A 56724-nucleotide genomic window follows, 5' to 3' on the forward strand; every position below is an offset into this window, starting at 1 on the left:
GATTCAATGGACTTAGCCACTTCATCGTAGATAGCCCCTATACGGGAATCTGCTTTGTACACAGAAGGTGAGAAATCAGGCTCGGAAGGATGATTATCCGGTGTGCCTAATGGAATCTGGGCAAGCAAGCTTGTATGCAGACTTTCCGCAAGTCTTCCCCCGCCTCCACGACCAAAAACATAATCCTTCTCTCCGCAACTGCCGCACTCATAATAAGCCATATTCTCCACCACACCAAGTAACTCATGATCGGTCTGAATGGCCATCGCACCCGCACGTGCTGCGACAAAAGCTGCTGTTGCATGCGGCGTGGTAACGATGATTTCCTTGCTCTGTGGCAACATCTGATGCACATCCAAAGCAACATCTCCCGTACCTGGTGGCAAATCCAGTAATATATAATCCAATTCGCCCCACTGGACATCCGTAAAGAATTGACGCAGCATCCGACCTAGCATGGGTCCACGCCAGATTACCGGATTATTCTCCCGAATAAAGAAGCCCATCGACATGACTTTGACGCCAAAACGTTCAACCGGTTGAATAACGCCATCTTCAACGACCGGATACTCTTCAATCCCCATCATGTCGGGTACACTGAAGCCATAGATATCCGCATCAATTAAGCCCACTTTTTTGCCTTGACGTGCCAAAGCTGCAGCGAGATTAACGGTTACCGTTGATTTACCAACGCCACCTTTACCACTGGCCACAGCAATAAAACGAACACCTGATTCAGGACTTAACAATTCATGTCCATCCAGACCCGCTGCGTGACCTTTTACGAGCACTTCGTCCCGATCTGGCTCATCATCGGGTTGTCCCATATTCAGGCTCTCACGATCATGCTCAGAAGCTGCACGCACACGAATATGCACATCCTTCAGTCCGTGCTGGGACAACAGATTACGCGCTGCATCACTCAAGGCTGTTGTATCCTCAGGTCGATTTTCCAGTGTCACTATGGTCAGAGCCACATGATTTTCTTTCACCATAATATCTCGAACCCATTCCAGTTCAGTCAGACTTACTCCCAATTGTGGTTCTTGTAATGGCTGTAATAGTTCAAGTATCTGTTCTTTTGATAACATCAGACAGCACCTCAGCTTTATCTATTGGCATGTAATTAGGTATGCTGATCCAATTATATCATTACCTTTCTTGTTCTGACTAACTTTTAGGCCGTTCTCCTGAGGAATATCTGAGAATTCCATTATAGATCGAGGCAGCCACCTTACGTTGATAAGCTTCGTCGGCAAGCATACGTGCCTCTTCCGGATGAGAAAGGAAACCCACTTCTACCAGCGCCGAAGGGATCTTCAGCGCCTGTAACAGATAAACCGTATTCACCGTTTTGGCGATTCGATCTGTATTCTCCAGATTACGAACCATCTCTTGTTGAAGCAGATTAGCCAAACCTTCGTTATCCGGATGATTAGTTGTATAGAAAACCTGCGCTCCACTCCAGCGGTTGGATGGGACACTGTTCATGTGAATGCTAATAAAGAGATCTGCTTGCTTATCCTCTATCCGCCGTACTCTTTGTTTCAGATCTTCCGTCTTACGCTTGGAGTACCCCTTGGTGTCCGATTCCGCCAAATCCGTGTCTATTTCTCTTGTCATAACCACTAAGGCTCCTGCCTGTTGCAAATAATCTCTCACATACAGGGCGATAGACAGGTTGATATCTTTTTCAATAACTCCCTGTTTACTTACCGCCCCTCCATCGGGACCTCCATGTCCTGCATCAATGGCAATGACTTTACCCGCCATCGGCAAACTCCAATAACCTGAAGTCTTTGCGGAAGGCAGCTCATAGGACATTACCGCCACTAACATGGCCAGCAGACAGAGACTCAGCATGACCCTTTTGATTGTTTTTAACCTAATCCAGACTACAAAGTGTTTCCCCATATTTTTACGCATAAAAAAACCACCTCGTCCCTATAAATGACTCTAATCATCTATATGGGACAAGATGGACAAATATACCGCTAGGACCGGACTTGCTCTGCCATTCCTTCAATCAGCACCTCAGCTACCTCAGGACGTGTAAATTCAGGTGGAGGGCACTGACCGTCACGGAGCAGCCCGCGTACTTTGGTGCCGGAAAGCGCCATATGGTGTTCTTTATCATGTGGGCAAGTTTTGCTGGATGCCATGTTTCCACATTTGGTACAGAAGAAACTATGTTCGAAGAACAACGGAGTGATCCCCAGTTCCTCTGCTGTAAAGTTCGTAAAGATCTCCTGTGCTTCATATGTTCCATAATAATCACCCACACCCGCATGGTCACGACCAACAATAAAGTGGGTACACCCGTAATTTTTGCGAACCATCGCATGGAAAATAGCTTCACGTGGTCCGGCATACCGCATCGCTGCGGGGAACACACCAAGGAACGCACGATCAGCTGGATAATAGTTCTCCAGTAATACCAGATAACTCTTCATCCGAACATCTGCGGGAACGTCGTCCGACTTCGTCTCTCCAACAAGCGGATTCAGGAAGAGTGCGTCGACAATCTCCATAGCGCTCTTCTGGATGTACTCATGAGCCCGATGGACCGGATTACGTGTCTGAAAACCAACTACCGTCTTCCAACCCTTCTCCTGAAAAATCTTCCGGGTATCTGCAGGATCATAATAGAATTCTTCAAATTTCGAAGGTTTGGGACGATTCAACACTTGGATTGGACCTCCTACGTATGTTGTAGGACGCTCCAACAGTTTTTTAACACCCGGGTGCTCGGAATCATCTGTTTTGAATACACGCCGGGCTTCTTCACCCTGATCCACCTGGTATATACTTTGGACTTCAAGCAATCCATATGTGACTCCATCTTGATCACCAACAAGTTTCACACGTTCACCAATCTGGAGGGTTGCGGCTTGTTGATCGTCAACAGCAAGTGTGATTGGTATACTCCAGACTGTTCCATCGGCGAGACGCATGCGAGACACCACCGAGAGGTAATCTTCCTCATTCAAGAAACCTTCTAGTGGTGAGAACGCACCCACACCAATCAGATCCAAATCTGATATCGTCCAGGTATTAATAAGCAAAGAGGATAAGTTTTTACTGTCTTGCAACAACTGCTCCCGTTCTTCTCCTTGTACGATACGCTGAACCAGCGTACCTCCATGAGGCAGAATCGATGTCATCTTGTCAGCTCCTTGTATATCTATTATTTATGAAGGCCACATTCCGTCTTATCATTGCCAGACCAGCGTCCAGCACGAGGGTCCTCACCAGGCATAACCTGACGTGTGCAATGCTCACAACCAATACTTGGGTAGTTCTGATCATGAAGAGGGTTATATACAACGTTATTGTCACGAATATATTGCCATACATCCTCAGTCGTCCAGTGCGCAATCGGATTAAACTTCATCAGGCCAAATTTGGAATCATATTCAACCTTCTTCGAGTTTGCACGAGTTGGTGCTTGATCTCTACGAATACCTGTAATCCACGCATCATACTGAGAAAGAATACGTGTTAACGGTTCGACTTTGCGAATGTTACAGCACCCATTGGGATCAGACTTCCACATCTCTTCACCGTGTTGAGCTGCCTGCTCTTCCGGAGTAATCTTAGGTGACACGCGTACAAATTCAAGGTTGTAATTCTCCTGCATCTTATCACGTGTTTCGTATGTTTCTTTAAAGTGAAAATCTGTATCCAGATAAAAAATATCTGTGGATGGACTGATCTTTTGCAACATATCTACAAGTACAACATCTTCTGCACCAAAGCTACATGCAAAAGTGATATTTGGGAATGTTTCAATAGCATACCGAATAATATCCTCTGGACTGGCATGTTCCAGTTCCTCTGCCTTCGTCCGTGCCAAATCTTCTTTCTCCAACAAGTTCATCTGTGAATTTCCCCCATTCAACATTTCAATACTCCCTAAAGCCGACTAATCTAATATGAATTATGTTTAGTATAAATCTTTCATTGGGGATGTCAATGCCTGCCATATGGTAAAATAAATCAGTTTTTGACCATTTTTGATCGTTGCTCTTACACAATATTTTGGTTCAATTTATTCATTTCTCTGTTAACGAGATAAAAACAATGTTGTTGGCTCAGATCATTAGGCAGGTATAAAAACATCTCATGGCCTGTGAAACCTTTGCTGCTGCTGGGTTTAGACATTTCATTTCGCAAAGAGCAGCAGCAAAAAAACACTGGGCGATTGAAAATGAAGGACAAAAAGAAGAAGTTTTAAGGGGAACAGCGTTGCGACATTTAGCGGCTGATATGTAAGGGACTTTTATCGTTTCCATAAGAAATACTGATAAGGTTGCAATAAAGATTTAAACACAAAAAACAGTAAACCCAGTGCATTCAAGAAATCCGGCGTGAGCTCTAATTGATGATTTTATAGGAGCTGTTATAAAATGTGTGGTGAGTGGTGAGCGATGGGTATGAGCATGTTCAATGATCTAAACGATTAGAGAGGTTCAGTACGATGTAGATTTATTAACGTACATATTATAGGACTGTATTGAGGGACATTAAGAGAACATTGAAAAGGCATTTAAGGAAAAATGCACAAGCATGGGGAGAGACATCAGAGATATAAGAGCTATCGCACAAACTAATATAATATATGACGGAATAGTCATGAAAATATAAAAAAGCCTTTGACCGAGGCCAAAGGCTTTTAATATTAACGTTTGGAGAACTGAGGTGCGCGACGAGCCGCTTTAAGACCGTATTTTTTACGCTCTTTCATACGTGGGTCACGAGTCAGGAATCCTGCTTTTTTCAGGGATGCACGGTATTCCGGATCTGCTTTGAGCAGAGCGCGGGAGATACCATGACGGATTGCTCCGGCTTGACCGGAGATTCCGCCACCATGAGCAATAACAAGAACGTCATAGTTGTTGAGCGTTTCTGTCAAGTTCAGTGGTTGTTTTACGATCAGTTTGAGTGTTTCCAAACCGAAGTATTCATTAATATCACGTTTATTGATGACAATGCGTCCTTCACCCGGTACAAGGCGAACACGTGCTACCGAATGTTTACGACGACCTGTCCCATAGTATTGTACTTGTGCCATGAAACTGTCCTCCTTTTAATTAACCGCGAAGTTCGTAAACTTCTGGTTTTTGTGCTGCATGTGGATGCTCAGTGCCTCTGTACGCTTTAAGTCTCAACTTCATTTTCTCGCCCATGCGAGTTTTAGGAAGCATACCGCGAACAGCCAATTCCAACATACGCTCAGGTTTGTTTTTAACCATCTCTTCAGCTGTAGTTACTTTCAAACCACCTGGGTGCATTGAGTGACGGTAGTATTTTTTACCTTGCATTTTCTTACCAGTCAATACGATTTTCTCAGCATTGATGATAACAACGAAATCGCCAGTGTCCACATGTGGAGTGAATTGTGGCTTGTGTTTGCCGCGAATCAAAGCTGCTGCTTCGCTCGCCAAACGTCCGAGGGTTTTGCCTTCAGCATCAATGATGTGCCATTGGCGCTCAACTTCGTTAGGCTTCGCCATGTACGTAGTACGCATGAAAAGTTCCTCCTTAAAATGTTCAAAATCATCATTTTCATTTATCTTCGTTCGTTAAATTATAACTTTAGGTGTTGATGGATTGTAAATTTGATGTGAACCTCTTAATTGGGGCTGTGGGAAAGCCATTAAGAAAACACAATTTTTATATTACATGATAGGCGATTAAATCGCAAGTGTTAATTAAGCTTTTCACTCACAAATTTAATCTTTTTTGTATTCAAGATCCCAGAGCATTAAACCGCAGCTAACTGCAGTAGGTCCTGCAGCAGATCGATTACATGCAGCAATCATATTTGGTACATCAGAGGCTTTCCGTTTGCCCTCTCCGATCTCCAGCAGTGTCCCTACAATGATACGAACCATATGCTGCAAAAAGCCGTTACCACTCACATAAATGTGAATGACACCCTGATCGCGCGGATGGTCTCTGCACATTGATCGGTCCACTTCCATCCATGCTTCGTACACCGAACGGACATGATTCTCTTTCTGAGACTTGCGTGAAGCAAAAGAGGTGAAATCATACGTCCCTATGAAATGTCGTAAGCCCTCCTGCATTGCCATAATATCAAGCTTCGCATGATGATGATATTGCAGTCTTCTGTTGAATACATCCGGAAATTGATTCGCATTGACTGTATAACGATACGTTTTCTTTTTCGCTGCATAGCGAGAATGAAAATCAGCCGAAACTTCAATCGCATCAATAACGACAATATCGGAGGGTAATCTGGAGTTGAGTGCAATACACCAGCGTTCAATCGGGATCTGGGACTCCGTAGGAAAATTGAAGATTTGTCTGCGGGCGTGAACACCTGCATCTGTTCGGCCTGAACCTGTAATTTTAACCTTCTCACCGGTTAAAGCACGAATCGCATCTTCAAGATGATCCTGAATGGTATTCCCACCCGGCTGTACTTGGAAGCCGAAATAGGCAGTGCCATCATAAGTTAACGTCATACATAAGTTCCGCATTATTACCACACCTTTGTTCCATACTATACATATCCCTATCCCGAACAGCAAAAGAAGCCCCTTACGGAGCTTCTATTACAGCACGAATTCCGAAATGAAGAGAAAAAAAGGGTTAATCCAGAATCGTTGATTCTGTCCCCTTTCCTCATCTCATCTGTTTTACGCGCGGTCTACCAGTTCCAAGTAAACCATTGGCGCTGCGTCACCACGACGAGGTCCCAGTTTCAAGATACGAGTGTATCCTCCTGGACGCTCAGCGTAACGACCGGACAATTCGCTAAATAGTTTTTGGATTGCATCTTGCTCACCATCGATAGTTTCGCGGCGAACATAAGCTGCCACTTGGCGACGGGCATGAAGATCTCCCTTTTTCGCTTTAGTGATCAATTTTTCAGCAATAGAGCGAACCTCTTTTGCTTTCGCTTCAGTTGTCTGAATGCGTTCGTATAAGAACAGGTCGGTTACCAGGTCACGGAACAAAGCTTTACGCGCGCTGGAATTACGGCCCAACTTTTGGTATGCCATTGTTTTCCCTCCTTCACTTCAAGCACTCGGCTGTCTATTCTTCTGTACGGAGTCCCAAACCAAGTTCCTCAAGCTTCTCTTGAACTTCTTCCAAAGACTTGCGTCCGAGGTTACGGACTTTCATCATGTCTTCTTCCGTTTTCGTAGTCAGCTCTTGCACGGTATTAATACCGGCACGTTTGAGGCAGTTGTAGGAACGAACAGAGAGATCCAGCTCTTCGATCGTCATTTCGAGTACTTTTTCTTTTTTGTCTTCTTCTTTTTCGACCATGATCTCTGCATCTTTCGCTTCGTCTGTAAGACCCACGAAGAGCATCAAATGCTCAGTCAAAATTTTAGCGCCGAGGCTTACAGCCTCTTCAGGACGAATACTTCCATCAGTCCAAACTTCCAACGTGAGCTTGTCATAGTTGGTCACTTGACCGACACGCGTATTTTCCACAGCGTAGTTAACGCGACTGATCGGGGTGAAGATGGAATCGACTGGGATGACGCCGATCGGCTGGTCATCGCGTTTATTCCGATCTGCCTGGACGTAGCCGCGACCGCGATTGGCAAAAATACGCATGTGAAGTCTCGAACCTGGTCCGAGCGTAGCAATGTGCAAATCCGGGTTAAGGATTTCCACATCAGAGTCAGCACGGATATCTCCAGCCGTAATTGCTCCTTCGCCTTCAGCATCAATCTCGAGCACTTTCTCCTCGTCTGAATGAATCTTAAGCGATAAAGCTTTCAGGTTAAGAATAACCTCCGTTACATCTTCCATTACGCCAGGAACTGTAGCAAATTCATGCAGAACGCCATCGATTTGAACCGAAGACACTGCCGCACCCGGCAGTGACGAGAGCAAGATTCGGCGAAGCGAGTTTCCAAGCGTCGTACCGTATCCGCGCTCAAGCGGTTCTACTACGAATTTCCCATAGGTGCCATCATCGTTGACGTCTACCGTCTCAATTTTCGGCTTTTCGATTTCAATCACTGCAATACCCCTCCTTCAAAACGTCGGTCCTCTATGAAACATTTACCTTCTCTTGCGAAAACATGTAGTAGTATGCCTAAACAACCATTATTAGCAGATTGTGCCGGAAATATACCACACGCAGGGGCAAATCTCATTAGACACGACGACGTTTTGGAGGACGGCATCCGTTATGCGGGACTGGAGTTACGTCTTTGATCAGGTTAACTTCAAGACCAGCAGCTTGCAAAGAGCGGATCGCTGCTTCACGGCCTGCGCCTGGTCCTTTAACCATAACCTCAACGGCTTTCATCCCATGTTCCATTGCAGCTTTGGCAGCAGTCTCAGCAGCCATTTGTGCAGCAAACGGAGTCGATTTACGGGAACCTCTGAATCCGAGGCCGCCGGAGCTTGCCCACGAAATTGCGTTTCCGTGAGGATCCGTAATAGTAACGATAGTGTTATTGAAAGTGGAACGGATATGCGCCACGCCAGATTCAATATTTTTACGGTCACGACGTTTAGTACGTACGACTTTTTTCGGTTTAGCCATTTTCTCTTATCCCCCCTTATTATTTCTTCTTGTTCGCTACTGTACGACGAGGACCTTTACGAGTACGAGCATTCGTTTTCGTACGTTGTCCACGAACAGGCAGACCACGACGATGACGAACTCCACGGTAACAACCGATCTCCGTCAAACGTTTAATATTCAAAGAGATTTCTCGACGCAGGTCACCTTCTACTTTGACCTCTTTATCGATACTTTCACGCAATTTGCTGACTTCATCTTCCGTCAAATCACGAACACGAGTGTCCGGATTGATGCCTGTTGTGCTCAGAATTTTCTGGGAAGTCGTTTTACCGATTCCGAAAATATAAGTCAAGGCGATCTCAACGCGCTTATCACGTGGCAAATCCACACCAGATATACGTGCCATTTTACGCTACACCCCCTTCTTTAACCTTGTTTTTGTTTGTGTTTCGGATTTTCACAGATAACCATAACATTCCCTTTGCGGCGAATGACTTTGCACTTTTCGCAAATCGGCTTGACCGAAGGTCTTACCTTCATGTGAATTACCTCCTCAAAGTTTTGCTAAGCAAAACCCTCTTCGTAAGCATTGACCTTGTTCTACTATTGTAAAACCGGCTTCGAAGCTTTCGCAAGTTTTGCCGGGCAAAACCCGCTACATAAGCTTCACAGTTCATTGCAACTGTCTACTACTATTTACGGTAAGTTATGCGACCTTTTGTTAAATCATAAGGCGACAACTGAACAACTACTTTGTCTCCAGTCAGGATACGGATAAAGTGCATCCGCAGTTTTCCGGAAACGTGAGCGAGAATTTGATGACCGTTCTCAAGCTCAACCTTGAATGTTGCATTCGGTAGCGGTTCGAGAACCGTACCTTCCACTTCAATGACATCTTCCTTAGCCATTAGTCAGTCTCCTTTCTCTTCAGCTTGAATGTTGGTGGATTCCAGAAATGAATGAACCGCGTAACGGAGCTTTCCATTTGTCACCCGACCACTCTCGTTTAAACTGTTCACAACCTCGCTGCTAATCATGGGCTGGAGTTCAAGATGAAGAAGATTCTTCTTCTTTGGTTGATCAAACTTACGTTTGTCTCCATCCGCAATATATACGAACTTACCGTCCGCTATAGCAACAATTACTGCGGCTTGGTCCGCATTGCGGCCTTTACGGATCTTCACAAGTTGACCGAGCTGCGGATTAGACTGACTGTTCATGCCTCATCACCTACGCATTCAGTTTTGTGAAAATTTCCATACCATCTGGTGTAACTGCTACGGTGTGTTCAAAGTGGGCACATAACTTACCATCAACGGTGACGACAGTCCAGTTATCTTCCAACGTTTTCACATACCGTCTACCTACGTTAACCATCGGCTCTATGGCCAGCACCATGCCCGCTTTAAGCCGTGGTCCCCGATCGGGAAGACCATAGTTCGGAATCTGTGGTTCTTCGTGCAGATCTGCGCCTATGCCGTGACCGACATATTCACGAACTACGGAGAACCCTTCATCTTCAATATATTTCTGAATTGCATGAGATATTGTAAACAAGCGAACGTCCGGTTTTACCAGCGCCAGACCTGCGTATAACGAAGCCTCGGTAACGTCCAGAAGACGACGGGCTTCTTCGGAAATACGGCCGACCGGATAAGTCCAGGCGGAATCTCCATGATACCCCTGGTACTGCGCGCCAATGTCAAACGTAACGATATCGCCCTCGTTCAACTTGCGTTTGCCGGGAAATCCATGTACCAACTCTTCATTGACTGAAGCGCACACACTGGCAGGGAAACCGTTATAACCTTTGAAAGACGGCACAGCTCCTTGACTGCGGATATATTGATCAGCCATATGGTCAAGTTCTCCAGTCGTAATACCGGGAGCGATATGCTCTGCCAAGAGACGATGCGCTTCCGCAACAATTCTCCCTGCTTCCCTCATCAAGCCCAGTTCCGTTTCGGACTTACCAATGATCATCAATTAACCTCTCAGTAAGGACACGATTTCTTGAGAAACTTGATCGATATCCTGTTCTCCGTTCATTTGACGAAGAAGACCTTTAGTCTCATAGAACGTGAGGAGTGGTGCTGTTTTGTTGATATACTCGTCCAGTCGTGTACCTACACTCTCTTCATTATCATCAGAGCGTTGATACAACTCACCAGCGCATTTATCACAAATACCTTCCTGCTTAGGCGGATTGAATACCACATGATAAGTGGAACCACAGTTTTTACAAATTCGACGACCCGTCAAACGAGCGAGCAATTTGTTGCGATCCACTTTCAGGTTGATTACATGATCGAGACCTGAGTTCAATCGATCCAGAATGCCATCGAGCGCTTCTGCTTGGGAAAGGGTTCTTGGAAATCCGTCCAAGAGGAAACCTTCTCTGCAGTCAGGCTGCTGCAAACGTTCTTCAACGATGCCAATGGTTACATCATCTGGTACAAGCAATCCTTGATCCATATATTCCTTGGCTTTCATGCCAATGGGAGTTCCCTGTTTGATCGCTAGACGAAATGCATCGCCTGTTGAAATATGGGGAATACCGAACTCTTTCACGATGACGTCTGCTTGCGTTCCTTTTCCTGCCCCCGGAGGGCCCATGAATAGGATGTTCACGTTATGTCACTCCCTCCAAGACTACCCTACATCAACAAACAGCACAATAGGTGCCGGCAAGTAAATCTTCACTCGACCGGTACCTATTGCCTATTTATTGATAAAACCTTTGTAGTGGCGTTTGATCAATTGGCTTTCGATTTGCTTCATCGTATCCAGCGCAACACCGATAACGATCAGGAGGGATGTTCCTCCAATTTGCGCAGATTGAGGCAAACCAGAAAGTGCCCCTAAGAATACAGGCAGAACGGAAATGACTGCCAAGAAGATGGCTCCGGCCATTGTCAAACGAGTCATGACACGGGTCAGATATTTCTCGGTTGCTTTACCCGGGCGAATGCCTGGGATGTAACCGCCGTTCTTTTTCATATTATCAGCCATCTGCTGTGGATTCATCTGTACAAAAGTATAGAAGAATGTGAAACCGAAGATCATCACGACATACAGCAACATACCCAGAGGTTTGTGTGTAGTCAGGTTCTGTCCGATCCACTGTGCCCAGAGGCGATCCGCCCAGAAGTTGGCGATGATCGTTGGGAACATCAACAGCGATGAAGCAAAGATGACAGGGATAACACCTGCTGCATTAATTTTCAGCGGGATATGTGTATTCTGTCCACCGTACATTTTGTTACCTACGACACGTTTAGCGTACTGTACCGGAATCTTCCGAATCGCCTGCTGAATGTAAATGACCCCTATGATGATCAACACAATAACAATTGCGATGATAACACCTTTAAGAATATTCATAAACAGTTGGTCAGGTTGAATGAAGTCAGATTCGACCGTTTGTTTGATAATGTTAGGCACCGTAGATAGGATACCCGCAAAGATCAAGATCGAAATCCCGTTTCCTATGCCCTTCTCGGTGATCTGCTCACCAAGCCACATCAGGAATGAAGTACCGGCCGTAAGTACAATCGCGATCAAGATATAATCTGCAAATGTAGCGTTAGGCACCATCTCTGTATTGTACAAGCGGTTGAATCCGATCGACGTACCAAACGCTTGAATCAATGCCAGCCCGATGGTTAAATAACGGGTCAACTGTGCAGATTTCTTCTTACCTTGTTCACCTTGCTTTGCCCACTCCGCTAATTTAGGTATAACGTCCATGGAAAGCAACTGTACTATGATAGACGCAGTGATGTAAGGCACGATCCCGAGCGCAAATATCGAGAACTGGAAGAGCGCTCCACCCGAGAACGTATTGAGAAGTCCAAAAACTTCTTTACCCGCAGAATTTGTCGCTTCGAACACATCTTTGTTAACTCCCGGCACGGGGACAAAGGAGCCGATGCGGTAAATGATCAGTACAAAAAGGGTAAATAATACCCTTTTGCGCAGATCTTCAACCCGCCAGATATTCTTTAGGGTCTTGAACATTAAATCACCTCAGTTGTACCGCCGGCAGCTTCAATTTTCTCAATAGCAGATTGAGAAAACTTGTTAGCTTTAACAGTCAGCTTCACAGTGACATCACCGTTACCCAGGATTTTGATTCCGGATTTAGCGTTTTTAACTACGCCGTTCGTCATCAAGAATTCTGGAGTTACTTCAGTACCCGCAGCAAAACTGTTCAGGTCTTCAGTATTCACAACTGCATATTCTTTGCGAGTTGGGTTTACAAAACCACGTTTTGGCAAGCGACGATACAATGGATTTTGTCCACCTTCGAAGCCTGGACGAACTCCACCGCCAGAACGAGAATTTTGTCCTTTGTGACCGCGACCTGATGTTTTACCTGTACCACTACTTGGACCGCGACCAAGACGTTTACGTTCTTTGCGGGATCCAGGAGATGGTGAAAGCTCATGTAACTTCATCGTTCGTTGCACCTCCTTAAAGATTTGTGGGATTAACCCGTTATTAAGCTTCTACTTCTTTAACAGCAACCAAGTGGCTTACTTTGTTAATCATACCACGGATGGCAGGATTATCGTTTTGTACCACTTTGCTATTGATTTTGCGCAAACCCAATGTTTTCACAGTTGTTCTTTGCGTCTCCGGACGTCCGATCAAGCTGCGGACGAGGGTAATTTCTAATTTAGCCATGAGAATTCCCTCCTTAACCCAGAAGCTCTTCGACGGATTTTCCGCGCAGTTTAGCCACGTCTTCAGCACGCTTCAAACGGGACAAACCTTCCAAAGTCGCATTGACCATGTTCATGGAATTCGAAGAACCCAGAGATTTTGTCAAAATGTCACCTACACCAGCAAGTTCGAGAACCGCACGTACAGGACCACCAGCGATAACACCAGTACCTTCAGATGCTGGTTTCAACAGCACGCGTCCTGCGCCGAACTTACCTGTTACCAAGTGAGGAATCGATGTTCCTACGAGTGGAACGTGTACAAGGTTTTTCTTAGCGTCTTCAATACCTTTGCGAATTGCATCAGGTACTTCGCCCGCTTTACCGATACCAGCTCCAACCCAGCCGTTGCCGTCGCCGACTACAACCAGTGCGCTAAAGCTGAAACGGCGTCCGCCTTTTACTACTTTAGCTACGCGATTAATATTTACAACTCTTTCAGTCAGTTCCAAAGTATTCGGATCTACACGCAAGTCGTTAACCTCCTTTTGAAAAATATCTTAAAACTCAAGTCCTGCTTCACGAGCCGCTTCAGCCAATGCTGCGATACGACCATGGTACAGATAACCGCTACGGTCAAATACGATATTGGACACACCTTTGTCTTTAGCACGTTTAGCAACGAGTTCGCCAACTTTACGAGCTGATTCAACAGATGCACCATTTTTGATGTCAGTGCTCAATTCTTTGTCTACGGTAGACGCGGAAGCGATTGTTACACCAGCAACATCATCGATGATTTGAGCATACATATGTTTACCAGAACGGAATACGTTCAAACGAGGACGTGCTGCCGTTCCTTGGATTTTCTTACGAACACGAAGGTGTCTTTTCAGACGAGCCTTATTTTTATCTGGTTTCGTAATCATCTCAAAGATTCACTCCTTTCAGGTTACCTCGCTGGCTTCAAAGCAGAAGCCACGGGGTATATTAGAAACACACGAAGCAAGCAAGCCGAAAGCCGCGCAAAGGCGGTAAGAGAAATCTTATTTCTTCTTACCGGCTTTACCTTCCTTACGGATGATACGCTCGCCTTCATATTTAATACCTTTACCTTTGTATGGCTCAGGTTCACGTACGGAACGGATTTTAGCAGCGTAAGCACCTACACGCTCTTTGTCAATTCCGCGAACGATGATTTTTGTATTCGAAGGTACTTCGAATTCAATTCCCGCTTCCGGTGTAATTTCAACCGGGTGAGAGTAACCAACGTTCAGAACGATTTTATCTCCGGATTTGCTTGCACGATATCCGACCCCAACCAATTCCAGAGATTTCGCGAATCCTTCAGTAACGCCGCTCACCATATTGTTTACAACGCTACGCGTTGTGCCGTGCAAAGAACGGTGAGTTTTGTTATCGGAAGGACGCACAACTGTGATTTCGTTATTTTCAACCGTAACCTTCATGTCTTTATGAAGCTCACGAGTCAAAGTTCCTTTAGGTCCTTTTACCGTAATAACGGTGTTGTCCAGGGTGATGTCTACACCACTTGGTACTGTGATTGGTTTGCGACCAATACGAGACATATGTTGCACCTCCTATCTTGTGACGTTATATTACCAAACGTAGCAAACGACTTCTCCGCCGGATTTCGATTGACGAGCTTCTTTGTCCGTCATGATACCTTTAGATGTCGAGATGATCGCGATTCCCAGGCCACCAAGTACACGAGGTACTTCGTTGCTTTTCGTGTAAACACGAAGACCAGGTTTACTGATTCTTTTCAGACCAGTGATAACGCGCTCGTTATTTTGACCGTATTTCAGGAAAACACGGATAATCCCTTGTTTGTTATCATCGATAACTTCAGCGTCACGGATGAAACCTTCACGCTTCAGGATATCGGCGATTTGTTTTTTCATTGTCGAAGCAGGCATTTCTACCGTTTCGTGACGAACAGTGTTCGCGTTACGAATACGAGTAAGCATATCTGCAATTGGATCAGACATAGTCATTGTGAGTTAACCTCCTTCCCGTTCAGGACTTTTTACCAGCTTGCTTTTTTCACGCCAGGGATCTGGCCTTTATAAGCTAATTCACGGAAACAAATTCTGCAAATTTTGAACTTTTGCAGGACCGAATGTGGACGTCCGCAACGCTCACAGCGTGTATATGCACGTACTTTAAACTTAGGTGTACGTTGTTGTTTAACTTTCATCGAAGTTTTTGCCACTTAGCCTGACACCTCCTAAATAATTTCGGAGAAAAGGGAGTCTTTCCAGACACCCGGAAACGTTATGCCAACATTACTTAACGAAAGGCATTCCCATTTGCGTGAGCAATTCGCGGGACTCTTCGTCTGTTTTCGCCGTTGTTACGATGACAATATCCATACCGCGGACTTTATCAACTTTATCATACTCGATCTCTGGGAAGATCAGTTGCTCTTTCAGACCCAGTGTGTAGTTACCACGTCCATCGAAAGCTTTACTCGATACACCGCGGAAGTCGCGGACACGAGGAAGCGTTACGTTGAGCAATTTATCTAGGAAGAAGTACATACGCTCACCGCGTAATGTTACTTTCACACCGATAGGCATATTCTCACGCAGTTTGAAACCTGCGATAGATTTTTTAGCACGAGTGATTACAGGTTTTTGACCTGCGATCAGTTGCAAATCGTTTACTGCGGAATCCAACACTTTAGAGTTTTGGACAGCGTCGCCCACACCCATGTTGATAACGATTTTCTCGATTTTCGGCACTTGCATTACCGTTGTATAGTTAAACTTCTGCATCAAAGCAGGAGCGATTTCTTGCAGGTAACGTTCTTTCATTCTTGATGCCATGAATCATAGCCCTCCTTTCTCATTCGGTTCAATTAGTCGATAATTTCTCCGGAACGTTTAGCAACGCGCACTTTCTTACCGTTATCCAAAACTTTGTAACCTACACGGGTTACTTTTCCGCTCTTCGGATCGATGTGCATTACGTTGGAAACGTGAATCGGAGCTTCCTTCTCGATAATGCCGCCTTGCGGATTTTGCTGGTTAGGCTTCTGGTGTTTTTTCACCATGTTAACACCTTCCACAAGGACGCGGTTCTCACGAGGATAAGCAGCGATGACACGGCCTTTTTTACCTTTGTCTTTACCGCTGATCACCATAACCGTATCTTCCTTTTTAACGTGAAGTTTGTTGTTATGGGATTCCAGAACTTTTTTCACTCTTGGCATTTCGTACACCTCCTGTTTCTAACATCACGAGATTAAGCTTTAGATAACTTCTGGAGCCAAGGAAACGATTTTCATGAAGTCTTTATCGCGAAGTTCGCGAGCAACTGGTCCGAAAATACGTGTTCCACGTGGGCTTCTGTCGTCTTTTACAACAACCGCTGCATTTTCATCAAAACCGATGTAGGAACCGTCTTTACGACGTACAGAACGTTTCGTACGAACGACAACCGCTCTAACTACATCACCTTTTTTGACAACGCCGCCTGGTGTTGCTTGTTTAACAGAACAAACGATCAGATCACCGATTTGAGCTGTACGACGTCCCGTACCGCCGAGTACGCGGATACACATCAGTTCCTTCGCACCGGAGTTGTCAGCCACAGTCAAACGTGTAAATGGTTGAATCATTTAGTATTCCTCCTTTCAGCAGTGCTGCTGAGCATTAGATGATAACCGCTTTTTCTACGATTTCAGTAAGTCTCCAGCGTTTATCTTTCGAAAGCGGACGAGTCTCCATGATTTTCACCGTGTCACCGATTTTCGCAGTGTTTTCTTCGTCATGTGCTTTGAATTTTTTAGTAACCTTAATGCGTTTATGGTACAAGTTGTGTTTTTTGTAAGTTTCTACAGCAACAACAATCGTTTTGTCCATTTTATCGCTGACCACTTTACCAGTTTGCACTTTACGTGCGTTACGTTCTTCGCTCATTGTTGGCCTCCTTCCTGATTACGGACGGATTGTCCATCCTATCCCTAATTAACCGATTCCCAATTCTCTCTCACGGATAATGGTTTTAGCACGAGCTATTTCTTTCCGCACATCACGGATGCGAGTCGGGTTATCCAGCTGACCGGTAGCTAATTGAAAGCGGAGGTTAAAGAGTTCTTCTTTAAATCCGGCAATCTTTTGCTCGATTTCAGCAGAGGTTAGGTTGCGAAATTCACTAGCTTTCATTTGCTTCACCACCCAATTCTTCACGTTTCACGAACTTCGTTTTGATTGGCAGTTTGTGAGCGGCAAGACGCATTGCTTCGCGTGCAATTTCCTCCGGTACACCAGCAAGTTCAAACATGATCTTACCTGGTTTCACTACTGCAACCCATTTTTCTACGTTACCTTTACCGCTACCCATCCGAACCTCGAGAGGCTTTTGAGTGATTGGTTTGTCTGGGAAAATTTTGATCCAAACTTTACCACCACGTTTGATGTAACGAGTCATCGCAATACGAGCCGCTTCGATCTGACGGTTCGTAATCCAAGCCGGTTCCGTAGCTTGCAGACCGTATTCGCCAAAGTTCAGAGTCGTTCCGCCTTTAGCTTGGCCTTTCATATGTCCACGTTGTTGCTTACGGTGTTTTACGCGTTTTGGTACCAACATGATTAGTTGCCTCCTTCCTTAGCAGCTTGTTTCTTAGCCGTAGGAAGAACCTCTCCACGATAGATCCATACTTTTACGCCGATAAGTCCGTAAGTAGTATGAGCCTCTGCTGTACCATAGTCAATGTCAGCACGCAGTGTGTGCAGTGGAACAGTTCCTTCGCTGTAGCCTTCAGAACGTGCGATCTCAGCACCGCCAAGACGTCCGCCTACTTGAGTTTTGATACCTTTAGCACCGGAGCGCATAGTTCTTTGAATTGCTTGTTTCAGAGCACGACGGAAAGAAACACGACGTTCCAATTGTTGTGCAATGCTTTCAGCTACAAGAACAGCGTCCAAGTCTTGGTTCTTAATTTCAGAAATGTTGATGTGTACTTTTTTACCGCCAGCAATTTTCGTAATTTGGTTACGAAGATTTTCAACTTCCGAACCACCCTTACCAATAACCATACCTGGTTTAGCAGTGTGAATCGTTACGTTTACGCGGTTAGCCGCTCTCTCAATTTCTACACGAGATAAAGCGGAGTCTTTCAATTTATTTTTCAGGAATTCACGAATTCTCACGTCTTCCATCAAAAGATCACCGAAGTCTTTGCCTGCATACCACTTAGATTCCCAGTCACGGATAATTCCGACACGGAGTCCGACTGGATTTACCTTTTGGCCCACACATTTCCCCTCCTTCTACTTCTCAGATACCACCAAAGTAATGTGGCTAGTACGTTTGTTAATACGACTTGCACGTCCCATTGCACGAGGGCGGAAACGTTTCATTGTCGGTCCTTGGTTCACGTAAGCTTGCGAGATAACCAAGTTGTTAACATCCAAAGAATAGTTATGTTCCGCATTCGCAATAGCGGAGTTAAGCAACTTCTCAACGATTGGAGAAGCAGATTTCGGAGTGTGACGGAGAATGGCAACCGCCTCACCTACTTGCTTGCCACGAATCAAGTCAACAACGAGTTGAGCTTTACGAGGAGCAATCCGGATAAACTTAGCATGTGCTTTTGCTTCCATTGTGTAACCTCCTTTCAAACATTAAAGATATTCATTTATCTTCTTGTTTTCTTATCATCAGCAGTATGGCCTTTGTACGTACGGGTTGGAGCGAACTCACCCAGTTTGTGTCCGACCATGTCCTCAGTTACATACACTGGCACGTGTTTACGACCATCGTAAACGCCAAATGTGTGTCCGATGAATTGCGGGAAAATTGTAGAACGACGGGACCAGGTTTTGATCACATTCTTCTTACCTGAAGCTTCCATCTCTTCTACCTTTTTAAGCATGTAGCCATCAATGAATGGCCCTTTTTTCAAACTGCGACCCATGTGGAGATCCTCCCTTCAAACATAGCTATTATGCATCCGCAGATGCCTCACGAAGTTATGCACAGTGTGTATTACTTCGTGCGGCGGCGAATGATGTATTTATCAGAAGCTTTATTTTTCTTACGCGTTTTGTAACCAAGTGTAGGTTTACCCCATGGTGACATTGGCGATTTACGTCCGATTGGAGCACGACCTTCACCACCACCGTGTGGGTGATCGTTAGGGTTCATTACTACACCACGAACCTCAGGACGTTTACCCAACCAACGGCTACGACCGGCTTTACCGATTTTGATGAGCTCGTGGTCTTGGTTACCTACAGATCCGATTGTCGCGCGGCAAACTTTCAAAATACGACGAACTTCTCCGGAAGAGAGACGAACGGAAACGTATTTTTCTTCTTTACCAAGCAATTGAGCTTCTGTACCAGCAGCACGAACCAATTGTCCGCCTTTACCTGGTTTCAACTCGATGTTGTGGATAACGGTACCTACTGGAATGTTTTCGAGTGGCAGTGCGTTACCGATTTTGATGTCTGATTCAGGTCCGGAGAATACTTGATCTCCAACTTTCAAACCTTTAGGAGCGATGATATAACGCTTTTCACCATCAGCATAGTGAATCAGAGCGATGTTGGATGTACGGTTCGGGTCATACTCAATCGTAGCAACGCGGCCCGGTATTCCATCTTTAGTACGTTTGAAGTCAATGATACGGTATTTACGTTTGTGTCCACCACCATGGTGACGAACTGTAATTTTACCTTGGTTGTTGCGGCCTGCTTGTTTGCTCAACGGGGCCAACAACGATTTCTCCGGCTGATTTGTGGTGATTTCCTCAAATGTAGAAACGGACATGTTCCGTCTTGCCGGGGATGTTGGTTTATACTTTTTGATTGGCACTGGGTTTCCCTCCTTACTTCAAAAATTCAATTATACAGTTTCAAAGAACTCAAGCGTTTTGCTGTCTTTTGTCAACGTTACAAACGCTTTTTTCCATTCGCTAGTATATCCGGAATAACGTCCGTACCGTTTCGGCTTAGCTGGAACACGAAGCGTGTTCACGTTTTTCACTTTTACATTGAAAATAGCTTCTACTGCCTTTTTGATCTCGGTTTTGTTTGCACGGATATCGACTTCAAATACATATTTCAAGTCGCTCATCATGTCAGCAGTACGTTCCGTAATAATCGGACGTTTTACAATATCACGAGGATCCTTCATTACGCGAGCACCTCCTCTACCTTCTGAACTGCTTCTTTCGTAATGATCAATTTGTCGTGCGAAAGCACGTCAAGAACATTAATGCCGTCAGCAGCTACGAATTTCACGCCTGGAATATTCCGTGCGGAAAGAGCTACATTATCATCATAGCTAGGGGCTACGATCAAAGCTTTACGTCCCACTTTGAGGTTACTCAAGATGGCTGCGAATTCTTTAGTTTTAGGCGTGCTCAACGTGAGAGCGTCCAAAACGATAATGTCATTGTCAAGCACTTTGGATGAAAGAGCTGATTTGATCGCCAAGCGGCGAACTTTCTTAGGCAGTTTATACGCATAGCTCCGTGGTGTTGGACCAAATACGATACCGCCGCCTTTCCATTGTGGTGAACGAATTGAACCTTGACGAGCGCGACCTGTACCTTTTTGTTTCCAAGGCTTACGTCCACCGCCACGTACTTCAGAACGTCCTTTTACTTTGTGGGTACCTTGACGAAGGGAAGCGCGTTGCATAAGAACTGCATCGTACAGAACGTGTTGGTTCGGCTCAATTCCGAAAACCGCATCGTTCAATTCAACTTCGCCTACTTGGCTACCATCTACATTGTAAACTGATACTTTTGGCATTTTGTGTTCCTCCTTTCTTCAGTGGTTATTTTTTCACCGTTTCTTTAACTCTGATGAGACTGTTTTTCGGTCCAGGAATGGAACCTTTCACGAGCAACACGTTACGCTCAGCGTCTACTTTAACTACTTCAAGACGTTGGATTGTAATAGTATCATGTCCCATGTGTCCTGGCAGGCGTTTGCCTTTAGGAACGCGGTTAGCTTGGATCGAACCCATTGAACCAGGGCCACGGTGGTAACGCGAACCGTGTGACATAGGTCCAGTGCTTTGTCCCCAACGTTTGATAACGCCGGCAAAACCTTTACCTTTAGAAATACCCGTTACGTCAACGAATTCGCCTTCAGCGAAAATGTCAGCTTTCAGTTCTTGGCCAACTTCATATTCTGCGATGTTGATACCGCGAACTTCACGAACGTAGCGCTTAGGGGCAGTGTTCGCTTTTTTAGCGTGACCTGCTTCTGGCTTGTTAGCATTTTTCTCTTTCTTATCAGAGTAACCGATTTGAATTGCTTCGTAGCCATCGTTCTCAATGTCTTTCTTTTGCAAAACAACACAAGGGCCTGCTTCGATAACCGTTACTGGAACGACGTTACCTTCAGGAGTAAATACTTGAGTCATTCCGAGTTTTTTTCCTAAGATTGCTTTCATGTTGACACCTCTTTTCCTTTATACATGGTCTTTGTTGTAGCTTGTATTACAATTTAATTTCGATATCTACACCGGACGGCAGATCCAAGCGCATCAAGGCATCCACAGTTTGTGGAGTCGGGTTAACGATGTCGATCAAACGTTTATGTGTACGTTGTTCGAATTGTTCCCGAGAATCCTTGTACTTGTGCACCGCACGAAGAATAGTAATGATTTGTTTTTCAGTAGGAAGCGGAATCGGACCGGATACACCAGCACCCGAACGTTTTGCTGTTTCAACAATTTTCTCCGCGGATTGATCAAGAATTCTGTGGTCGTAAGCTTTCAAACGAATACGAATTTTTTGCTTTGCCATTTTAGTCCCTCCTTCTATCGCCCAATTTTTTATCGGACATACTCCGTGAAAATTTTCTAACCACTCTCCCATGGCAAAGGGGCCGGGTGTGCCAGTAACCTCTCACATCATCGCAACGTCACAGAACAACATTCATTATTATATAGAAAAGATAGGCGTATTGCAAGCATATTTAAGAAAAACATTTAAACTTATCTTTTCTGATGAAATGACTTCGTTTATTGCAGTGTTAATCTTCAATATCCAGGCTGCCTTGCCAATCTTTCTAAACTCGTAAATGATGTTCATTTCGTATGACGCAGGTTCCGAACTTTAAACATAATAAAAGAGTTCTCTATCCGATGTCGGATAAAGAACTCTTCCGAAGCTTCGTTACAATACAATGTTACTCGTTCCAGTACACTGTTACATATGCTTTATTCAGCGTTAAGCCGAATTATTTTTGGATAGATGCTACGGAACCGGCACCTACTGTACGTCCGCCTTCACGAATGGAGAATTTAGTTCCTTCTTCAATCGCGATTGGGGAGATCAGGGAAACAGTAACAGTGATGTTATCACCAGGCATTACCATTTCAGTACCTTCAGGCAAGTTGATGATGCCTGTTACGTCAGTTGTACGGAAGTAGAACTGTGGACGGTAACCAGTGAAGAATGGTTTGTGACGTCCGCCCTCTTCTTTAGTCAGAACGTAGATTTGAGCTGTGAATTCTGTGTGTGGCTTTACAGAACCTGGTTTTGCAAGTACTTGACCACGCTCGATTTGAGTACGGTCAACACCACGCAACAATGCACCGATGTTGTCACCCGCTTGAGCGGAATCCAACAATTTACGGAACATCTCAACGCCTGTTACAACGGATTTTTTAGTTTCTTCAGTGATACCAACGATTTCGATCTCTTCGCCGACTTTAACAGTACCACGCTCTACACGGCCAGTAGCAACAGTACCACGACCAGTGATGGAGAATACGTCCTCGACAGGCATCAAGAAAGGCTTGTCAGTTTGACGCTCAGGCAGTGGGATGTAAGTGTCGATCTCTTTGAACATCTCAACGATTTTTTGAGCCCATTCGCCATCTGGGTTTGCCAGAGCTTCACGAGCGGATCCACGAGTGATTGGAGTATCGTCACCTGGGAACTCATATTCGTTAAGAAGGTCGCGAACTTCCATCTCAACCAATTCCAACAACTCTTCGTCTTCAACCATGTCACATTTGTTCAAGAATACAACAATGTAAGGTACGCCTACTTGACGGGAGAGCAAGATGTGCTCACGAGTTTGTGGCATTGGGCCGTCTGCTGCGGATACTACCAAGATAGCTCCATCCATTTGAGCCGCGCCAGTGATCATGTTTTTAACATAGTCGGCGTGACCTGGGCAGTCAACGTGAGCGTAGTGACGAGTGTCAGTTTCGTACTCAACGTGTGATGTGGAGATTGTGATACCGCGTTCGCGCTCTTCTGGAGCTTTGTCGATTTGGTCGAATGCAATTGCAGCACCACCGTAAGTTTTGGACAATACAGTTGTGATTGCAGCAGTCAGTGTTGTTTTACCGTGATCGACGTGACCAATAGTACCGATGTTAACGTGGGGTTTATTACGTTCGTATTTAGCCTTTGCCATTTGAACGTGGCCTCCTTAAAATTATAATTTTATGTTTTCACTGAATGAAGTGCTCCGAATTGAATTCTTATGCACTTGCATCCAGTGTGAGAAAACTACTCGGTGCCTTTTGTTTTGGCAACGATTTCTTCAGCGATGCTCTTAGGAACTTCTTCATAGTGAGAGAGTTCCATGGAGAATACGCCGCGTCCTTGAGTACCGGAACGAAGAGTTGTAGAGTAACCAAACATTTCAGACAGAGGTACCTTAGCACGGATGATTTGAGCTCCACTACGGGAATCCATACCTTCGATGCGGCCACGACGGGAGTTCAACATACCCATTACGTCACCCATGTACTCTTCTGGAACAGTTACTTCTACTTTCATGATAGGCTCAAGCAGAACTGGTTTACACTTGTCTTTAGCCGCTTTAAGCGCCATAGATCCGGCAATTTTAAATGCCATCTCATTGGAATCGACATCATGGTAAGATCCGTCTACGATTGTAGCCTTAACGTCAACAAGCGGGAAGCCTGCAATAACGCCGTTTTTCATTTGCTCTTCAATCCCTGACAGTGCAGGTTGAATGTATTCTCTTGGTACGGAACCACCGACAACCTTACTTTCGAACTGGCTGCCTGTACCCGGCTCGAGAGGTTCGAATTCAACCCATACGTGACCGTATTGACCACGACCACCGGATTGACGTACGAATTTACCTTCAACGCGCGCTGGAGCACGGAATGTTTCACGGTAAGCTACTTGTGGTTTACCCACAGTAGTTTCAACCTTGAACTCACGACGCATACGGTCGATGATGATATCAAGGTGAAGCTCACCCATACCTGCCAAGATCGTTTGGCCTGTTTCTTCGTCAGTATGAGCACGAAGAGTTGGATCCTCTTCAGTCAACTTACCGAGAGCAACACCCAGTTTATCCTGGTCAGCTTTGGTCTTAGGTTCAACAGCGATTTCGATAACCGGATCAGGGAAGTTCATTGACTCCAGGATAACCGGATTTTTCTCATCACATAGTGTATCACCTGTACCTGTATCTTTCAAACCTACGGCAGCTGCAATATCACCGGAGTAAACTACAGTGATTTCTTGACGGCTGTTCGCATGCATTTGAAGGATACGACCGATACGCTCACGTTTGTTTTTAGTGGCATTCAATACATATGATCCGGATTGAAGAACACCAGAGTATACGCGGAAGAATGTCAATTTACCAACGTAAGGGTCAGTCATAATTTTGAATGCCAATGCGGAGAATGGCTCTTCATCGGATGACTTACGAATTGCTTCAGTTCCATCTTCAAGATGTCCCGTGATCGATGCAACATCTGTTGGAGCTGGCAAGTAGTCTATAACAGCATCCAACATCAGTTGAACACCTTTGTTACGATATGAGGATCCACAGATAACTGGGAATATCTTAACATCTACAACACCTTTACGGAGTACGGTTTTGATCTCATCAATTGTGATCTCTTCGCCTTCCAGGTATTTCATTGTCAAATCTTCATCCAGTTCAGCAACGCGCTCAATCAACTCGTTGCGAAGTTCTTCAACTTGATCTGCAAACTCTGCAGGAATGTCGGTTTCTTCGATATCTTGACCAAGGTCATCTTTGTACATATGAGCTCTTTGTGCAACGATATCGATGATACCTTTGAAATCATTTTCAGCGCCGATTGGAAGTTGAATCGCAACAGCGTTCGCTTGAAGGCGATCACGCATGTCAGATACAACGTTCAGGAAGTCAGCACCGATGATATCCATTTTGTTTACATATGCGATACGAGGTACGCCGTACTTGTCAGCCTGTCTCCACACGGTTTCGGACTGAGGCTCAACGCCTTCTTTCGCACTGAATACACCAACTGCTCCGTCCAATACACGAAGGGAACGTTCAACTTCAACAGTGAAGTCAACGTGTCCCGGGGTATCAATAATATTAACGCGGTGGCCTTTCCAAGCAGCGGTAGTCGCAGCGGAAGTAATCGTAATTCCGCGCTCCTGTTCCTGTTCCATCCAGTCCATTGTCGCAGCGCCTTCGTGTACTTCACCGATTTTGTGCGTACGTCCTGTGTAAAACAGGATCCGCTCAGTTGTCGTGGTTTTACCCGCATCAATATGAGCCATGATCCCGATATTACGTGTATTTTTTAAGGAGAACTCTCTAGCCATGAAATGGGTCTCCCTTCAAAATAGAAGTTTTTTTATTGTGAACTGAATCCTACCAACGGTAGTGAGCAAACGCTTTGTTCGCTTCAGCCATTTTGTGCGTATCTTCACGTTTTTTAACGGAAGCGCCTGTGTTGTTGGAAGCGTCGATGATCTCAGCCGCCAAACGCTCTTCCATTGTTTTCTCACCGCGGTTGCGGGAGTAGTTCACGAGCCAACGTAATCCCAGAGCAGTACGTCTCTCTGGTTTCACCTCGATTGGTACTTGGTAGTTGGCACCGCCGACACGGCGAGCTTTAACTTCCAGGACTGGCATGATGTTCTTGATTGCTGCTTCAAATACTTCCATAGGGTCATTACCCGTACGTTCTTGAATCAACTTGAACGCATTATACAGAATGCTTTGAGCAACACCGCGTTTTCCGCCGATCATGATGCGGTTGATTAAACGAGTAACCAACTTGCTGTTATATAACGGATCAGGCAGAACGTCTCTTTTCGTAACTGGACCTTTGCGTGGCATGGATATCCCCCTTTCTTTCTTGTTCAGCAGATCCTGTACCTTCCAGACTTAGACCAGAAGGCTTTCAGGCTATCTGCCTATAATAGTTTAGGCTTTTTTAGCTTTTGGACGCTTAGCGCCGTATTTCGAACGAGCTTGCATACGGTTGTTTACACCAGCAGTATCGAGAGCTCCACGAACGATGTGATAACGAACTCCTGCAAGGTCTTTAACTTTACCTCCGCGGATCAATACCACACTGTGCTCTTGAAGGTTATGTCCGATTCCCGGGATATAAGCAGTAACCTCGAGACGGTTCGTCAAACGAACACGGGCATACTTACGAAGTGCAGAGTTTGGTTTACGCGGAGTCATTGTACCTACACGAGTGCAGACACCACGTTTTTGTGGGGCACTGATGTTAGTAGATTCACGTTTCAAAGCGTTGAATCCTTTTTGCAAAGCTGGAGATTTTGACTTCTCAACTTTTGCTTGACGTCCTTTACGAACCAGTTGGTTAATAGTTGGCATGTGATTGCCACCCCCTTCCTCAAATATTCATGTTTCTTTATAAACCTCTTTGCACTAAGTCCACAGACCCAGGCGGTTCATAAAAAGACAAATGAAAAGTTTTTGCCTTGGAGAATCCTTAAAAGTTCTCGGACAAAAACGTTCCTTACCCTATGATTTTACGACAGCAGCCATAGCTGCTCCTACTCCAATCCCGCAAGCCTTGCCGAGATTTTTCATTGTATCCACTTTCGTGCATTTTACATTGTGTTGTTCACACAAAGCAATGATTTTGGAAGTAAGCTGCGGATCACTATCTTCTGCGACATAGACTTCAGAAGCCATACCTGTCTGCACCATCCGCATGGTCTGTTTGGTACCTATTTTGACATGAGCATCTTGCAAGGCTTTTTCATTAGACATTGTGTATTCCTCCGAATAGAACCATGTACAATCAGCTGCCCACGCACCTTTGATATATTAGCATCTAGCGCAAGCATTGTCAATGCTAATCCTAAAACATTTTTTAAAAGTTTACGTACATCAGGATTCGTCCGCCTGTATCATACAAACGTCCGTCTCCTGACGCACAAAACTTTCACTCTCCTCTAATGAGGAGAAATATATTTAATCAACCGAAACTGGCTCAAGTTCTTCTACTGAAGATTGGCCATCTTCTGGCTCAGCAAATTTGATGCTGCGGTAACGGTGCATACCTGTACCTGCAGGAATCAATTTACCGATGATTACATTTTCCTTCAGACCGAGCAACTGATCGACTTTACCTTTGATCGCTGCATCTGTCAATACACGTGTAGTTTCTTGGAACGAAGCCGCCGAGAGGAAGGAGTCTGTTTCCAGGGATGCTTTCGTAATACCGAGCAAGATTGGTTTAGCAACCGCCGGCTCTTTATCACTAAGAATCGCAATTTTGTTAGCTCTTTCGTACTCATGCATATCCACGAACGATCCTGGCAACAGCGTTGTATCTCCTGCATCTACGATACGGATTTTACGCAGCATTTGACGGATCATAACTTCAACGTGCTTATCGTTAATTTCTACGCCTTGGTTACGATATACGCGTTGTACTTCCTGCAGAATGTAGTTTTGTACACCACGTATACCTTTAATCCGTAACATCTCTTTTGGATCAATGGAACCGTCTGTCAACTCGTCACCCGCTTCAACTTCCGCGCCTTCGCTTACGCGCACACGGGAACCGTAGGTAACGGCGTATACTTTGGATTCCGCTTCACCTTGAATTTCGATTTCACGACGATCTTTCGCTTCGCGAATCTCTTTAACCACACCATCGATTTCACTGATCGTTGCTTGACCCTTAGGATTACGAGCTTCGAACAACTCCTGGATACGTGGCAAACCTTGCGTAATATCGTCTCCGGCTACACCACCGGTATGGAACGTACGCATTGTAAGCTGTGTTCCTGGCTCACCAATGGACTGTGCTGCGATAATACCAACTGCTTCACCAATCTCCACGTGTTTACCAGTCGCGAGGTTGCGACCATAACACTTCTTGCAGACACCATGACTTGCACGGCAGCTGAGGACGGAGCGGATTTGCAATTTAGTAATACCTGCTTTGATAATCGCTTCTGCTTTATCGGAGTCAATTAATTCATTGCGACCTACAATGATTTCTTTCGTTTCCGGATGACGAAGAGTCTCGAAGCAGTATCTGCCTTCAATACGGTCGTAGAGGTCTTCGATAACCTCTTTACCATCCTGGATACGACTTACCGTAAAGCCTTTATCTGTACCACAATCATCATCACGAACGATTACGTCTTGGGCTACGTCTACGAGACGACGAGTCAGGTAACCTGAATCGGCTGTACGCAGGGCTGTATCCGCCAAACCTTTACGCGCTCCGTGAGTGGAGATAAAGTACTCGAGTACCGTCAGACCTTCACGGAAGTTCGATTTGATTGGGAGTTCGATAATTCGACCGGATGGGTTGGCCATCAGACCACGCATACCGCCCAATTGGGTGATTTGCGATTTGTTACCCCGTGCTTTGGAGTCTACCATCATCATGATCGAGTTGTAACGATCCATGGACTTCATCAGAATCTCAGTGATGTCATCTTTGGATTTTGACCAGATATCAATGATACGGTCATAGCGCTCTTCATTCGTAATCAGACCACGACGGTACTGATTCGTAACGATTTGTGCTTTTTCCTCAGATTGTCTAAGAATTTCAAACTTCTCAGGCGGAACGATAACATCAGATACCGCAACCGTAATACCGGCACGTGTAGAGTATGTGAATCCAAGTTGTTTGATTTTATCCAAAATAACGGCTGTTTCCGTTGTGTGATAAATTTCAAAACAACGTGCAATGATGGAGCCGAGGTATTCTTTACCGACACCGCCAGCCAGAGGAGCATTCATAATAGCTTCTCTGAGATCAGCACCTTTTTCATATACAAATGAGTGATCTGCAGTACCTTGGTACAGGTTAGCACGAGTCGCGTCATTGATATACGGGAAGCTTGCCGGGAAAATTTCATTGAAGATAATTTTACCGACAGTTGTCAGCAACATTCCTTCTTGTTGTTCTTCCGTGAAGCTTGTTTTACCAAGCGCCTTAACAGGAATAGCTACACGCGCATGCAGACCAGCAGTACCACGTTGGTATGCCGATACAGCTTCGTTAACTGTACGCAAGATCATACCTGTGCCCTTTTCTTCCTTGTTATCCATAGTGAGGTAGTAAGAACCAAGCACCATATCCTGGGAAGGAGTAACAACCGGTTTACCGTCTTTCGGGTTCAAAATGTTACCAGATGCAAGCATCAGGATACGTGCTTCCGCTTGAGCTTCAGCGGACAACGGAACGTGCACGGCCATTTGGTCACCGTCAAAGTCGGCATTGTATGCCGTACATACGAGCGGGTGAAGACGAATTGCTTTACCTTCAACGAGAATCGGTTCAAATGCTTGAATACCGAGTCTGTGAAGCGTAGGGGCACGGTTCAACAGAACCGGATGCTCCTTGATTACTTCTTCAAGAACATCCCATACTTCAGGACTTACACGCTCAACTTTACGTTTCGCGCTCTTGATGTTGTGGGCAAGCCCTTTATTTACAAGCTCTTTCATAACAAAAGGCTTGAACAATTCAAGTGCCATATCTTTTGGCAGACCACACTGATACATTTTCAGGTAAGGTCCAACAACGATAACGGAACGACCAGAATAGTCAACACGTTTACCGAGCAAGTTTTGACGGAAACGTCCTTGTTTACCTTTCAGCATGTGGCTGAGAGATTTCAATGGACGGTTACCAGGACCCGTTACCGGGCGTCCACGACGACCATTATCGATCAATGCATCAACAGCTTCCTGCAACATCCGTTTTTCATTTTGCACGATAATATCTGGCGCGCCCAGATCAAGCAGACGTTTCAGACGGTTGTTCCGATTGATTACACGGCGATACAAGTCATTCAGGTCAGACGTTGCAAAACGTCCACCATCCAACTGTACCATTGGACGAAGTTCCGGCGGGATAACAGGAAGTACATCCATGATCATCCACTCTGGCTTATTGCCGGAGTTGCGGAATGCTTCAATAACTTCCAGACGTTTAATTGCACGATTACGACGTTGTCCTTGTGCAGTCCGGAGCTCTTCTTTCAGGAACTCGAGCTCTTTGTCTATGTCAAGGTCTTGAAGCAATTTTTTAACCGCTTCTGCGCCCATGCCAGCATGGAAACCATAGCCGTATTTTTCGCGGTAGCTGCGGTATTCTTTCTCGGACAACAGCTGTTTTTTCTCCAGTGGAGTTTCTCCTGGATCAGTTACAACATATGATGCAAAATAAATAATCTCTTCAAGAGATCTTGGAGACATATCCAGAGCAAGACCCATACGGCTCGGAATACCTTTGAAGTACCAGATATGCGATACCGGAGCAGCGAGCTCAATATGGCCCATCCGTTCGCGGCGTACTTTCGCACGTGTTACTTCAACGCCACAACGATCACAGACAACGCCTTTATAACGGACGCGTTTGTATTTACCGCAATGACATTCCCAGTCTTTTGTAGGGCCAAAAATCTTTTCGCAGAACAGCCCTTCTTTTTCCGGTTTCAACGTACGATAGTTGATCGTTTCCGGTTTTTTCACTTCTCCGCGGGACCAAGAACGAATTTTCTCTGGGGAAGCAAGCCCGATCTTCATGTATTCGAAATTGTTGACGTCCAACAAGGAGCAACCCTCCTTAACCAATTCCTGTAATCTAGGTTACGCCCACTCCGGCCGAAGCCGGAGCAAGACGTGAGCCTGATGAAAAACGCCGGTCATCATGCGCTCGAAGCGGTTTATTCCGCTCCGACCTCTGTACCCTCAAGGTTGAGGCTGAGCTTATCGCTCGCAGCGTCATCTTCATCGTCCATTTCTCTCATTTCAATCTCTTGCTCATCTTCACTCAAAATCTTAACGTCCATACCCAAGCTTTGCAGCTCTTTGATCAATACTTTGAATGATTCAGGAACACCTGGTTCCGGAACATTCTCACCTTTGACAATGGATTCATATGTTTTAACCCGACCAACAACGTCATCGGATTTAACAGTCAAGATTTCTTGCAGTGTATAAGCAGCACCGTATGCCTCAAGCGCCCATACTTCCATCTCCCCGAAACGCTGTCCACCGAATTGAGCTTTACCACCCAATGGTTGTTGCGTAACAAGTGAGTAAGGACCTGTGGAACGGGCATGGATCTTATCATCAACCATGTGTGCCAATTTGATCATGTGCATGACACCTACGGTAACTTCACGTTCAAACTCTTCACCTGTACGACCATCATACAGGACAGTTTTACCATTACGTTGCATACCTGCTTCTTCCATCGTATCGAAGACGTCATACTCCTTCGCTCCGTCGAATACAGGAGTTGCTACGTGAATACCCAGTTGCATCGCCGCCATACCCAAGTGAACCTCGAGTACTTGACCGATATTCATCCGAGAAGGTACGCCCAATGGGTTAAGAACGATCTGAACCGGTGTACCGTCTGGCAGGAAAGGCATATCTTCTTCCGGCAAGATGCGGGCCACGACCCCTTTGTTACCGTGACGTCCGGCCATTTTATCACCCTCGGAAATTTTCCGTTTTTGAGCGATATATACACGAACGAGTTGGTTAACACCTGGAGGCAGCTCATCACCATTTTCACGGGTAAATACTTTTACGTCTACTACGATACCGTCAGTACCATGTGGTACACGCAAGGAAGTATCACGTACTTCACGTGCTTTCTCACCAAAGATCGCATGCAAGAGACGTTCTTCTGCTGTCAGCTCTGTTACACCCTTAGGTGTTACTTTACCAACCAGAATGTCGCCAGCACTGATCTCAGCACCGATGCGGATAATACCGCGCTCATCCAAGTTACGCAACGCTTCTTCCCCAACGTTAGGGATGTCACGTGTGATCTCTTCAGGTCCGAGTTTGGTATCACGTGCTTCTGACTCATACTCCTCGATATGGATGGATGTGTATACATCTTCCTTAACGAGTTTTTCACTGAGCAAGATCGCATCCTCGTAGTTGTAACCTTCCCAAGTCATGAAGGCAACAACAACGTTACGTCCCAGAGCCAATTCACCCATTTCCGTTGAAGGACCATCAGCGAGGATATCGCCAGCTTTGACAGCGGCACCTCTTTTGACAATCGGACGTTGGTTAATGCATGTTCCTTGGTTCGAACGCATAAATTTGTGTAATTTATATTTAACGATATCGCCTTTAACTTCCTGACCGTCCACTTCTTCAACACGACGGACCCAAATCTCGTTCGCAGTAGATCGTTCAATAATTCCGTCATAATCGGAGACAATACATACACCGGAATCTTTCGCGGCTTTGTGTTCCATACCTGTTCCCACAAGTGGTGCTTTAGGAATCAAAAGTGGAACAGCCTGTCGCTGCATGTTCGATCCCATGAGCGCACGGTTGGAGTCATCGTTCTCAAGGAACGGAATAAGCGCTGTAGCGACGGATACAACTTGCTTAGGAGATACGTCCATGTAGTCAACGCGCTCACTCGGCATCGTAAGGATGTTATCCGACTGTTTGTTATAACGTACAATGATCGCTTCTTCTTCAAATGTACTATCTTCATTCAGCTTCGCATTCGCTTGAGCGATAACATAGTTGTCTTCTTCGTCCGCTGTCAGGTAATCAATTTGCTCGGTTACAATACCTGTCTTCGGATCAACCCAACGATATGGAGCTTCAATAAAGCCATATTCATTCACACGGGCGAACGTAGACAAGGAGTTGATCAAACCGATGTTTGGTCCCTCTGGCGTCTCGATTGGACACATACGGCCATAGTGGGATGGATGGACGTCACGTACTTCCATACCTGCGCGCTCACGTGTCAAACCACCGGGTCCGAGTGCGGACAAACGACGTTTATGTGTCAACTCACCCAGCGGGTTCGTTTGATCCATAAACTGTGACAACTGAGAGCTACCAAAGAACTCTTTAATGGATGCAATAACAGGACGTATGTTGATCAACGCCTGTGGTGTAATTACGTTAGCATCCTGAATGGACATTCTCTCACGAACCACACGCTCCATACGGGAAAGACCGATACGGAACTGATTCTGCAGGAGTTCACCCACCGAACGCAAACGACGGTTACCCAGATGGTCAATATCATCCGTGCTACCAATTCCCTGCAGAAGGTTAAGGAAATAACTGATGGACGAAATGATATCCGCCGGCGTCACGTTTTTAACGGACTTGTCAATGATTCCATTGGCAATCAGTTTGACTACTTTACCATCTTCAGTTGGTGAGAACACATCAATCGTTTGCATAGGGATATCATTGGCATCCAAAACGCCGTTACCCACGTGATACGTGCGGAATCCAACGCTCTTCTCCAGATACGGCATGATTTCATCCAACAAACGACGATCAACCATTTGACCTGCTTCAGCAATGATTTCACCAGTCTCAGCGTCAACAAGTGACTCAGCCAAGCGCTGGTTGAACAAACGGTTTTTGATGTGCAGTTTTTTATTCATTTTGTAACGACCTACATTAGCCAGGTCATAACGTTTTGGATCAAAGAAACGTGCTACGAGCAAGCTTTTCGCATTATCCAGCGTTGGCGGCTCGCCCGGACGAAGACGCTCATAGATCTCAATGAGTGCTTTCTCCGTGGAATCCGTGTTGTCTTTGTCCAGTGTGTTGCGGATATATTCGTCATTACCGAGCAGATCCAGAATCTCAGCATCTGTGCCAAAACCAAGTGAACGCAGGAGAACCGTAACCGGTATTTTACGTGTACGGTCGATCCGGACGTAAACAACATCCTTCGCGTCCATCTCCAGTTCCAACCAAGCGCCGCGGTTAGGAATAACTGTAGCGGTATACGTTTTTTTGGCGTTTTTATCTACTTTGGTACTGAAGTAAACGCTAGGAGAGCGAACCAACTGGCTGACAATAACCCGTTCCGCACCATTAATAATAAATGTGCCCGTGTTGGTCATCAGCGGGAAATCTCCCATGAATACTTCCTGCTCTTTGACTTCGCCGGTTTCCTTATTAATGAGCCGGACTTTGACCCGAAGCGGTGCTGCATACGTAACGTCACGCTCTTTCGCGTCGTCTACTGTATACTTCGGTTCACCGAGACTGTAATCGATAAATTCCAAAATCAAGTTACCCGTAAAATCCTGGATCGGCGAGATATCCTGGAACATTTCGCGCAACCCTTCCTCCAAAAACCAATCATAGGATTTTTGTTGGATTTCAATCAGGTTCGGAACTTCGAGTATCTCGTTAATTCGTGCATAACTGCGCCGAGTGCGTCGACCATATTGAACAAGATGTCCTGCCAACTTAAACTCACCCCTCAATGTCTACTCACTTTAAAAATTTCGTTGCGAACCTCTGTTTGTAACCTTATAATGGTACACATACAGAGCAAAGCAATGCATCCACAAATAAAGAAAAGCCCTTACTCGAAATGTCGTTCGAAAAAAGAGCAACTTTGATCGGCGGATGTCTTTCCAAATCATTCTTATCCCCAGTTTGCCCAAAATGTACATATTATACGCCAAACGTAGGCATAATAAGCCCGTTCGGCGTAAAAAAAGGTTGACATTTTTAGTTAGCTAAAGCCAAGTAGGGCATCTTAATACTGACATTTTACAACTATACCACGACCTGAATTTCAAGTCAATAGTCCTATTGCAAAAAAAATGATCCCCTGCTTACTTTACAAACTCGGATTCAGCTTTTGGTAGATACCTCTTCCGATTTCACCGCTTTGAAAATCCGATAGCCTTTATCCTTCGTCACTTCTTCCACTCTTCCAAACAAAGATTCCAATTTCGCTTTCGCTGACGGGGCTCCTTGTTTCTTTTGAATGACAATCCACAACGAACCGCCTACCTTCAGATGGCGATGTGCCTGTTCGAAAATAGTATGAACCGTATCTTTCCCAGCCCGTATAGGCGGGTTGGTTAGGATAACGTCAAAATCTTGCTTTTTTACTTCAGCCAATAGATTACTTTGCAATACCGTAACATTGTTAATTCCGTTCGCTTTTGCATTTTCCCTGGAAAGTTCAACGGCTCTCTCGTTGATATCGATCATGGTGACATGCCCATCCGGTACAAGTTTGGCTGCTGTAAGACCCATTGGCCCGTATCCACAGCCCACATCGAGAACATGAGCCCCTGATGGCAACTCTATCGCATCAATCAATACTCTGCTGCCATAATCGATTCCGTTTTTGGAAAACACACCGGCATCCGTCACGAATCGCAGACTGAATCCGCGAAGAACCGCTTCAGTTGCTCTGCGATCATGCGCCACTTGCGGTTTGTCCGAATAATAATGATTGGACATGCCCTCACTCACTTTCCATTTACAATTACAGCAACAAACCCCTTGATATAAGTCAAGGGGTTTGTTGTTTTGTTCATTTAGCTTGTAATAGCTAAATTATTTAACTTCAACTGAAGCGCCTGCTTCTTCAAGCTTAGCTTTAACCGCTTCTGCTTCTTCTTTAGCAACTTTTTCTTTCAATGCTTTTGGAGCGTTGTCAACCAGTTCTTTTGCTTCTTTCAGGCCAAGACCTGTGATTTCGCGAACTGCTTTGATAACGTTGATTTTGGAAGCACCAGCGCTAGTCAAGATTACGTCGAACTCGGATTGCTCAGCTTCAGCAGAAGCTACCGCACCTGCAGCAGCTACTGGAGCTGCAGCAGTTACGCCGAATTCTTCTTCGATTGCTTTAACAAGATCGTTCAATTCCAGTACAGTCATGCCTTTGATTGCTTCCAAGATTTGCTCTTTACTCATGAGTGAACCTCCATATATAATATTATTTTTTTTAATTCATTTGCCGCCTAAGCAGCATTCAGATCAAGTTGCTTACGCGCCTTGCTCTTCTTTTTCTGCAACTGCTTTAACCGCAAGCGCGAAGTTGCGCACTGGCGCTTGAAGCACGCTGAGGAGCATGGAGAGGAGTCCATCGCGGGATGGCAGTTCTGCCAATGCCTTAACTTCTTCTACTCCGATTACGCGACCTTCTACGACTGCACCTTTCAATTCCAGTGCATCGTTCTTTTTCGCGAAGTCGTTCAGAATTTTAGCTGGAGCCACAACGTCATCTACACTGAATGCAATTGCAGTAGGACCTGTAAGAACACTATCGAGTTCTGTCAGTTCTGCTGCTGCAGCTGCACGGCGAAGCAACGAGTTTTTCAGCACTTGGAATTCGATCCCTGCTTCACGAAGTTGCTTACGCAACTCAGTTACTTGGGCAACGTTCAATCCGCGATAGTCAACAACAACAGTTGTAACGCTCTCGCGCAATTTTGCTGTTACTGCATCAACGGATTCTTGTTTTGCTTGAATCACTTTTGCGTTTGCCAATCTGTACACCTCCTGATCAAATTTATCCCATTAAGAAAAGCCTCCGTAGAATCACGAAGGCTTGATATATACTCATCATCGATTTGCATCGTTCTAAGTTCTATAATCACACCTCGGCAGGAAATTAAGCCAAATGGCACCTACTGTCTACGGCAAGCATATTCAAATGTCAACGGTCAGTCACTCGGACTCACAACTTTTATATCTTATCAAAAACAGGGCAAGCCTGTCAAGAGATATTATCTAAAAGCTGCTGCGTTCACGCGTGCGCCAGGGCCCATCGTGGAAGAAAGACTAACATTCTTCAGATAAACACCTTTTGCTGCCGCTGGTTTAGCACGATTCAGAGCTTCCATGAGAGCTTTGAAGTTCTCATTAAGTTGCTCAGAAGAGAAAGAAGCTTTACCAATCGGTGCATGAATTTGACCTGCACGATCCAGACGATATTCGATTTTACCGGCTTTAATTTCTTGAACAGCCTTAGTTACATCGAAAGTTACCGTTCCGGCTTTAGGGTTAGGCATCAGACCTTTACCGCCGAGCAGTCGGCCCAATTTACCTACTTCACTCATCATATCTGGTGTCGCTACGCAGACGTCGAATTCGAACCAGCCTTGTTGGATTTTGTTGATCATGTCTGCATCACCAACATAGTCCGCGCCAGCCGCTTCCGCTTCTTTCGCTTTGTCACCTTTTGCAAATACCAATACGCGTTGTGTTTTACCTGTGCCGTGTGGCAAGACAACAACACCACGTACAGCCTGGTCTTGCTTACGAGGGTCTACGCCCAAACGAACTGCTGCTTCGATTGTTTCATCGAATTTTGCAGTAGCTGCCTTTTTCACAAGCTCTACAGCTTCTGAAGGCTCGTAAGTTGCTTCGCTGTCAATCAGCTTAGCAGCTTCCAGGTATTTTTTACCGTGTTTAGCCATGTTTTATTCCTCCTTTGTGGTGTTAGCGGATATACCTCCCACATCAACCGGTCGCGAATCGACCGGTTTTACGAAGCCATGTTTCTTATGAAAATTAGTCTTCGATGGTGATACCCATGCTGCGGGCAGTACCTTCGACCATACGCATTGCGGACTCAACGTCTGCTGCATTCAGGTCAGGCATTTTTGTTTCTGCGATTTGACGTACCGCATCACGTTTAACAGTAGCAACTTTTTTCTTGTTCGGTTCGCCGGATCCTTTTTCAACTTTAGCTGCCACTTTCAACAGAACTGCTGCTGGTGGAGTTTTAGTGATGAAAGTAAAGGAACGGTCCTCGAATACAGAAATTTCAACTGGAATAATCAATCCCGCTTGATCAGCTGTACGAGCATTGAATTCTTTACAGAATGCCATGATGTTGACACCTGCTTGACCCAAAGCTGGACCTACTGGTGGTGCTGGGTTTGCTTTACCTGCTGGAATCTGCAGTTTTACCATTTTAATAACTTTTTTCGCCATGATTGACACCTCCTTGCAAAATAGTGGTTAACGGGTTTTTCAACCCTCCCACAAGAAACTTGAAGAAACTATATCTTCTCCACTTGTGTGTATTCCAACTCAAGCGGTGTTTCCCGTCCAAACATGTTCACGTGCACTTTCAACTTGCTTTTCTCTACCAAAATCTCTTCCACGGAGCCTACGAAATTCGCAAAAGGACCGACTTTAATACGTACGGATTCCTTAATATCGAACTCAATTTTCGGCTTAGGTTCAACCATTCCCATGTGCTTCAGAATTTGTTCCACTTCTTCAGGCAACAATGCAGTTGGTTTGGACCCAGAACCTGTCGAACCGACAAATCCTGTAACACCTGGTGTATTGCGAACAACATACCAAGAATCATCCGTCTGTACCATTTCCACCAAGACATAACCGGGGTAAACTTTACGCATAACGGTTTTTTTCTTACCGTCCTTGTTTACCACTTCTTCTTCCATAGGAACAAGAACGCGGAATATCTTGTCTTCCATGCCCATAGACTCTACGCGTTTTTCCAAATTGGCTTTGACCTTGTTCTCATACCCTGAATAGGTATGAACGACGTACCATCTTTTTTCCATATCAAGCCACCGGAACCCTTCTTAAATAATCGCTTCGATCACAAAGGAGATGCCAATGTCAATGACCCAAAAAAACAGCGTCATAACCACAACAGTACCAAGTACGATCAATGTGTAGTTGGTCAGCTCTTTACGATTAGGCCAGCGAACTTTTTTAAGTTCAGCCCAGCTTTCTGAGAAAAAGGAAATCAGAGATTTGAAACTTCGTTTCACGCCGACACCTCCAAAAACTATCTGGTTTCGCGATGAGAAGTCTGCTCGTTACAAAACTTGCAAAATTTCTTCATCTCCATGCGGTCGGGGTGATTACGCTTGTTTTTTGTCGTAGTGTAATTTCTTTGTTTGCAGTTAGTACAAGCCAAAGTAATAATTACCCGCATGATGTACACCTCCCGAAGACTTCCACATTCAAGCAGAGTCTCTAAATTGATCCTGAAAAAAAGCCATAAATTTAGGCCTACCTAAAACACTTTATCACAAGGGTATAACCATGTCAATGAAAGAATAGCCTTTCATTCATTGGGTATTACTTCCGTACAACGTACATTCGTTTCTCATCTCTGTTTTTCTCTTCTCCTGCATGGACCGAGCGATTACTAGTATAAACATTCTTAGATTTTATAAACTTGAGACACTAAAAAAAGACTCAAACACCGAGCCTTTTCCGTCAACGACAACATGTGTTTAATTATCTCGAACTTCCAGGTACTTTTCAAGTTTACGCTTGACGCGCTGAAGTGCATTATCAATGGACTTCACATGTCTGTCCAAATCTACTGCAATCTCTTGATAAGATCTCCCGTCCAGATACAACATCAATACTTTACGTTCCAGATCACTCAGAATCTCGGACATTTTATCTTCCAGGCCCACAAACTCTTCCTGATTGATGATAAGTTCTTCCGGATCACTGACCTGGGTTCCACAAATCACATCGAGTAACGTACGATCAGACTCTTCGTCATAAATAGGCTTGTCCAGAGATACATAAGAATTAAGCGGAATATGCTTCTGACGTGTTGCTGTCTTAATCGCCGTGATGATCTGTCTTGTAATACACAGTTCGGCAAAAGCCTTGAACGAAGCCAGCTTGTCCCCTTTGAAATCTCGAATGGATTTGTAGAGGCCAATCATTCCTTCTTGAATAATATCTTCCCGGTCTGCCCCAATCAGAAAATAAGATCTTGCCTTGGCGCGTACAAAGTTACGATATTTGTTAATTAGAAACTCTAACGCTTCGCTTTCGCCTTCACGGAAAGCTTCGACAATGTCTTCGTCACTTTGGTAATCATACTTGGATAACATGATATCTTTGAGGTCGACACTCACAGACAATCCCTCCGGCTGCAACGCAAGGTACCCCGTTACTCTACTCTATGAAATATAGGATCAGTATATATGATGGTACCTCACACCGTCAACCACGCTCTGCCTAAAAAAGAACATCAATAACATAAATGTCAAGAGTTTCAATATTCTAAATTTTGTAAAACCATGCTGTTATTCCCGGCGCCATCGCTCAAACTCTTTCAATACATCGGGACTTAACTTACCGCCGAGTGTGTTACGCGTGGTCTTCGCCTGATCTTCTTCCAGTCGTTTTTTTAATTCTTTTTCGTTCTGCTCAACTTCAATTAGTAACTCCCTTGCAGATACGCGTAGCGCTCCCTGTCCAAAAATGACATGTTGCTCTACCATATCGCTCGTAGCCACATAGATTTGGCGTCTTCGCATGCTTAGTTCCCGAACGAGTCTTTCAATGCATTCGTCTGCCGTCTCTTTTTCCTTTGTAAAATAGATCTGCACTTTGCTCTGAGTAAAGGATTTACCGAGTCCAGGCACGAGGTAGGCGTCAAACACAACAATGACTCGACGGCCGGAGAAAGCCTGGTAGTCTGCAAGACGAAAGAGAAGCCTGTTACGTGCCTCTTCGAGCCCACTTTCCGCCAGTTTGGTTAATTCCGGCCAGTCGCCAATCATGTTGTACCCGTCTACAAGAAGCACATCACGGGAATCAGCCATACCTTCTATTCCTGCGCTTGACGCGAGCGGAGCACTTCGTACATGACAACCCCCGCTGCCACGGAAGCATTCAGGGAATTAATCTGACCTTGCATTGGTAGTTTGATCAGCACATCGCATTTCTCACGAATAAGTCGTCCCATTCCCTTGTTCTCATTTCCGATTACCAATGCCACAGGGCCAGTAAAGACCCCATTACCAAAGACACCTTCATGAGCAGTGACATCTGTCCCTACAACCCATACACCTTCCTCTTTGAGGCGATCGATGGTCTGTCCAAGATTACTTACCCGAGCCACTGGCACGTACTCCACAGCGCCTGCTGATGTTTTGGATACTGTCACGGTTACCGCTGCCGAGCGACGTTTCGGTACAATGACGCCATGCGCACCCGTGCAATCTGCTGTCCGCAAAATTGACCCCAGGTTATGAGGATCTTCAATCTCATCCAGCAGAATCAGGAAAGGATGCTCATTCTTCGCTTTTGCTGCGGCAAGAATGTCTTCTACCTCCACATAAGCGTAAGGTGCCGCTTGAGCAACTACCCCCTGATGCTGAATGCCTGGTACCGTTTGATCCAGCTTACGCTTGTCCACGTGTTGAATGACAATACCTAGTTTTTTAGCTTCCGAGATAATAGGTTGAGTCAGATGTTTCTGTGCTGTGTCGGCAATCCATATTTTATTAATGGTCCGGCCTGAACGCAGCGCCTCCGTCACGGAGTGTTTACCGGCGATCCATTCTTCTTCCATCGTTGTTCGATCCTCTCTGTAATGCGTTGTTTTGTTGAAATTTCTATTTTTTTGTCGGCGATGGCGATTGTTGTTCCGCGTGCTCAATGCCATGCCCGATCAGTTCAATCATGCGATCATGATGACCACTGCTATAGAGGTAACCAATGAGACATTCAAAAGCCGTGGCATGTCTGTACTCCAACACATCTGCATTTTTGGGTACACTACCCGACTTGGCATTCCGCCCTTGCCGGACGATATCCCGTTCTTCCTCTGTCAGTTCAGCCTCTATCGTTGTAAGTATACGGCTCTGTGCCTTCGCTGATACCAACCCGGTTGCACTACGGTGCAAATGATTGGGACGCATGTTCGCCTTCGACAACAGATATTGACGAACAGCTACCTCATATACCGCATCACCAATATAGGCCAGCGCAATAGGTGGAATCAACCTCGCAGGTCTGGAAGGAGGATACGGGAACCATCCTCCCTCTGTGACCTGCTCCTGTTGTTTTGGTGTATTTGGATGTCCTTCGCTCATTTGCGCCGCCATCTCATGCCCTGCGCCGTATCTTCAAGCAGAATGCCACGTGCAGACAATTCATCACGAATTTCATCCGCTCTTGCCCAGTTTTTGGACTTACGCGCTTCTACACGCTCTTCAATCAGACGTTCCACTTCCTCATCCAGAAGTTCTGGCTCTGCGTCAGTATAAATCCGCAGCACAGCATTCAATTCACTGAACAACTCGAGGAGCGCGCGAATGTCTGCCGCATTAACTACTTCTTGCTGCAACAGTTGGTTGGCTTCCCCTGCCCACTCAAACATAGCAGTAATCGCATCAGGCGTATTGAAATCATCCTGCATCTTCTCGTGATACTGCTGACGAATTTGGTCGAGTCTTGCCGCAAACTCTGCTGTGATATCCCGATCAACAGTTACTGCATTCAGACGATGGTTCAGGTTACCTACCGCATTCGCAATCCGGTCCACACTGTTCTGTGCCTGCTCCATCGTATCATCCGTGAAGTTCAATGGGTTGCGATAGTGGGTAGACAACATGAAATAACGAATCGCTTCGCGTTTATATTGATTCCGCAAGTCTTTAACCAGAACACCATTACCGAGTGATTTTGACATCTTCTCGTTATCAATCCGGATGAATCCATTATGCATCCAGTAGTTCGCAAGTGGTTTACCTGTTAATACCTCGGATTGGGCGCATTCGCACTCATGGTGCGGGAACTGCAAATCCTGTCCACCCCCGTGAATGTCCAGTGTATCCCCAAGGTACTCCCTAGCCATGGCGGAGCATTCAATATGCCAGCCTGGTCGACCATCCCCCCAAGGACTGGACCAATAGATCTCACCTGGTTTGGCAGCCTTCCAGAGCACAAAGTCTTCGGGATGCTCTTTGCGCTCATCCACACCCACACGGATTCCAAATTGCAGCTCCTGCAGGTTTTGTTTCGAAAGTTTGCCATATTCGCTGAATTTGCCTGTACGATAATAGACGTCACCGCCATTTTCATACGCAAATCCTTTTTCAACCAGCTCACGGATAAAATCAATGATCAGCGGCATGTTTTCCGTTACTCTCGGATTGCTGCTCGCCTTGGGAATACCCAATCCCTCTAGGTCTTCATAATAGGCAGCAATAAATTTCTCAGCTACATGAGGAACGTCTGTTCCAAGTTGTTCTGCTTTGCGAATCAGCTTATCGTCCACATCCGTGAAGTTCACCACATAGTTCACATCATGTCCTGTCTGTTCCAGGTATCCTCGAACTGTGTCGAAAAAGATAACCGGGCGTGCATTCCCGATATGAATGTAGTCATATACCGTTGGTCCGCAGACATACATTTTTACTTTCCCTGGCTCTTGGGGAACAAATTCCTCTTTGGTACGACTCATCGTATTATAAATCTGAAGCGTCATGGTCACTTATCCTTTCATCCTATACTGCCTTTATTTATTGTATCACGTATCACGCACAGTCTCATTTTCACGGGCATTCTGCAGTGTACGTACTTCTTTCTGCAATCGTTCGAGTTCTTTCTGCATACTGCGCAGGGAGTCAACGACCGGATCGGGCAATTGCTGACTGAGGCGATCTACCCGTCGACCATCCTGTTTGACAATTCTGCCCGGTATACCTACCACGGTACTATTGGAAGGGACCTCCTTAAGCACAACGGAGTTCGCACCAATGTTACATTGATCCCCCACGCTAAATGAACCCAGCACCTTCGCTCCGGATGAGATAACCACATTATTACCAATGGTCGGATGTCTCTTCCCTTTTTCTTTCCCTGTTCCGCCCAAGGTAACCCCCTGATAGATAACGACATCATCGCCAATCTCACATGTTTCTCCAATAACGACGCCCATTCCATGGTCAATAAACAACCGATTTCCAATCGTAGCTCCAGGATGTATCTCAATTCCTGTCATAAACCGGCTAACCTGCGAAATGAACCTGGCAACCGAGAACCATCTTCTCTTGTATAAAAAATGAGCCATCCGGTGTGCCCATATCGCATGCAGCCCTGAGTAGGTGAATACCACCTCAAACCAACCTCGGGCCGCCGGATCGTTTTCAAACACCGCCTGGATATCTGATCTGATCTTCTTGAACATGCTCGTTCCCCTCTTGTTCAGGTTCTCGTCCTCCGGCTTACCGGACGGCGCGTTCCTTGGTAGTGTACTGCACACTCTCCTAAACAAAAAAACGCCCCTGCAGCATTTAGCTGCAGAGGCGTTTATCGCGGTCCCACTCTGCTCGGTTCATTCTTAAATAGAATGAGCCCTCAAGCGGTTTGGTAACGGAAACCAATCGTCACAACCTATCCTAACGTTTTCCCTTGTCATGATCAACAAGGGCGGGGCCGGATTCGGCTGTGCAGCTCACGGGCGCATTTCGACTGATGGACAGTGGATGGCTCACAGCCACCGCAACCAAAGAAATCTTTCTTTGCTGCGGGACCATCCTCTCTGAATCTGTCCGGGTCAGTCTACTCCTCCCGATCTTTGCTGTTCTATTAGATAAATCATATCAATTATTCGTTGTGTTGTTATTATAGCGAAAAGGCCTCAGACTGACAACAGCCTCCTACGTAATCCATCCATCGTAGGACTGTGTTCAGATTCCAAATAAACGGAATGTCTTCGACTAAGATTATTTTACTTGTGCAAGCAAACGTTCGATCACCGTATCACGACCCAGAAGCACGATCGTTTGATTCAGATCCCGTCCATGCGTCTGTCCAGTCAAGGCTACACGAATTGGCATAAAGAGCTGTTTGCCCTTAAAGCCGGTTTCTTTCTGTACTTCCTTGATCAATGCAGCCATTTTGCTTGGAGTAAACTCTTCGCTCGCCTGTACTTTATCCGCAAATGCCTTCAGTACGGTTGGCACCTGCTCCTCCGCAAGCACTGCTTCTCCTTCACTTTCAAGCTCCAGATTGGAACGGAAGAATACTTCCGACAATTCGACAATATCGGAGGCAGAATTCATCTGCTCCTGGTACAGGTGTACCAGTGTATAAGCCCATTCTTTTTGTTCAGCAGACAGCTCGGAAGAAATACGTCCAGCCTTTTGCAGATGCGGAATGGCCATTTCGGCAATACGTTCCGGGTCAGCATGTTTGATATAGTGGTTGTTTAAGTGCGCCAGCTTGTGGGTATCAAATACCGCCGGGCTCTTGGACAGACGTTTCGTATCAAAAATGGAGATCAGTTGCTCTTGCGAGAAGATCTCTTCTTCCCCTTCCGGCGACCAGCCGAGCAGGGAAATGAAGTTAAACATTGCCTCAGGCAAATACCCGAGCTGATCATACTGCTCAATAAACTGAATAACGGATTCATCCCGTTTACTCAGCTTCTTGTGATTTTCATTCACGATCAACGTCATATGACCGAATTGCGGTGGCTCCCAGCCAAGCGCTTCATAGATCATCAGTTGACGCGGCGTGTTCGAGATGTGATCTTCCCCACGCAGGACGTGGGAGATCTTCATCAAGTGATCATCCACAGCAACGGCATAGTTGTATGTGGGAATGCCGTCTTTTTTCACAATGACGAAGTCACCGGATTCCTTGCTGTTGAACGAGATTGTGCCTTTAACCATATCATCAAACGTATATGTGCGCTCTTCCGGCACACGGAAACGAATACTCGCTACGCGGCCTTCCGCTTCAAACGCACTAATTTGCTCTGGAGTCAGGTCACGGTGTTTGCCAGAATAACGCGGTGTTTCTCCACGTGCTGACTGTTCCTCGCGCTCTTGCTCCAATTCTTCTTCCGTGCAGAAGCAACGGTAAGCCAGACCTTTATCCAGCAATTCCTGCGTATATTTACGATAGAGGTCCAGACGTTCCGTTTGACGGTATGGTCCGTATTCTCCGCCCACGTCAATACTTTCGTCCCACTCAATTCCGAGCCATTTCAGGTATTTCAGTTGGCTTTCTTCACCACCGGCAATATTCCGTTTCACGTCCGTATCTTCAATACGAATAATGAATTTACCGTTATTATGTTTGGCATATAAATAGTTAAACAACGCCGTACGGGCATTCCCGATATGCAGGTGTCCCGTTGGGCTCGGCGCGTAACGCACACGAATATCCGTGCTCATATGATCCCCTCCGTCACTAATTGATTGATGATATCACACACGTACAAGGCAAACAACGGATTGAGCGGCAATGCCCTCTCCCCGTCCCGGGAATCCCAGTTGTTCTGTCGTTGTTGCTTTCACGTTCACCTGTGTTACATCCGCTTCCAGTGCCTTGGCAATAACCTCAGCCATCTGTGGGATGTAAGGAGCCATCTTTGGCTTCTGGGCAATAATCGTTGAATCAATATTCCCTAGCTTATACCCGCGATCCTTCACAAGCTGCCATACATGCTCCAGCAATTTCAGGCTGTCGGCATCTTTGAATTCCGGATCGGTATCCGGGAAGTGTTTGCCAATATCCCCAAGTGCCAGCGCACCCAAAATGGCATCACTAATCGCGTGCAACAGCACGTCTGCGTCCGAGTGACCCAGCAGTCCTTTTTCATAAGGAATCGTTACTCCGCCAATAATGCACGGGCGTCCCTCTACCAGCTGATGTACATCAAATCCCTGTCCTACACGTATCATCGCTTCTTCTCTCCCCCCAGCAAAAACGCAGCATATTGCAAATCTTCCGGCGTTGTTAATTTGATATTGGTATAATTGCCTTCCACAACCTTGACCGACATTCCCTGACGTTCAGCCAGCATGGCATCATCTGTTCCCAGAAATCCGTCCTGCTCGGCTGATTCGTAGGCGGAGAGCAGGGAAGAAAGACGAAAAGCCTGCGGGGTTTGAATGCTCCACAGACTGCTGCGGTCTGGCGTCGCCGTAACGACTCCTTCCGCATTCACTTGTTTGATCGTATCCTTCACGGGAACCGCCAGCACAGCTGCTCCACCACCGGATATGGCGGCCGCCATGCATCCCTTGATCTGCTCATGGTTCACAAAAGGACGTACCCCGTCGTGAACGAGAACCCAATCCGTCCCAAGTGCCTCAAGGCCTTTATGGACAGAATGTTGTCTCTCTTTCCCTCCGGGGATAACACGGACACGTGAATCCAGTTGGTATTCTTTTACCCAATCCTGGCAGCGTTCAACATCTGCGGTTCCTGTGACCAGCACCATCTCGCGGATCTCGTCCAGCGCAGCAAATACCTCAAGCGTATGTATGAAAACGGGCTTGTCCTGCAGCAACAGAAACTGTTTGCTCTCGGTCGTCCCCATCCGGGTTCCGCGACCTGCTGCCACAATGACAACGCCCCACCCTTTATCCATGCCGCAATCCCTGCCTTGTCTGTCAGTTTATCGTCCAAAGATATACAATATCATTCAACGATACACTACCCATCATACCGCTTTATTGGGCTTTTTCCAACAGTTTCGGCTTGGCAAAAATCATTCGTCCCGCTGAAGTCTGCAACACACTGGTCACCAGCACTTCCATCATCATGCCGATATACTCGCGTCCGCCTTCCACAACGATCATTGTGCCATCATCCAGATAAGCTACACCTTGACCATGCTCCTTGCCATCCTTGATGATCTGCACCATGATCTCCTCACCTGGCAGAACAACCGGCTTAACCGCATTAGCGAGATCATTAATGTTCAACACAGATACACCCTGGAGTTCGCACACTTTGTTCAGGTTAAAGTCATTGGTGACCACTTTACCCTGAAGCACTTTAGCCAGTTTAACCAGTTTGCTATCCACCTCGGAGATTTCCTCGAAATCCCCCTCGTAGATCAGGACTTTTACATCGAGTTCCTTCTGGATTTTGTTCAAAATGTCCAGTCCACGCCGTCCTCTGTTCCGCTTGAGCAGATCCGATGAATCAGCAATATGCTGTAACTCCTCCAGAACAAATTCCGGAATTACGATCGTGCCTTCAATAAATCCGGTTTTGCATATATCAGCGATACGCCCATCGATAATAACACTGGTATCCAGAATCTTATGTTCTTCCATCCGTCTATCCTCGTCCACCTCGGGATGACCCCATCTTCCAGACATCCAGAAGGCCCCTAGATCGTCTTTCTTCGCCATGGCAAGGGTATAACCGGAATAAGCACTAATCACCGTCAGCGCCACTTGCAGCACTTCTCCTGCCGTCCCCATCCATCCCACAACAGGGTAGATCAACAAGGCCACCAGCAATCCTGCAACGGTACCTGCGGCACCTGCAGCCAGTTCGTTCATAGGTACTTTTGCCAATGAATCGATTCCACTATGCAGCCTGTCTGCCACCAATGTTCCACCAATATTACATACAGCCATAAACATTACAGCTCCCAGCAGTGTCGATATACCAGCTCCCAGTAATCCTGCTGACTGAATCCACTCCGCCATCCATGGGACCGATTTTCCTGCCAGATGATATGCCGTGTAGCCGAACCATGCACCGCACAATCCTGTAAAAGTTAAAATGCCTTTTTTCCACATTAGTCCCTGCACCTCCTTCAATGTATCTTGACTTTATATCCAGTATGATCCAATTCCTGAATTGCTAATCCCATCTGGAAGAACTTTTTGGAAATGTTGCAATCGTCAGTTGAAAGTAGGTAAATTATTGGCATATAATGAATTCAATTCATATCCCGAGGTGATTGGCAAAATGAGTACGCTGAGTTTACAGGCTTTCCAGGATCAAGTTTCTGAACTGTTGCTGCGTCATCGCAGCCTGATTGATGTACTGTCCAAAACGGGACAAGCCGGAGCGTCTGTTAACCGTGCCGTGTCCAAAGCCATTACCGAATGCGGCTGCATCGAGCTGCACGCCACCAAGCAGAAATATGCCCCGGAGAGCGATATCGCTCAAACCAAGGGCCTGTTGGAAACGCATGTGGAAGGTGAGTTGTGTGAGAACTGCAGAGAGGTCATCAGCTCTGAACTAGGGCGGAACCTGTTCTACATGTCAGCTCTCTGCAATCTGCTGGACATTAACATGGAAGAGGTCGTAAATCACGAATCACAGAAGTGTTCAACGTTAGGGATGTTTAATCTGTCGTAAGAAGATATGTATGTCGTCCGCAAGGGTTTCTTTTACCGTAAATAGATCTGAATAAACAAAAAGCACGCATTCTCCAGTTCAGGAGAGTACGTGCTTTCTTTGTATAGTGTCTGTCCCAAGGCGACTTACCGATCGGAAGGACGGGAAGATTTCTCATCCTTGCGCTTTTTCGCCCGACTACGTGAGGCCGCTGTTCGCACATTATGCTTCATTCCATACAAGGCGTATAATACCAGCGGAATAAAGATCAATTTGGATAACTGCTCCGGGAAAATAACGGCTACGGCTATGGCAAATAACACAACCCATGGTGCAATCCAGATTGCCTTGCGTGGCAAACCGACCTTTTTGAAATTGGGATATTTAAGCGAACTCACCATCAGATACGATAACAGCAACGTAGCAATCATCATGCTAACCGGACCAATATCCTTATTGAACAAGGACAGTGTAGCCAGCACCCCACCGGCTGCGGGAATCGGCAGACCTGTGAAATACCCGGGAATTCCCGGACGAACATTAAACCGAGCAAGACGAATGGCTCCACAGATCGGAAAAGCCGCTGTTGCGATCCAGGCGAGGATCGGCATCGAATCTTGAAACGACACCATAAATATGATCAGGGCTGGTGCTGCACCAAAGGAAACCATGTCAGACAAGGAATCCAGTTCCTTGCCGAATTCGCTTTGGGCATTAAGTGCACGTGCCACTCGGCCATCCAGACCATCCAGCAACATCGCTACAATGACCATAATGGCAGCCAAACTGTAATTTCCATCAATCGCAAGCAAAATTGCCATCATTCCAAGAAACAGATTACCCAGGGTAAAGAGATTCGGAATGAATCTGGTTAGCATCGTTGTTTCACCTCATCCATTTCAAGCCTTTATATAGGCAAACCCTTACATCTGTCTGTCGATAAACATCTGCTCCTGCAAACGTTTGAGGCCTTCCTTAATGGTCCGGGCACGAACTTCACCAATACCGTCCACTTCGTCCAGTTCTTCAATTGTAGCCATAATCACATGAGGCAATTGTTCGAATTGATCCACCAAATTATGGATAATGACATTGGGCAGGCGGGGGATCTTATTTAATACCCGGAATCCACGAGGGGCAACCGAATCCTCAGAAGTAGCCGCTGATGAAGGATAGCCGAGAAGACGGACAATATGATGTGCATCCAGCAACTCATCGTCCGACAATCTTTTCAGTCCCACGATAATTTCACGGATTTTGTCATCACTGTCGTCACGGGCATAGTCCTTATACAATAACCAGGCTTCTTCTTCCGTTGTACCCACGAGTTCTTCCATTTGCATGGAAATGAGTCGTCCCTCATTCCCAAGTTCATGAATGTATCGTTTGATTTCCGTTTTGATCCGCATCACCATTTCGGTACGCTGAATCACATTAACCACTTCAGGAATCGTCACCAGTTCCTCAAATTCAGAGGCACTCAGATTCGTAAGAGACTGTGTTAATACCGCTTTGTATTTCTCTAAGGTTTGAATCGCTTGATTCGCTTTGGTCAAAATAACCCCGATTTCCTTGAGGGAATAACGAAGTGTTCCCTGATACAGGGTAATGATATTCCGACGCTGTGATATGGATACGACCAATTTACCCGTTTGCTTTGCTACACGCTCTGCCGTCCGGTGACGAATCCCCGTCTCTGATGATGAGATCGACGAGTCGGGGATTAACTGGGTATTGGCGTAAAGAATACGCTTCAAATCCTCGCTAAGAATAATGGCTCCATCCATCTTGGCGAGTTCGTACAGATAGTTCGGGGAGAAATCACAGTTAATCGAGAATCCCCCATCCACCACTTCCATTACTTCAGGGCTGTATCCTACAACAAGCAGTGCGCCCGTCTTGGCGCGCAGCACATTTTCCAGACCTTCGCGGAAAGGTGTACCTGGTGCGATCAGCCTTAACAACTCATTCATATTATCCAGTTGGCTCATATCTTTCATCTTGTTATGCCCCCTAATCTAAAGCAACCGCTAGTGCATCTGCCACGGTATTCACACCGATCAGTTGTATCCCGCGAGGATGTTTCCAGCCCTTTAAGCTTTTTTCTGGTAAAATGACTCGCTTGAAGCCCAGCTTTGCGGCTTCCTTCACTCGTTGTTCGGCCCGTGATACGGCTCGAACTTCACCTGTCAGACCAATCTCGCCAAAGATGACGTCGTCCGGCTTGGTCGGTACATCTCTCAAACTGGATGCAATGCTGACAGCAACCGCTAAATCTACAGCGGGCTCATCCAACCGTACTCCACCAGCCACGTTCAGATACGCATCCTGGGTCTGTAAAAACATCCCCATCCGTTTCTCCAGCACTGCAATGATCAGATTTAATCGATGCAGATCTACCCCTGTTGCCATACGGCGGGGAGAAGGGAAATGTGTGGTCGAGATCAACGCCTGCAATTCCACGAGCAGAGGGCGTGTACCCTCCATACTGGCAACTACCGTTGAACCAGCTACACCCAGTGGACGTTCCGACAAAAAGAGTTCGGACGGATTGCCCACCTCACGAAGTCCATCCTCGCCCATTTCAAAAATGCCAATCTCATTGGTTGAACCAAAACGGTTCTTCACCGCACGGAGCAGGCGATACGTATGATGCCGTTCTCCTTCAAAATAAAGGACGCAATCCACCATATGTTCTAACATACGTGGACCGGCAATGGCACCTTCTTTGGTAACATGCCCCACAAGAACCGTTGCAATGCCTCTGCCTTTGGCAATCCGCATAAACCTTGACGTACATTCCCTTACCTGCGCTACACTACCTGGCGCACTGGTAACTTCGGGAAGATATACCGTCTGAATGGAGTCGATGACAAGAAAATGCGGCTGGATCTGATCCACCGCTTCCTCTACACGTTCCATATTGGTTTCACACAGTACATACAACTCGGCAGAGAGTGCCCCGAGGCGGTCTGCCCGCAATTTGGTTTGCTTGACTGATTCCTCACCGGAAACATATAACACACGCAAACCCGAATGCGTCAAAGCATGGGACGTCTGCAACATCAACGTTGATTTACCGATACCCGGATCTCCGCCCACCAGAACGAGTGAACCCGGAACGATTCCGCCACCCAATACCCGGTTCAACTCTCCGATTCCAGTCTGTACACGCGGTTCCTGACCGCTATCTATATCTATGATAGGAAGCGGTTTATCTTTACTGTCAAACAGAGGAGAATTTCTCCCCTGTGTTTTGACCACCGTCTCTGTCTCTTCCACCATTGAATTCCATGACTGACAACCCGGACACTTACCGTACCACTTGGGGGCTTCATAGCCGCATTCCGTACATTGAAACTTGGTTTTAACTTTGGCCACTTCAGCACTCCTATAATTTAGTTTTATAACAGCATTTTGCATTATTCGACGAATTTCATCCAAACTCCCTGACGTGCAGGGTTACTAAAAGTTTACCATTGTTTGAGATTTTTCGTAAAGGATTATCGCAAACTTTACACATGTTCCTGACATAATCATGTCCGTCTTCTGTCCAAAGTGCAAAAAATCCTCCCCGGCCGAAGCCGAGAAGGATTTGATTAAGGAATAAAGATTAATACAAGCTGAAGTTTAACTCCAAAGCTTTCTGTATATTATTTCGTTTCGATTTCCTCGTTCGAAGGAACAACTACGTCTTTTTTCGTAACAGACAGTGCACCGTTCTCTTCGTCGATGAGCAATGAATCCCCTTTGGTTACGTTACCTGTGAGCAACTCTTCGGACAATTTGTCCTCGATATGCTTCTGGATCGCCCGACGAAGCGGACGCGCACCGTAAGCTGGATCAAAGCCTGACTTCGCAAGGAAAGACTTGGCATTATCAGTGAGTTCGAAATCGACCTCATGTTCGAGCAGTCGTTTACGAAGTTCTTCACTCATAAGCGTAACAATTTCAGCGATGTGTTTTTCTTCGAGTGAGTGGAACACGATAATTTCATCAATCCGGTTAAGGAACTCTGGACGGAAGCTTTTCTTCAGCTCATCCATCACTTTCCCCTTCATGTTGTCATAATCTGCTCCTGCATCTACAACTGCAGTGAAGCCCAGTGTTGAGTTACGTTTGATCGCTTCGGCACCCACGTTGGATGTTAGAATGATCAGCGTATTGCGGAAGTCAACGACGCGACCTTTGGAATCGGTCAGTCGACCATCCTCAAGCACTTGTAACAAGATATTGAATACTTCTGGATGTGCTTTCTCGATTTCATCGAGAAGGACTACGGAATATGGCTTGCGACGAACTTTCTCTGTCAGCTGGCCACCTTCTTCGTACCCAACATATCCTGGAGGCGCTCCGACAAGTCGGGAAGTCGAGTGCTTCTCACCATACTCGGACATATCAATCCGGATTACTGCATTTTCATCGCCGAACATCGCTTCAGCCAGAGCACGAGCAAGTTCTGTTTTACCTACCCCTGTAGGGCCGAGGAAAATGAATGAACCCATCGGACGTTTTGGATCTTTAAGTCCCGCACGAGCACGACGAACCGCACGGCTGACAGACTTCACTGCTTCATCCTGACCGATGACACGTTCATGTAGAATAGACTCCAGATTCATCAGACGCTGTGTCTCTTCTTCTTTCAGTTGATTCACAGGGATTCCAGTCCAGCTGGCTACCACTTGTGCGATATCCTCAGGAGTAACCTCGGAATCGGTGCGACCTTGTTTCTCTTTCCACTGGTTCTTCGTTACATCCAGCTCTTCACGGATTTTTTGTTCCGTATCACGCAGAGCTGCTGCTTTTTCGAACTCCTGACTTTGAACTGCAGCGTCTTTTTCCTTACGGATATCTTCCAGACGGCTTTCCAGTTGTTTCAGGTTTGGTGGGATCGTGTAAGAGTTCAATCTTACTTTGGAACCTGCTTCATCAATCAGGTCAATCGCTTTGTCTGGCAAGAAACGGTCCGTGATGTAACGATCAGACAGTTTAACCGCCTGCACAATGGCTTCGTCCGTAATTTTCACGCGGTGATGCGCCTCATAACGGTCACGCAAGCCGTGCAAGATTTGAATCGCTTCTTCCGGAGAGGGCTGATCTACAGTAATCGGTTGGAAACGACGCTCAAGCGCTGCATCCTTCTCGATGTATTTACGATATTCATCCAGTGTTGTCGCACCGATACATTGCAATTCTCCACGGGCCAGAGCCGGTTTCAAAATGTTAGAAGCATCGATGGCACCTTCAGCTCCGCCTGCGCCAATCAAGGTATGCAATTCGTCGATAAACAGGACAATGTTACCTGCTTGGCGAATCTCATCCATGATTTTTTTCAGACGATCTTCGAACTCACCACGATATTTGGTTCCAGCGACTACAGAACCCATATCCAGGGTCATTACACGTTTGTCGCGTAATGTTTCCGGAATTTCATTTGCAATGATTTTTTGTGCAAGGCCTTCAGCAATCGCTGTTTTACCTACACCTGGCTCACCGATCAATACCGGGTTGTTCTTGGTACGACGGCTGAGCACCTGGATGACACGTTCAATTTCTTTGCTACGTCCAATGACTGGGTCCAGGTTGTTCTCTTTGGCATACGCCGTTAGATCACGCGCCAGACTGTCCAGTGTTGGTGTGCTGACATTGGCAGGTGTTCCATTATGACTGGATACAGCTTCACTGCTGCCAAGCAACTGCAGCACTTGTTGACGTGCTTTGTTCAGGCTGATCCCCAGGTTATTGAGCACACGTGCTGCAACACCCTCGCCTTCACGAATCAATCCGAGCAGGATATGCTCTGTGCCTACATAAGTGTGGCCCAATTTACGAGCTTCATCCATAGACAGTTCAATTACTTTTTTCGCACGTGGCGTATATGCAATGTTGGTAGGTTGCTCTTGGCCACGGCCAATCAGCGTTTCTACTTCATCCTGAATTTTTTCCAATCCGAGTCCCAGGCCGATCAGTGCTTTGGCTGCGATGCCTTCGCCTTCACGAATGAGGCCGAGCAAAATATGCTCAGTACCGATGTTATTATGACCGAGACGGACAGCTTCTTCCTGCGCGAGTGCGAGCACCTTTTGGGCCCGTTCCGTAAATCTTCCAAACATCATATCTCCTGCACCTCCATGGTTTTGGATAAAACGAGGTCATGTAATGAAATAACCGTCGTATTCTTCATATCATTTTTGTTTGCAGCCGTGCTGCGAATAAAGTCATTTGGCATTTGTAGATGCCTTATTATATAAAAGCCGCAATGCGGCATGAAACCTTAATTCAATACAATATCAGGCTAAACTAGGACTGCTTCGCTGCCTTGATCGTATCACGAATCAACTGAGCACGGTAGATGTCACGCTCATCTGTGCGCATATCTTCCCCGAACGTTTTCTGCAAGAATCCCGGCTGTGTCATCACATTCAACTCATTCATTACCGTAATGGACAGTCCATCCAACAAACCGAGATCCACGCCAAGGCGTACATCCGATAAGCGCTGTGCAGCTTCCTTGGAATCAACAATAGCTGCATGAGACAATATGCCGTAAGAGCGCATGACACGATCCGTAATCCGAAGTCTGGAGTCGGTAATTAACCGTTCTCTGGCTGTACGCTCATGACCTATCATCTGTAATACAACACCATGCAGGTTCTCGATGACTTCCTGTTCGGTCTGTCCCAATGTAATCTGGTTCGAGATCTGGAACAGGTTACCCATCGCCTCGCTACCTTCACCGTATATTCCTCTTACCGTCAATCCCACTTGGGAAACTGCGGTTAGAATACGGCCAATCTGTTGTGTCATCACCAGGGCAGGCAAGTGCATCATAACCGATGCTCTGACACCTGTACCTACATTGGTAGGACAGCTGGTTAAGTATCCTCTGCGATCATCAAAAGCATAGTCCACGTGCGCTTCAAAAGCATCATCTATTGCGGAAGCTTTCTCCCAGGCTTCTTTCACCTGGAACCCCGGATAGAGGCACTGGATACGAAGATGATCCTCTTCGTTAATCATAATACTGACCGACTCATCCTCACTGAGAATAACCGCACCATTCCTGGATTCATTCGCAAGACTTGGACTGATGAGATGTTTCTCCACCAGCACCCGTTTGTCGAGTTCGTCAATATCGATCAGATCCAACGTATGAAAATCCCCAAAGGCATGAACGTCATCGTATTGAAGTACTTCGCTCAGCTTATTCAGCACCTCTTCCGATTGCTCATTGGAAGCCAGCATCGGAAACGGAACATGCTGAAGGTTGCGTGCAATCCGGACACGGCTGCTAATGACAATTTCGGAATCAGCCGCATCACTGCGCATCCAGTCGCTGAGCGCCTTCTCTGTAAAGCGCAGATTAGGCATTACGCATCCCTCCTACTCATGACAAACTTTACTCCTGAGCTATTCCTTTTTCAAGTCCTCTGATCTGGTCACGGATCTGAGCCGCCTCTTCAAATTCCTCTTGTGCGATGCTCTCTTGGAGCTCACGCTTCAGATCAGCAATTTGCCGTTTCACCTTGATGCGACCACCAGCTCGTGCAGGCACTTTTCCTACATGGGACGTATTACCATGAACCCGCTTGAACAAAGGATCCAGACGACT

General features: G+C 46.0%; 71 protein-coding genes and 1 other annotated feature (2 of these 72 only partly in view). Of the genes, 2 read left to right on the forward strand and 69 right to left on the reverse strand.

All coding sequences use genetic code 11. The features are described from left to right. The 4 genes from MKY92_RS26780 to MKY92_RS26795 form a co-directional block, all read right to left on the reverse strand. On the reverse strand, positions 1–1091 hold the 5' portion of the coding sequence (locus MKY92_RS26780; protein ID WP_339298239.1) for an Mrp/NBP35 family ATP-binding protein. 10 nt of this gene lie to the left of the window's left edge; only the first 1091 of its 1101 coding nucleotides appear in the window; its start codon is at positions 1089–1091; its stop codon lies off the left edge, out of view. A gap of 79 nt (positions 1092–1170) precedes the next feature. Continuing rightward, positions 1171–1926: an N-acetylmuramoyl-L-alanine amidase CwlD gene (cwlD, locus tag MKY92_RS26785; protein WP_036607212.1), complete on the reverse strand. Its 756-nt coding sequence runs from the start codon at positions 1924–1926 to the stop codon at positions 1171–1173. A 68-nt stretch (positions 1927–1994) separates the two neighbouring features. Beyond that, positions 1995–3164, reverse strand: a complete 1170-nt coding sequence (gene sat / locus MKY92_RS26790; RefSeq protein ID WP_339298240.1) for a sulfate adenylyltransferase — start codon at positions 3162–3164, stop codon at positions 1995–1997. A 23-nt stretch (positions 3165–3187) separates the two neighbouring features. Next, complete coding sequence (locus MKY92_RS26795; RefSeq protein ID WP_339298241.1) at positions 3188–3880, reverse strand: phosphoadenylyl-sulfate reductase; 693 nt, start codon at positions 3878–3880, stop codon at positions 3188–3190. 245 nt (positions 3881–4125) lie between these two features. Here MKY92_RS26795 and MKY92_RS26800 point away from each other — a divergent pair, with 245 nt between their 5' ends. Beyond that, positions 4126–4275, forward strand: coding sequence for a hypothetical protein (locus MKY92_RS26800; RefSeq protein ID WP_339298242.1), 150 nt, complete (start codon positions 4126–4128; stop codon positions 4273–4275). 406 nt (positions 4276–4681) lie between these two features. Here MKY92_RS26800 and rpsI read toward each other — a convergent pair whose 3' ends face one another. The 59 genes from rpsI to MKY92_RS27095 form a co-directional block, all read right to left on the reverse strand. Then, the gene (gene rpsI, locus MKY92_RS26805) at positions 4682–5074 is read right to left on the reverse strand and encodes a 30S ribosomal protein S9 (protein WP_017692105.1); all 393 of its coding nucleotides are present in this window, start codon (positions 5072–5074) and stop codon (positions 4682–4684) included. A gap of 19 nt (positions 5075–5093) precedes the next feature. After that, positions 5094–5531 carry a 50S ribosomal protein L13 gene (gene rplM, locus MKY92_RS26810; RefSeq protein ID WP_024633564.1) on the reverse strand — a complete coding sequence of 146 codons (438 nt, stop codon included), beginning with the start codon at positions 5529–5531 and terminating at the stop codon, positions 5094–5096. A 204-nt stretch (positions 5532–5735) separates the two neighbouring features. After that, positions 5736–6509 carry a tRNA pseudouridine(38-40) synthase TruA gene (truA, locus tag MKY92_RS26815; RefSeq protein WP_017692103.1) on the reverse strand — a complete coding sequence of 258 codons (774 nt, stop codon included), beginning with the start codon at positions 6507–6509 and terminating at the stop codon, positions 5736–5738. A gap of 159 nt (positions 6510–6668) precedes the next feature. Beyond that, on the reverse strand, positions 6669–7034 hold the full coding sequence (rplQ, locus tag MKY92_RS26820; protein WP_017692102.1) for a 50S ribosomal protein L17: 366 nt from the start codon (positions 7032–7034) through the stop codon (positions 6669–6671). A gap of 34 nt (positions 7035–7068) precedes the next feature. Then, positions 7069–8013 (reverse strand): DNA-directed RNA polymerase subunit alpha, encoded by a 945-nt coding sequence (locus MKY92_RS26825; protein WP_017692101.1) that lies wholly within the window; start codon positions 8011–8013, stop codon positions 7069–7071. A gap of 136 nt (positions 8014–8149) precedes the next feature. Beyond that, positions 8150–8545: a 30S ribosomal protein S11 gene (gene rpsK, locus MKY92_RS26830; RefSeq protein ID WP_017692100.1), complete on the reverse strand. Its 396-nt coding sequence runs from the start codon at positions 8543–8545 to the stop codon at positions 8150–8152. A 19-nt stretch (positions 8546–8564) separates the two neighbouring features. Beyond that, positions 8565–8933, reverse strand: coding sequence for a 30S ribosomal protein S13 (gene rpsM, locus MKY92_RS26835; protein ID WP_036607200.1), 369 nt, complete (start codon positions 8931–8933; stop codon positions 8565–8567). Positions 8934–8953: 20 nt separating this feature from the next. Then, positions 8954–9067, reverse strand: coding sequence for a 50S ribosomal protein L36 (gene rpmJ, locus MKY92_RS26840; protein ID WP_003333770.1), 114 nt, complete (start codon positions 9065–9067; stop codon positions 8954–8956). 152 nt (positions 9068–9219) lie between these two features. Further along, entirely contained in the window at positions 9220–9435 is a 216-nt protein-coding gene (gene infA / locus MKY92_RS26845) for a translation initiation factor IF-1 (RefSeq protein WP_017692098.1), read from the reverse strand. Positions 9436–9438: 3 nt separating this feature from the next. Next, complete coding sequence (locus tag MKY92_RS26850) at positions 9439–9747, reverse strand: KOW domain-containing RNA-binding protein (RefSeq protein WP_036607194.1); 309 nt, start codon at positions 9745–9747, stop codon at positions 9439–9441. Positions 9748–9757: 10 nt separating this feature from the next. Further along, complete coding sequence (map, locus tag MKY92_RS26855) at positions 9758–10510, reverse strand: type I methionyl aminopeptidase (protein ID WP_339298243.1); 753 nt, start codon at positions 10508–10510, stop codon at positions 9758–9760. A gap of 3 nt (positions 10511–10513) precedes the next feature. Beyond that, on the reverse strand, positions 10514–11158 hold the full coding sequence (locus tag MKY92_RS26860; protein ID WP_036607188.1) for an adenylate kinase: 645 nt from the start codon (positions 11156–11158) through the stop codon (positions 10514–10516). Between the two features lie 90 nt (positions 11159–11248). Further along, positions 11249–12547, reverse strand: coding sequence for a preprotein translocase subunit SecY (gene secY / locus MKY92_RS26865; protein WP_076216860.1), 1299 nt, complete (start codon positions 12545–12547; stop codon positions 11249–11251). Then, positions 12547–12987: a 50S ribosomal protein L15 gene (rplO, locus tag MKY92_RS26870; protein WP_017692093.1), complete on the reverse strand. Its 441-nt coding sequence runs from the start codon at positions 12985–12987 to the stop codon at positions 12547–12549. Before rplO ends, secY begins: the two co-directional genes overlap by 1 nt. A gap of 43 nt (positions 12988–13030) precedes the next feature. Further along, positions 13031–13216, reverse strand: a complete 186-nt coding sequence (gene rpmD / locus MKY92_RS26875; protein ID WP_017692092.1) for a 50S ribosomal protein L30 — start codon at positions 13214–13216, stop codon at positions 13031–13033. Positions 13217–13229: 13 nt separating this feature from the next. Further along, positions 13230–13727, reverse strand: a complete 498-nt coding sequence (gene rpsE / locus MKY92_RS26880) for a 30S ribosomal protein S5 (protein WP_017692091.1) — start codon at positions 13725–13727, stop codon at positions 13230–13232. Positions 13728–13754: 27 nt separating this feature from the next. Next, entirely contained in the window at positions 13755–14123 is a 369-nt protein-coding gene (rplR, locus tag MKY92_RS26885; protein ID WP_017692090.1) for a 50S ribosomal protein L18, read from the reverse strand. Positions 14124–14240: 117 nt separating this feature from the next. Further along, positions 14241–14783, reverse strand: coding sequence for a 50S ribosomal protein L6 (gene rplF / locus MKY92_RS26890; RefSeq protein WP_017692089.1), 543 nt, complete (start codon positions 14781–14783; stop codon positions 14241–14243). Between the two features lie 30 nt (positions 14784–14813). Then, positions 14814–15212, reverse strand: coding sequence for a 30S ribosomal protein S8 (gene rpsH / locus MKY92_RS26895; RefSeq protein WP_017692088.1), 399 nt, complete (start codon positions 15210–15212; stop codon positions 14814–14816). A 32-nt stretch (positions 15213–15244) separates the two neighbouring features. Further along, on the reverse strand, positions 15245–15430 hold the full coding sequence (locus tag MKY92_RS26900; RefSeq protein ID WP_013312154.1) for a type Z 30S ribosomal protein S14: 186 nt from the start codon (positions 15428–15430) through the stop codon (positions 15245–15247). Positions 15431–15503: 73 nt separating this feature from the next. Beyond that, positions 15504–16046, reverse strand: a complete 543-nt coding sequence (rplE, locus tag MKY92_RS26905) for a 50S ribosomal protein L5 (RefSeq protein WP_339298244.1) — start codon at positions 16044–16046, stop codon at positions 15504–15506. Between the two features lie 32 nt (positions 16047–16078). Next, positions 16079–16432 (reverse strand): 50S ribosomal protein L24, encoded by a 354-nt coding sequence (gene rplX / locus MKY92_RS26910; RefSeq protein WP_017692086.1) that lies wholly within the window; start codon positions 16430–16432, stop codon positions 16079–16081. 39 nt (positions 16433–16471) lie between these two features. Further along, on the reverse strand, positions 16472–16840 hold the full coding sequence (rplN, locus tag MKY92_RS26915; RefSeq protein ID WP_017692085.1) for a 50S ribosomal protein L14: 369 nt from the start codon (positions 16838–16840) through the stop codon (positions 16472–16474). Between the two features lie 34 nt (positions 16841–16874). After that, on the reverse strand, positions 16875–17141 hold the full coding sequence (gene rpsQ / locus MKY92_RS26920; protein ID WP_017692084.1) for a 30S ribosomal protein S17: 267 nt from the start codon (positions 17139–17141) through the stop codon (positions 16875–16877). 48 nt (positions 17142–17189) lie between these two features. After that, positions 17190–17387 (reverse strand): 50S ribosomal protein L29, encoded by a 198-nt coding sequence (gene rpmC, locus MKY92_RS26925; protein ID WP_017692083.1) that lies wholly within the window; start codon positions 17385–17387, stop codon positions 17190–17192. Next, positions 17377–17811, reverse strand: coding sequence for a 50S ribosomal protein L16 (gene rplP / locus MKY92_RS26930; RefSeq protein ID WP_017692082.1), 435 nt, complete (start codon positions 17809–17811; stop codon positions 17377–17379). The genes rpmC and rplP overlap by 11 nt, the downstream gene beginning before the upstream one ends. Before the next feature lie 2 nt (positions 17812–17813). Next, entirely contained in the window at positions 17814–18479 is a 666-nt protein-coding gene (gene rpsC, locus MKY92_RS26935) for a 30S ribosomal protein S3 (RefSeq protein WP_036607182.1), read from the reverse strand. Positions 18480–18494: 15 nt separating this feature from the next. Beyond that, the gene (rplV, locus tag MKY92_RS26940) at positions 18495–18827 is read right to left on the reverse strand and encodes a 50S ribosomal protein L22 (RefSeq protein WP_017692080.1); all 333 of its coding nucleotides are present in this window, start codon (positions 18825–18827) and stop codon (positions 18495–18497) included. Positions 18828–18862: 35 nt separating this feature from the next. Next, entirely contained in the window at positions 18863–19141 is a 279-nt protein-coding gene (rpsS, locus tag MKY92_RS26945) for a 30S ribosomal protein S19 (RefSeq protein ID WP_017692079.1), read from the reverse strand. A 71-nt stretch (positions 19142–19212) separates the two neighbouring features. Then, a complete protein-coding gene (gene rplB / locus MKY92_RS26950) occupies positions 19213–20043 on the reverse strand; it encodes a 50S ribosomal protein L2 (protein ID WP_017692078.1) in 831 nt (276 codons plus the stop codon). Positions 20044–20073: 30 nt separating this feature from the next. Then, positions 20074–20364, reverse strand: a complete 291-nt coding sequence (gene rplW, locus MKY92_RS26955; RefSeq protein ID WP_339298245.1) for a 50S ribosomal protein L23 — start codon at positions 20362–20364, stop codon at positions 20074–20076. Continuing rightward, positions 20364–20987 (reverse strand): 50S ribosomal protein L4, encoded by a 624-nt coding sequence (gene rplD, locus MKY92_RS26960; protein WP_017692076.1) that lies wholly within the window; start codon positions 20985–20987, stop codon positions 20364–20366. The genes rplW and rplD overlap by 1 nt, the downstream gene beginning before the upstream one ends. Positions 20988–21012: 25 nt before the next feature. Then, positions 21013–21636, reverse strand: coding sequence for a 50S ribosomal protein L3 (rplC, locus tag MKY92_RS26965; protein WP_017692075.1), 624 nt, complete (start codon positions 21634–21636; stop codon positions 21013–21015). 46 nt (positions 21637–21682) lie between these two features. Beyond that, positions 21683–21991 (reverse strand): 30S ribosomal protein S10, encoded by a 309-nt coding sequence (gene rpsJ / locus MKY92_RS26970; protein WP_017692074.1) that lies wholly within the window; start codon positions 21989–21991, stop codon positions 21683–21685. A 436-nt stretch (positions 21992–22427) separates the two neighbouring features. Beyond that, positions 22428–23618, reverse strand: a complete 1191-nt coding sequence (gene tuf / locus MKY92_RS26975) for an elongation factor Tu (protein WP_017692073.1) — start codon at positions 23616–23618, stop codon at positions 22428–22430. A gap of 95 nt (positions 23619–23713) precedes the next feature. Beyond that, positions 23714–25792 (reverse strand): elongation factor G, encoded by a 2079-nt coding sequence (gene fusA, locus MKY92_RS26980; RefSeq protein ID WP_036607177.1) that lies wholly within the window; start codon positions 25790–25792, stop codon positions 23714–23716. Between the two features lie 49 nt (positions 25793–25841). Next, positions 25842–26312, reverse strand: coding sequence for a 30S ribosomal protein S7 (rpsG, locus tag MKY92_RS26985; protein WP_017692071.1), 471 nt, complete (start codon positions 26310–26312; stop codon positions 25842–25844). Between the two features lie 87 nt (positions 26313–26399). Next, positions 26400–26822 (reverse strand): 30S ribosomal protein S12, encoded by a 423-nt coding sequence (gene rpsL / locus MKY92_RS26990; RefSeq protein WP_017692070.1) that lies wholly within the window; start codon positions 26820–26822, stop codon positions 26400–26402. A gap of 150 nt (positions 26823–26972) precedes the next feature. Continuing rightward, positions 26973–27224: a ribosomal L7Ae/L30e/S12e/Gadd45 family protein gene (locus MKY92_RS26995; RefSeq protein WP_036607175.1), complete on the reverse strand. Its 252-nt coding sequence runs from the start codon at positions 27222–27224 to the stop codon at positions 26973–26975. A 204-nt stretch (positions 27225–27428) separates the two neighbouring features. Further along, the gene (gene rpoC, locus MKY92_RS27000; protein ID WP_036607173.1) at positions 27429–31043 is read right to left on the reverse strand and encodes a DNA-directed RNA polymerase subunit beta'; all 3615 of its coding nucleotides are present in this window, start codon (positions 31041–31043) and stop codon (positions 27429–27431) included. A gap of 113 nt (positions 31044–31156) precedes the next feature. Further along, positions 31157–34702: a DNA-directed RNA polymerase subunit beta gene (rpoB, locus tag MKY92_RS27005; protein WP_047841125.1), complete on the reverse strand. Its 3546-nt coding sequence runs from the start codon at positions 34700–34702 to the stop codon at positions 31157–31159. Between the two features lie 394 nt (positions 34703–35096). Continuing rightward, positions 35097–35717, reverse strand: coding sequence for a class I SAM-dependent methyltransferase (locus MKY92_RS27010; protein ID WP_339298246.1), 621 nt, complete (start codon positions 35715–35717; stop codon positions 35097–35099). Between the two features lie 96 nt (positions 35718–35813). Next, complete coding sequence (rplL, locus tag MKY92_RS27015) at positions 35814–36173, reverse strand: 50S ribosomal protein L7/L12 (protein WP_017692065.1); 360 nt, start codon at positions 36171–36173, stop codon at positions 35814–35816. A 72-nt stretch (positions 36174–36245) separates the two neighbouring features. Then, positions 36246–36749 carry a 50S ribosomal protein L10 gene (gene rplJ / locus MKY92_RS27020; protein WP_017692064.1) on the reverse strand — a complete coding sequence of 168 codons (504 nt, stop codon included), beginning with the start codon at positions 36747–36749 and terminating at the stop codon, positions 36246–36248. A gap of 23 nt (positions 36750–36772) precedes the next feature. Continuing rightward, positions 36773–36920 (reverse strand) — a sequence feature (ribosomal protein L10 leader region). Between the two features lie 68 nt (positions 36921–36988). Then, entirely contained in the window at positions 36989–37681 is a 693-nt protein-coding gene (rplA, locus tag MKY92_RS27025) for a 50S ribosomal protein L1 (RefSeq protein WP_017692063.1), read from the reverse strand. Between the two features lie 94 nt (positions 37682–37775). Next, the gene (rplK, locus tag MKY92_RS27030) at positions 37776–38201 is read right to left on the reverse strand and encodes a 50S ribosomal protein L11 (protein ID WP_017692062.1); all 426 of its coding nucleotides are present in this window, start codon (positions 38199–38201) and stop codon (positions 37776–37778) included. 68 nt (positions 38202–38269) lie between these two features. Further along, a complete protein-coding gene (gene nusG, locus MKY92_RS27035) occupies positions 38270–38803 on the reverse strand; it encodes a transcription termination/antitermination protein NusG (protein WP_036607165.1) in 534 nt (177 codons plus the stop codon). Positions 38804–38824: 21 nt separating this feature from the next. Next, positions 38825–39016 (reverse strand): preprotein translocase subunit SecE, encoded by a 192-nt coding sequence (secE, locus tag MKY92_RS27040; protein WP_017692060.1) that lies wholly within the window; start codon positions 39014–39016, stop codon positions 38825–38827. 17 nt (positions 39017–39033) lie between these two features. Further along, positions 39034–39183 (reverse strand): 50S ribosomal protein L33, encoded by a 150-nt coding sequence (rpmG, locus tag MKY92_RS27045; protein ID WP_072735843.1) that lies wholly within the window; start codon positions 39181–39183, stop codon positions 39034–39036. 304 nt (positions 39184–39487) lie between these two features. Beyond that, positions 39488–40132: an RNA polymerase sporulation sigma factor SigH gene (sigH, locus tag MKY92_RS27050; protein ID WP_017692059.1), complete on the reverse strand. Its 645-nt coding sequence runs from the start codon at positions 40130–40132 to the stop codon at positions 39488–39490. A gap of 171 nt (positions 40133–40303) precedes the next feature. After that, on the reverse strand, positions 40304–40825 hold the full coding sequence (locus MKY92_RS27055; protein ID WP_036607162.1) for an NYN domain-containing protein: 522 nt from the start codon (positions 40823–40825) through the stop codon (positions 40304–40306). Between the two features lie 5 nt (positions 40826–40830). Further along, the gene (gene rlmB / locus MKY92_RS27060) at positions 40831–41577 is read right to left on the reverse strand and encodes a 23S rRNA (guanosine(2251)-2'-O)-methyltransferase RlmB (RefSeq protein WP_017692057.1); all 747 of its coding nucleotides are present in this window, start codon (positions 41575–41577) and stop codon (positions 40831–40833) included. Positions 41578–41620: 43 nt separating this feature from the next. Beyond that, positions 41621–42100 carry a ribonuclease III domain-containing protein gene (locus MKY92_RS27065; RefSeq protein ID WP_076334124.1) on the reverse strand — a complete coding sequence of 160 codons (480 nt, stop codon included), beginning with the start codon at positions 42098–42100 and terminating at the stop codon, positions 41621–41623. Then, complete coding sequence (cysS, locus tag MKY92_RS27070) at positions 42097–43497, reverse strand: cysteine--tRNA ligase (protein WP_339301921.1); 1401 nt, start codon at positions 43495–43497, stop codon at positions 42097–42099. Before cysS ends, MKY92_RS27065 begins: the two co-directional genes overlap by 4 nt. Before the next feature lie 42 nt (positions 43498–43539). Then, complete coding sequence (gene cysE / locus MKY92_RS27075; RefSeq protein ID WP_221825254.1) at positions 43540–44199, reverse strand: serine O-acetyltransferase; 660 nt, start codon at positions 44197–44199, stop codon at positions 43540–43542. 538 nt (positions 44200–44737) lie between these two features. Next, positions 44738–46195 (reverse strand): glutamate--tRNA ligase, encoded by a 1458-nt coding sequence (gltX, locus tag MKY92_RS27080; protein ID WP_036607153.1) that lies wholly within the window; start codon positions 46193–46195, stop codon positions 44738–44740. A 33-nt stretch (positions 46196–46228) separates the two neighbouring features. Continuing rightward, positions 46229–46705 (reverse strand): 2-C-methyl-D-erythritol 2,4-cyclodiphosphate synthase, encoded by a 477-nt coding sequence (gene ispF, locus MKY92_RS27085; RefSeq protein ID WP_017692052.1) that lies wholly within the window; start codon positions 46703–46705, stop codon positions 46229–46231. After that, complete coding sequence (gene ispD / locus MKY92_RS27090; RefSeq protein ID WP_253503551.1) at positions 46702–47397, reverse strand: 2-C-methyl-D-erythritol 4-phosphate cytidylyltransferase; 696 nt, start codon at positions 47395–47397, stop codon at positions 46702–46704. Before ispD ends, ispF begins: the two co-directional genes overlap by 4 nt. An 82-nt stretch (positions 47398–47479) precedes the next feature. Continuing rightward, the gene (locus MKY92_RS27095) at positions 47480–48565 is read right to left on the reverse strand and encodes a PIN/TRAM domain-containing protein (RefSeq protein WP_339298247.1); all 1086 of its coding nucleotides are present in this window, start codon (positions 48563–48565) and stop codon (positions 47480–47482) included. Positions 48566–48737: 172 nt separating this feature from the next. Between MKY92_RS27095 and MKY92_RS27100 the strand changes: the two genes are divergently transcribed. Beyond that, positions 48738–49133 (forward strand): hypothetical protein, encoded by a 396-nt coding sequence (locus MKY92_RS27100; protein WP_017692049.1) that lies wholly within the window; start codon positions 48738–48740, stop codon positions 49131–49133. 125 nt (positions 49134–49258) lie between these two features. Here MKY92_RS27100 and pssA read toward each other — a convergent pair whose 3' ends face one another. The 6 genes from pssA to MKY92_RS27130 all read right to left on the reverse strand — a co-directional run. Then, positions 49259–49990: a CDP-diacylglycerol--serine O-phosphatidyltransferase gene (pssA, locus tag MKY92_RS27105; protein ID WP_017692048.1), complete on the reverse strand. Its 732-nt coding sequence runs from the start codon at positions 49988–49990 to the stop codon at positions 49259–49261. A 45-nt stretch (positions 49991–50035) separates the two neighbouring features. Further along, positions 50036–51112: a DNA integrity scanning diadenylate cyclase DisA gene (gene disA, locus MKY92_RS27110; RefSeq protein ID WP_047841130.1), complete on the reverse strand. Its 1077-nt coding sequence runs from the start codon at positions 51110–51112 to the stop codon at positions 50036–50038. Positions 51113–51125: 13 nt separating this feature from the next. After that, on the reverse strand, positions 51126–52493 hold the full coding sequence (gene radA / locus MKY92_RS27115) for a DNA repair protein RadA (RefSeq protein WP_036671578.1): 1368 nt from the start codon (positions 52491–52493) through the stop codon (positions 51126–51128). Positions 52494–52765: 272 nt separating this feature from the next. Beyond that, positions 52766–55228 carry an ATP-dependent protease ATP-binding subunit ClpC gene (gene clpC, locus MKY92_RS27120; protein WP_339298248.1) on the reverse strand — a complete coding sequence of 821 codons (2463 nt, stop codon included), beginning with the start codon at positions 55226–55228 and terminating at the stop codon, positions 52766–52768. A 184-nt stretch (positions 55229–55412) separates the two neighbouring features. Further along, positions 55413–56483, reverse strand: a complete 1071-nt coding sequence (locus tag MKY92_RS27125) for a protein arginine kinase (RefSeq protein WP_339298249.1) — start codon at positions 56481–56483, stop codon at positions 55413–55415. Between the two features lie 28 nt (positions 56484–56511). Then, a protein-coding gene (locus MKY92_RS27130) for a UvrB/UvrC motif-containing protein (RefSeq protein ID WP_036607138.1) crosses the window boundary here: on the reverse strand, positions 56512–56724 show its final stretch. 312 nt of this gene lie beyond the right edge of the window; 213 of the gene's 525 nt are visible here — the last part of the coding sequence; its start codon lies off the right edge, out of view; it ends in the stop codon at positions 56512–56514.

This window comes from Paenibacillus sp. FSL R5-0623, assembly GCF_037974265.1.
Taxonomy (GTDB): domain Bacteria; phylum Bacillota; class Bacilli; order Paenibacillales; family Paenibacillaceae; genus Paenibacillus.

Coding starts and splice junctions, on each gene's coding strand:
- cwlD (WP_036607212.1), bottom strand. CDS start 1,926: ATGCGTAAAAATATGGGGAAACACTTTGTAGTCTGGATTAGGTTAAAA.
- sat (WP_339298240.1), bottom strand. CDS start 3,164: ATGACATCGATTCTGCCTCATGGAGGTACGCTGGTTCAGCGTATCGTA.
- MKY92_RS26795 (WP_339298241.1), bottom strand. CDS start 3,880: ATGAACTTGTTGGAGAAAGAAGATTTGGCACGGACGAAGGCAGAGGAA.
- MKY92_RS26800 (WP_339298242.1), top strand. CDS start 4,126: ATGGCCTGTGAAACCTTTGCTGCTGCTGGGTTTAGACATTTCATTTCG.
- rpsI (WP_017692105.1), bottom strand. CDS start 5,074: ATGGCACAAGTACAATACTATGGGACAGGTCGTCGTAAACATTCGGTA.
- rplM (WP_024633564.1), bottom strand. CDS start 5,531: ATGCGTACTACGTACATGGCGAAGCCTAACGAAGTTGAGCGCCAATGG.
- truA (WP_017692103.1), bottom strand. CDS start 6,509: ATGCGGAACTTATGTATGACGTTAACTTATGATGGCACTGCCTATTTC.
- rplQ (WP_017692102.1), bottom strand. CDS start 7,034: ATGGCATACCAAAAGTTGGGCCGTAATTCCAGCGCGCGTAAAGCTTTG.
- rpsK (WP_017692100.1), bottom strand. CDS start 8,545: ATGGCTAAACCGAAAAAAGTCGTACGTACTAAACGTCGTGACCGTAAA.
- rpsM (WP_036607200.1), bottom strand. CDS start 8,933: ATGGCACGTATATCTGGTGTGGATTTGCCACGTGATAAGCGCGTTGAG.
- rpmJ (WP_003333770.1), bottom strand. CDS start 9,067: ATGAAGGTAAGACCTTCGGTCAAGCCGATTTGCGAAAAGTGCAAAGTC.
- infA (WP_017692098.1), bottom strand. CDS start 9,435: ATGGCTAAGGAAGATGTCATTGAAGTGGAAGGTACGGTTCTCGAACCG.
- MKY92_RS26850 (WP_036607194.1), bottom strand. CDS start 9,747: ATGAACAGTCAGTCTAATCCGCAGCTCGGTCAACTTGTGAAGATCCGT.
- map (WP_339298243.1), bottom strand. CDS start 10,510: ATGATCATTGGTAAGTCCGAAACGGAACTGGGCTTGATGAGGGAAGCA.
- secY (WP_076216860.1), bottom strand. CDS start 12,547: ATGTTCAAGACCCTAAAGAATATCTGGCGGGTTGAAGATCTGCGCAAA.
- rplO (WP_017692093.1), bottom strand. CDS start 12,987: ATGAAGTTACATGAGCTTTCACCATCTCCTGGATCCCGCAAAGAACGT.
- rpmD (WP_017692092.1), bottom strand. CDS start 13,216: ATGGCTAAATTAGAAATTACCCTCGTCCGCAGCTTGATCGGACGTCCG.
- rplR (WP_017692090.1), bottom strand. CDS start 14,123: ATGATTACGAAACCAGATAAAAATAAGGCTCGTCTGAAAAGACACCTT.
- rplF (WP_017692089.1), bottom strand. CDS start 14,783: ATGTCTCGTATTGGTCGCAAACCAATCACAGTACCAAGTGGTGTAGAC.
- rpsH (WP_017692088.1), bottom strand. CDS start 15,212: ATGACTATGTCTGATCCAATTGCAGATATGCTTACTCGTATTCGTAAC.
- rplE (WP_339298244.1), bottom strand. CDS start 16,046: ATGGCATCAAGAATGAAAGAACGTTACCTGCAAGAAATCGCTCCTGCT.
- rplX (WP_017692086.1), bottom strand. CDS start 16,432: ATGCCAAGAGTGAAAAAAGTTCTGGAATCCCATAACAACAAACTTCAC.
- rplN (WP_017692085.1), bottom strand. CDS start 16,840: ATGATTCAACCATTTACACGTTTGACTGTGGCTGACAACTCCGGTGCG.
- rpsQ (WP_017692084.1), bottom strand. CDS start 17,141: ATGAGCGAAGAACGTAACGCACGTAAAGTGCAAACTGGTAAAGTGGTC.
- rpmC (WP_017692083.1), bottom strand. CDS start 17,387: ATGAAAGCTAGTGAATTTCGCAACCTAACCTCTGCTGAAATCGAGCAA.
- rplP (WP_017692082.1), bottom strand. CDS start 17,811: ATGTTGGTACCAAAACGCGTAAAACACCGTAAGCAACAACGTGGACAT.
- rplV (WP_017692080.1), bottom strand. CDS start 18,827: ATGGAAGCAAAAGCACATGCTAAGTTTATCCGGATTGCTCCTCGTAAA.
- rpsS (WP_017692079.1), bottom strand. CDS start 19,141: ATGGGTCGCAGTTTGAAAAAAGGGCCATTCATTGATGGCTACATGCTT.
- rplW (WP_339298245.1), bottom strand. CDS start 20,364: ATGAAGGATCCTCGTGATATTGTAAAACGTCCGATTATTACGGAACGT.
- rplD (WP_017692076.1), bottom strand. CDS start 20,987: ATGCCAAAAGTATCAGTTTACAATGTAGATGGTAGCCAAGTAGGCGAA.
- rplC (WP_017692075.1), bottom strand. CDS start 21,636: ATGAAAGCAATCTTAGGAAAAAAACTCGGAATGACTCAAGTATTTACT.
- rpsJ (WP_017692074.1), bottom strand. CDS start 21,991: ATGGCAAAGCAAAAAATTCGTATTCGTTTGAAAGCTTACGACCACAGA.
- tuf (WP_017692073.1), bottom strand. CDS start 23,618: ATGGCAAAGGCTAAATACGAACGTAATAAACCCCACGTTAACATCGGT.
- fusA (WP_036607177.1), bottom strand. CDS start 25,792: ATGGCTAGAGAGTTCTCCTTAAAAAATACACGTAATATCGGGATCATG.
- rpsG (WP_017692071.1), bottom strand. CDS start 26,312: ATGCCACGCAAAGGTCCAGTTACGAAAAGAGACGTTCTGCCTGATCCG.
- rpsL (WP_017692070.1), bottom strand. CDS start 26,822: ATGCCAACTATTAACCAACTGGTTCGTAAAGGACGTCAAGCAAAAGTT.
- MKY92_RS26995 (WP_036607175.1), bottom strand. CDS start 27,224: ATGTCTAATGAAAAAGCCTTGCAAGATGCTCATGTCAAAATAGGTACC.
- MKY92_RS27010 (WP_339298246.1), bottom strand. CDS start 35,717: ATGTCCAATCATTATTATTCGGACAAACCGCAAGTGGCGCATGATCGC.
- rplL (WP_017692065.1), bottom strand. CDS start 36,173: ATGAGTAAAGAGCAAATCTTGGAAGCAATCAAAGGCATGACTGTACTG.
- rplA (WP_017692063.1), bottom strand. CDS start 37,681: ATGGCTAAACACGGTAAAAAATACCTGGAAGCTGCTAAGCTGATTGAC.
- rplK (WP_017692062.1), bottom strand. CDS start 38,201: ATGGCGAAAAAAGTTATTAAAATGGTAAAACTGCAGATTCCAGCAGGT.
- nusG (WP_036607165.1), bottom strand. CDS start 38,803: ATGGAAAAAAGATGGTACGTCGTTCATACCTATTCAGGGTATGAGAAC.
- rpmG (WP_072735843.1), bottom strand. CDS start 39,183: ATGCGGGTAATTATTACTTTGGCTTGTACTAACTGCAAACAAAGAAAT.
- MKY92_RS27055 (WP_036607162.1), bottom strand. CDS start 40,825: ATGGCTGATTCCCGTGATGTGCTTCTTGTAGACGGGTACAACATGATT.
- rlmB (WP_017692057.1), bottom strand. CDS start 41,577: ATGGAAGAAGAATGGATCGCCGGTAAACACTCCGTGACGGAGGCGCTG.
- MKY92_RS27065 (WP_076334124.1), bottom strand. CDS start 42,100: ATGAGCGAAGGACATCCAAATACACCAAAACAACAGGAGCAGGTCACA.
- cysS (WP_339301921.1), bottom strand. CDS start 43,497: ATGACGCTTCAGATTTATAATACGATGAGTCGTACCAAAGAGGAATTT.
- cysE (WP_221825254.1), bottom strand. CDS start 44,199: ATGTTCAAGAAGATCAGATCAGATATCCAGGCGGTGTTTGAAAACGAT.
- gltX (WP_036607153.1), bottom strand. CDS start 46,195: ATGAGCACGGATATTCGTGTGCGTTACGCGCCGAGCCCAACGGGACAC.
- ispF (WP_017692052.1), bottom strand. CDS start 46,705: ATGATACGTGTAGGACAGGGATTTGATGTACATCAGCTGGTAGAGGGA.
- ispD (WP_253503551.1), bottom strand. CDS start 47,397: ATGGATAAAGGGTGGGGCGTTGTCATTGTGGCAGCAGGTCGCGGAACC.
- MKY92_RS27095 (WP_339298247.1), bottom strand. CDS start 48,565: ATGTGGAAAAAAGGCATTTTAACTTTTACAGGATTGTGCGGTGCATGG.
- MKY92_RS27100 (WP_017692049.1), top strand. CDS start 48,738: ATGAGTACGCTGAGTTTACAGGCTTTCCAGGATCAAGTTTCTGAACTG.
- pssA (WP_017692048.1), bottom strand. CDS start 49,990: ATGCTAACCAGATTCATTCCGAATCTCTTTACCCTGGGTAATCTGTTT.
- disA (WP_047841130.1), bottom strand. CDS start 51,112: ATGAAAGATATGAGCCAACTGGATAATATGAATGAGTTGTTAAGGCTG.
- clpC (WP_339298248.1), bottom strand. CDS start 55,228: ATGATGTTTGGAAGATTTACGGAACGGGCCCAAAAGGTGCTCGCACTC.
- MKY92_RS27125 (WP_339298249.1), bottom strand. CDS start 56,483: ATGCCTAATCTGCGCTTTACAGAGAAGGCGCTCAGCGACTGGATGCGC.